Below are 56,232 nucleotides of genomic sequence, written 5' to 3'. Positions count from 1 at the left end.
CCACGGCCGTGTGGTCGAAGGACATCTCGAGGCCGTCCAGTTGCAGGTCCACGCACGACTCTCCCTTGCTCCAGACAAATCCTAGAATTTGATTCTAGCCGCCGACCGGCGGCTCACCCTTGACGACGCCCGATGTGAGGGGCAGCATCTCAGAAGAGAATTCTAGAGCTAGCTTCTAGAACGGCGACGGGGTCCAGCCGACAGAAAGGCACGCCATGAGGCTGTCCTACGTCCGCGAACTCGACGAGTATCCGACCGGCAGCCGGCGCATGAAGATCCTCGCAATGGCCGTGCTGGCCATCCTCATCGGCTCGTACGAGGGTCAGATCGCGCCAGTCGTCCCCCTCTTGCTCGAAGACCTCGACATGTCCCTGGCCACCTACGGCGCCGTGTCCGGCGCGGCGGCGGTGGTCGGGGCGATCGCCTCCATCCTGGGCGGCAGACTCACCGACCGGCTCGGCCGGGTGCGATTGCTCATCCCGCTCATGGCGCTGACGGCCGTGTGTTGTTTCGTCATGACGCTCGTGCAGGGCCCGCGTGACCTGCTGATCGCTCGGATCGTGCTGGCCTTCGTGGACGGCGTGGCGATGGCCAGCACCGCGCCGCTGATCCGCGACTTCTCGCCGCGGATGGGCCGGGCTCAGGCATTCGGCTTCTGGACGTGGGGACCCGTCGGCGCGAACTTCCTGGCCGCGGCCGTCGCCGGCCTGACCCTGCCCCTCTTCAACGACTCGTGGCGCTCGCAGTTCGTCATCATGGGGTGCTTCTCGCTGATCATCTCGGCGGTCATCGCGTTCAACATCGCGGATCTCTCACCCGAACTGCGGGCCAGGATCCAGCACACGGAGCGGGCCGCCAGCCAGGTGATCGACCTGGAGCAACCGCCCAGGCTGCGCTCGCTCTTCGCCAGGCGGAACATCTGGGCGCACGTCGTCGGCATCTCGTTGTGGCTGGTGCTCTACATCACGCTGTCGCTCTTCGGGCAGACGATGCTGGTCGGCGCGCTCGGCATCGGCACTTCGGAAGCTTCCACGATCATGGCGGCGTTCTGGAGCCTGAATCTGATCACGCTGATCGTAACAGGGCGGCTGTCCGACCGTACGCAGCTACGCAAGCCTTTCACCCTGGGCGGAACGATCGCCGCCGTGCTCGTCACCGCCTACCTGGCCGTCTCGCTCGGGCAGCAAGGCGGGTCCACCGGCCTGCTGATGGTGGTGGGCGCGCTGCTCGGCGGCTCGCTCGGAGTCGCGTACGCGCCCTGGATGGCCAACTACTCCGAGGACGCCGAGGACGCCGACCCGCGCCTGCAGGGCACGGCCTGGGGGCTGTTCGGGTTCCTCTCCAAGGGCATCGCCGTCATCGGACTACTGGTCATCCCGCACGTGGTCGAGGCGACGAACTGGCAGACGTGGCTGTTCGTGGCCCTGGGCTGCCTCCTCCTGTTCATCCCCGCGATCGTGATGTTCAATGGGCCCTGGCGGCGCGCCGCCGGCAGGCCCGTCCAAACCGCCCTCGGGGAGGCCAAGGGATGACCGAACTGTCCGATGTCGCCAGTTCTGACCTGCGCGGGATCCGCGACCTCGACATCGACGACGTCCTGGCGTACGTCCACCACGACCTCAAGCGACTCCCCGACTACACCGAGCTGTACAAGCGCTACCTGCGCCAGCGGTGGGACGTCTACGAACTGGACTTCACCCAGGACGTCACCGACTGGCGGGAGCGGATGACCCAGGAGGAGCGGGACGCCTTCGTGGGGATCTCGGCGGGGTTCCACCATGGGGAGCGCCAGGTCGAGGTGGAGCTGCCGGTGTTCATGCTGGGCGGCTCCGAGGAGTCCAAGATCTACATGTCCAGCCAGATCGAGGACGAGGCGCGGCACACCGTGTTCTTCGACCGCTTCTACCGTGAGGTGGTCGGCATGCCGGGCGATTCGGTGCAGGAGGTGCTGGACGCGTCCTTCGAGCACGTCTCCGAGACGTTCGTGGGGCCGTTCGGGCTGCTCGCGTACCAGGCCGACGAACTGCGCAAGGATCCCGAGGATCCGGCGGCGCGGGTGCGCTACGGCACCACGTACTTCCTGTGGATCGAGGGCGTGCTGGCGCTGTCCGTCATGAAGATCACGCTGACCTACTGCCGGGAGCGGGGGTTCCTGCCCGGCTACTACACGGGGTTCACGGCCACGTGCCGCGACGAGGCCAGGCATGTCCAGTTCGGGATGCGGTTCCTGCGCGACTCCGTACGCGAGGATCCGCGGCTGCTGCTGCAGATCCACGAGACACTCAGAACGATCCTGGCCATCAACGGCGCCACCAGCCGCAGGCTCGCGCTCGAGTCGCTGGGCTGGTCACCGGAGGAGGTCAGACGGCTCATGATCCGCCAGCTCCACATGAAGCTGGTGGACGTCGGCATCGCGCTCGCGCCGGACATCCAGGACATGGTCGCCCGCATCGAACCCGAGCTCGCCGGAGGCTGACGCATGCGTTTCTTCACCCCGGAGTGGGCCGAGGCCGCCCGCGCCGCCGTGGACGCCGGGCCTCCCCAGGAGGGCAAGCTGCCGGCGTACTGGAACTGGATCGACCGCGCCCGCGCCGGATACACCGCCACGTGGGCGCTGGGGGTGCGGGAGACGGGCGCGTACCTCGTGCTGACCTGGAAGGACGGCAAGTGCGCCGACGCGGTCGTCGAAGCCGGGCCGGGGGACGCCGACTACGTGCTGGTCGCCGGGGAGGCCACCTGGCAGCAGCTCCGCGAGGGGGCCGATCCCGGGCGGATCGTTATGTACCGGGGACTGCGGCTGGAACGCGGAGACGTGCTGGCGTTCTTCCGGGTGATCTACTTCTTCGTCGAGTCCCTGTCCGCGCTGGTCAGCATCCCCACCGAACCCTGACAGCGCCCACCACCCCACGGCGGGCCTCCCCCGAACCCTGACCAGCCCCAACGTCGAACGACAACCTCGAACCCTGACGAGACCCGACGTCCGACCACGACCTCGAACCCCGAAAACGCCCGACGTCCAACCACGAGACTGCCCTGGACCTTGACAAGGCCCGTCGCCCAACGGCAGGCATCACCCCGCCTGCCGCCGAGCCACGGAAGATCTCCGGGGAACCTGACGAAGCCTGCCGGACTCTGGCAGGCCTCACTCCCTCGTGCCGACTGGGACTCCGCGAGAACGAGCGGCCGATCAGTCGCGGTCCGCGAGGATGTGCGGCCGATCAGTCGCGGTGCAGCTTCCGGTACGTCACCCGATGCGGGCGAGCCGCGTCGGCACCCAGACGATCGATCTTGTTCTTCTCGTAGTCGGCGAAGTTGCCCTCGAACCAGAACCAGTTCGAGCCTTCCTCCCACGCCAGGATGTGGGTGGCGATGCGGTCGAGGAACCACCGGTCGTGCGAGGTGATGACCGCGCAGCCGGGGAAGTCGAGCAGGGCGTTCTCCAGCGAGGACAGCGTATCCGTGTCGAGGTCGTTGGTGGGCTCGTCGAGCAGCAGCACGTTGCCGCCCTGCTTGAGGGTGAGCGCCAGGTTGAGCCGGTTGCGCTCGCCACCCGACAGAACGCCGGCCTTCTTCTGCTGGTCGGGACCCTTGAACCCGAACGCCGCGATATACGCCCTGGATGGCATTTCCACGTTACCGACCTTGATGTGGTCGAGCCCGTCGGAAACGACCTCCCAGACATTCTTGGTCGAGTCGATGCCGCCGCGGCTCTGGTCCGCGTAGGAGAGCTTGACCGTGTCACCGACCGTGATGGAACCGCTGTCGGGCTTCTCCGCACCCGTGATCATGCGGAACAGCGTGGTCTTGCCGACGCCGTTGGGTCCGATGACTCCGACGATGCCGTTGCGCGGCAGGTCGAACGTCAGCCCCTCCATCAGCAGCCGGTCTCCGAACCCCTTGGTGAGCTGCTCGCTCGTGATCACCGTGGTGCCCAGGCGCGGCCCCGGCGGGATCTGGATCTCGTCGAAGTCGAGCTTGCGGTGCTTGTCCGCCTCGGTCGCCATCTCCTCGTAGCGCTGGAGCCGGGCCTTGCTCTTCGTCTGGCGGGCCTTCGGGTTGGACCGGACCCACTCCAGCTCGTCTTCCAGGCGCTTCTTCCGCTTGATGTCCTTCTGCCCCTCGACCTTGAGCCGCTGAGCCTTGGCATCGAGGTAGGTGGAGTAGTTGCCCTCGTACGCGAACGCGCGGCCGCGGTCGAGCTCCAGGATCCAACCGGCCACGTTGTCCAGGAAGTAGCGGTCGTGGGTGACTGCCAGCACCGTGCCGGCGTATTTCTCCAGGTGCTGCTCCAGCCACTGCACGCTCTCGGCGTCGAGGTGGTTGGTGGGCTCGTCGAGCAGCAGCAGGTCGGGCGCCTCAAGGAGCAGCTTGCACAGGGCGACCCTGCGCCGCTCGCCACCGGACAGCGTGGTCACGTCGGCGTCGGGCGGCGGGCAGCGCAACGCGTCCATGGCCTGCTCCAGCTGACTGTCGAGGTCCCACGCGTTGCGGTGCTCGAGCTGGTCCTGCAGCTTGCCCATCTCCGCCAGCAAATCGTCGCTGTAGTCGGTGGCCATCTGCTCGGCGATGTCGTTGTAGCGCTGGAGCATCCCCATCGTCTCGGCGACGCCCTCCTGAACGTTGCCGAGGACGGTCTTCTCCTCGTTGAGCGGCGGCTCCTGCTGGAGCATGCCCACCGTGAAGCCGGGCATGAGCTTGGCCTCGCCGTTGGACGGCTGGTCCAGACCGGCCATCATCCTGAGCAGCGTCGACTTCCCGGTGCCGTTCGGCCCCAGGACACCGATCTTGGCTCCGGGCAGGAACGACACCGTGACGTCGTCAAGGACAACCTTGTCGCCGTGCGCCTTGCGCACGCGCTGCAGGGTGTAGATGTACTCCGGCATGCCCTCTAGCTTAGGGGCTCCCGACCCGGGCTTCCGCCGCTCCTCCCCGGTAGGGCCAAGACACGCTGTCTGGAGTGACGGCAACCAAGAACGCGAGGCCAGAAGCTCACCGCCACTTCCCCAGCCGGGAAGAGACCGTGAAAGCCTGACGGCAGGGCATCACGTCCATCAAGGCCCGAGGGCGATCAATCACGACATGGACCAGGACTCCGGGAACGGCAGCCTCCCCGAGCGGCGGTCCCTCAGGGAACGGCGTCCCCACGGAACGGCGTCGTCATGGAGTGGTGTCGTCGGAGGTAGGGGGTGGGGATGGTTGGACGGCGGGGATGCAGACGCGGTCGCGGCCCAGCTCCTTGGCGCGGTAAAGAGCCAGGTCGGCGGCGGCCAGCAGGTCGATCAGGTCGTCGCCGTGGATGCTCATCAGAGCCACCCCGGCCGAAATAGTGATCTTGACCAGGATGTCGTCGACGGGAATGGCTGTGCGGCCGATACGAACGCGAAGGCGCTCGGCGACCCGGCTGGCCTCCTCGGCATCCGCGCCCGGCAGCAGAACGACGAACTCCTCACCTCCGAACCGCCCCACCACGTCGTAGTCGCGCAACTGGCTGCGCAACGTAGCCGCCACCCCGGCGAGCACCTGGTCGCCGACCAGATGGCCGTGGGCGTCGTTGACGCGTTTGAAGTGGTCGATGTCGATGATCAGGAGGGCCAGGGTCTCGCCGGTGCGGCGGGCGCGGACGATCTCGGTGTCCGCCTCGCGCTGCCAGGCGGCGGCGTTGAGCAGACCGGTTTTGGCGTCCGTACGGGCGGCGGCCTGAAGCTGGGCATGGAGCAGGCTGCGTTGCAGCAGCACCACCGGCGGCAGGGCGAGGATCAGCAGGATCAGGTTGAGGCCGCAGCCGATCGTGACCGTGACACCCAGGCACAGCTCGACGATGTCCAGCAGCACGCTCTCCCTGTTCCACAGGACCTCGCGCCAGGGGATGTCGGGGTCGGCCATGTGGGCGGCGAGGGCGATGAGCGCGATGTTGAGCAGGGAGAACAGCACGGCGGCCGCCACCGCGTAGAGGATCAGCGGGTCGTTGCCCCGCGACAGCGGCCAGGGGTCGTCGACGAACCGGTGGAACACGACGGAGGCCGTACAGCCGGCCAGGCCGATGGCGGCTGAGCTGAACACCCGGCGGTAGAGCACCGTGGCCCGCACCCGCACCTGAAGCAGGAACTGCAGGACTATCGGCCCGAACAGCGCATAGACCGGCGGCAGGAGCAGCGCCACCGGCAGCCACCAGGCCGACAACAGGTCGCGCGCGACCCCGGCGGGCATGCCCAGGCGTCTGGTCGCCTCGATGCAGACCGCCCCGCAGGCCATGAGGGCGGCGAACGTGAGCACGTCCGACCACCGGACATCAGTGGACGCCGCGAACAGCACGATCGCGGCGAGATCAAGAGCGACTATCGCGGCGAAGTAGGCCACGAGCGGGCGGCGTTGCCCGAGCAACGGCCAGCGGCCGGCCAACGTTGACACACCGTCGCGAGACTTGATCGAGGCGTGACTGGTCGCCGCCATCTCGTCTCCTCCCTGACTAACGATGTGTAACACAATAATTGCGGAGTGTGCGTTGCGCGATGGGAATCCGATACGTTGGCACTAACTACGCCTGCTCAAATCGCGAGCGGGGCCGTGCTGGAAAGGAGCAACCATGGTGCGGGGCGTGACCTGGACCTGACAGATGCCCTTGCCATCTGCCGCCGGCAACACACCATCGGCCGCCCTCGGGGGTCAACCAAATCCGGCCGGTTCCCTCCCCTCCCCTCTGGCTACTCCCCTGCGCACCTTCCCTCCGCCAACGCTCCCTGTGCCTTCCACCCCTCGCGGGCGGCGCCCTCATCGCCGGCCGGTCCCGGCCTGCTGAACCGGTCTGGCATCTCTCCCTGGACCGGTCTGGCATCTCTCGCACGTCCAACGCCCCTGTAGGTGCTTCTTCGGACGTTCTTGCTGCTCGTATCGGGCGTCCGTGGTCGGTCGGGCTGTCTGGAGGGCTTGGCGTGGTGCATGGAGGGGCATCGGGGCCGGCGCCCGATGCCCCTGCTCGATGCGATGGATGGCCTCGTTGATCCGGGCGTTACGCCGCTGCTCGCTGACCCGCCGCCGGCTGCTCGGTGTCCCGGTCGTCTTCGTCGGCACCCACGGTGAAGGTCGCCTGGTCGTTGGCGCCGAGGACGCGCACCGTGTCGCTCTCTGGCCCAACCGGGCGACTGGTGCTCACCTTCGTCCTTTGAGTGCGACCGGTGCCGGCCTTACCCCTGACGGCCTGGCCTGAGTCGCGCTTGGCCTCCGAGGCCGGATCGCCCACCGCGTCCATTCCCGAAGCAGGTCCGCCTTCCCCGCCCGACTCAGGTCCGGCCTGCCTGGGCATTCCCGAGGGAGGTCCGGGCTGCCCGTTCACGCCTGCGGCGGGACTGTCCCAGGTCAGGCTGCTCGGCGCGGGTGGGGCCCAGGCGGGAGCGTCGTCGGGGTTCGCCGCGAAGGCTTGGGGGGTTTCGCCGGCCAACGGCGACGGCCGGCCGTTGGCGGCGTCTGGGCCCACGGTGCGTACGGGGTCGCTCTGCATTCCCAACGTGCGGGCGGTGTCGTCGTGCGCTCGCAAGCTGTGTACGGTGTCGCGCTCGGCCCCCAGCACGCGGCCCAGGTCGGCCTCGGGAGTGCGCTCGGATCGGGGGAGGCCGCGGAGGGGGCGTGAGCCCATCGCCCAGTCCTGGGTCTCGGCGTCGAGGCGGTCGCGCATCTCCCTGCTCATCGAGCCAACCCCGCTGCTGCCCCGATCGGGCTTGGCGAAGGTGCCGGTGCCCCAGCGCAGGTCGTGGCCCACGGCGCTGGCCTCTATCTCGGGCACGAAGCGGCGATCACCCTCCGGGCCGAACTCGCGGATGCGGAGCTTGCCCGACACCACGACCGGTTGTCCCGCCCGCATGGAGGTGGCGACGTTTTCGCCCAGGGCTCGCCAGCAACGGACCGTGAAGCAGACCCTGTCCCCGTCTGTCCACTGGCCCGTTTTCTTGTCGAAGTAGCGGTGTGAGGTGAACACCCTCAAAGACGTGACCCTGGTGCCGTCGTCGAAGCTGTATTGCCTCGGCTCTGCTGCGACGTTGCCGGTGAGCGTGATGTAGATGTCGTTCATCCCGTGCCTCCCATGTGGCGGGCCGACTGCCCGCGACCTGGGACCACGGTGCCGCGAGAGGGCGGGACCGCGGGCGACCGAACGGCATTCTGTGGATAAGCCGGAGGCGGGTCCAGGCGGCTGTGGACCGCGAAGCACCCGCGAAGGCCGCAGAGAGCCGGAGAAGGGCGGCGTCAGACGGACAGATCTCGGAGGGCCGTGTAGAAGGCATGGTGGCGACCGAGCTCACGTTCGACAGGTTCGACGACCATGGTCGCCGAGACCGCGGCGACCCTCCGGCGCATCTCGCGCTCGAGCCGTTCCCGCTCCCGCGAAGCCCCCAGCTCGACGAAGTTGCGGGACGCGATGCCGGACAGCACGCCCAATCCCAGTACGGAGGCCATCATCAGCGCCACCCACGGCAGCGCCGCGCTGTCGCCGAGGAGCTCCAGTGCCGGGGGCAGTTGTCCGGGCATGAGGAGGCCGGCCGCCAGCCAGACCACCCCGGCGACGAACACCGCCACCAGGAGGTACTGCCACACCTTGAGGACCCGCCACCATCCGGGCACCCGGTCCAGCTGCGGCGCAACCTCGGTGAGGTCCTCGGTCAGCGCCTGCGGCAGCTGGCCGGAGCGGGACCTGGCCGCCTGGTGCACAGCCGTACGCCATACCGGGCTCATCCCCATGGACAGCCCGTCGGAGAGAGCCTGTACGGCGTTCGCGACCTCGGCCGACTGCGCGCTCACAGAACCGGTCGTGATGCCGCGGATCTCCTCACCCACGTCCTCCAGGTGCAGGCTCTTCAGCGGATCGGAGCGGAACCTCGAGATCCACCGCGGGTACGGCCACCCGACCCACTGGCTCGACCGCTCCGCGTAGACGTTCTCCATGGCCTCTCCCACGGCCGGTACGCCCACCGCGTCGCAGAGCGCGTCGGTCAGCCCCATCCGGCGGGCCTCGTCGACCGAGGACGACGCCGTCAGGGCCTCACCCAGCGGCATGGCCTCGGCCAGGCGTTGTTCGAGCCGGTGGAGGTCGGCTTCGAGCTTCTGGATGGCGGCGCGCCGCCGGGTGACCGCGGTGGCGATGACGCTCCTGAGGCTCTCGATGCCCCGCCCGGTGACCGCCGAGGTGGGTACGACACTCGGGTGCTCGACGCCTTCGCGGCGCAGCAGGTCGTTGAGGTCGATGACCAGCTCGGCCAGCTCTTCCGCGGTGAGCCGGTCGGCCTGGTTGAGCGCGAACACGGTCACCGCGTCATGCCCCGCCAGCTCCGTCACGTAGCGCCGGTGTGTGGAGGCGTCGGCGTACTTCTGCGGGTCGAGCACCCACACCACCAGGTCGGCCAGGCCGATGAGCCGGTCGGCCTCGGTGTCGGTGAGTGCCCTGATCGAGTCGTGGTCGGGCAGGTCGAGCAGGATCAGCCCGTGGAGCTGGCTGTCGCCCTTGTCGAGCGCGCTGGCGCGCGAGAAACGGTGCCGTTCCTGGATCTGCAGCCAGTCGAGCAGCGGCGCGGAGCCCTCCAGCCCCCACACGCAGGCGTGCGTGCGGGCGGTGGTCGGCCGGCGTACGCCGGTGGGTGACAGTTCGAGGCCGGAGAGCGAGTTGAACAACGACGACTTGCCGCTGCCGGTGCCGCCCGCCAGGGCGACGACCGTGTGCTCGGAGGACAGCTTGAGCCGGTTACCGGCCTGCAGCAGCAGCCCGTTGGCCTCGTTGAGCAGTTTCTTGTCCAGCCGCCCCGGGCCCAGCTCCACCACCTTGGAGAGCGCGGACAACCGCGGGGCGAGCCCTGGCCTGGTGGTCATGATGGTCATCGAGCGACCTCGAGATTGTACGTTGCCTGGTAGAGCCGGGTCGCGACGGACTCGTCGGGAATGCCCGCGGAGTCGAGCGCTTGTACGTAACGCATCGCTTCCTCGTCGAACAACATGCCGATCCGCGCCCGCAGGTCGCTGAGCGCCTTCGCGCCGATGCCGCGCAGCGACTCCGCGCCGAGCAGGGCGTTGACCAGCCGGTGCGGCACCCCCTCACCGTTGCCGCCGCTGAACATCGCGACCATGAAGATCAACGCCAGCGAGTCGGGATCGAACGACACCAGCTTCGACACCGACCGCTTGGCCACGCCTTCCGTGCGTACGAGCTCACTCAGGTGCTCCTGCCAGGAGGCGATGGCGCGGCCGGTATGGCGTACGAGATCGTCGGAGGGTCTGTCGAGGCCCTCGCCGAGCGTGGCGCCCAGCTCCGAGCGGTGCCGCCAGCGCGCGACCACGTCCTCGGCGGCGCGGTTGGCGGCGGCGACGATGACCGACTCCAGGCCGGTGCGGATCGCCGCCTTGAACGCGAGCACCCGTTCTGGCGCCTGCCTGGCCGCCCGGCCGCGCTTGCGTAGTTGCAGCGAACGCATGAGGTCGCCGGAGCCGGCGAAGTCCTGCCAGCGGGCCAGCACCTCACCGTGCAGCAGCGAGCCGTTCTTCGACGCCTTGTCGATCTCGGTGAGCGCGCCCATGAAGGCCGCGTCCACGTCGCTGCGCAGCTCCGCCCTGAACGCGACCTGCCCCTCCAGATGCCTGGCCAGCGCGGGTACGCGGGTGCGGAAGCTGTCGAGCACGCCGCCCAGCGTCTCGCGTACGGCCTGGGCGCGGCGCTCCTCGTCCACCGACAGCTCGGCCAGCCAGAGCCGCAGCTCGGTGACCTCGCTGTCGGGCAGCCTGCCGTCGGCGACCTTCGCCTCGTGGACGACGAACCTGTCGATGTCGCCGAGGCCGTATTCGGTGAGCATGCGGACGAAGTGCTTCAGCACCACGTCGGCGGACTTGGGTTGTACGCGCGAGAGCACGATGGCCAGCCGGGCGCCGCGTTCCTTGGCCAGGCGCAGCAGACTCCAGGCGGGGGCGTCGGCGTAGCGGGCCGCGGTGGTCACGAAGATCCACAGGTCGGCGGCGTCGAGCATGCGGTGGGCGACCTCGTGGTGCTCCTCGACGACCGAGTCGATGTCGGGGGTGTCGAGCAGCGCGACGCCCTGCGGGAGCTTCTCGGTCGCGACGATGACCATGCTGCGCAGCCCGGCCTCGGGCGACGGCTTGTCGACCCGCTGCAGTCCGCCGAGCAGCTCGCCCTCCGCGAACCACTTGCGGTCGTCGGGGTGGCAGGCCAGCACGGGGGTGCCGGTGGTCGGGCGGCGTACGCCGGTGCGCGAGACGTTCTTCTCCGCCAGGGAGTTGACCAGGGTGGACTTGCCCGCGCCGGTCGAGCCGGCGATCACGATCAGGGCCGGGGCGGTGTTGGTCCTGACCCTGGGGAGCACGTAGTCCTGGAGCTGGGCCAGCAGCTCGGCCTGGGCCTGCCTGGCCTCGTCCACACCGGGCAGGTCGAGCCCGAAACGCAGGTCCGCGACGCTTTCCCGAAGGGTGTCGAGTGCCGTCGTCAACGCCTCGACGGTCGCCGCCGGCAACTCCTCCCCACGCGACTGACCCTTTCCGGACCCCGGCCCGTCCGCCCGTTCACCATCCAGGTCACCTGGCTTCTCACCGCCGGTCGACTCGTCTCCGGTCGACTCACTCCCGGCCGGCTCATCGCCGGACGTCTCTCCCCGGGCCGACTCGCCACTCGATGTCTCACTCCGCGCCGACTCATCGCCGGACGCCTCGCCCCGGGCCAGCTCGTTACCGGACGTCTCACTCCGGGCCGGCTCATCGCCGGCGGCCTCACCGCCGACCGACTCATCCCCGGACATCTCACCCCGGGCCAGCTCATCACTGGACGTCTCACTCCGGGCCGACTCATCGTCGAGCGCCTCACCGCCGACCGGCTCACCACCGGACGCCTCGCCCCAAACCGACTCGGCATTACCGGGCGTCTCGGCCCGGGGCGGCTCGCTATCGGACGTCTCGCTGCGGGCCGACTCATTGCCGGGGGCCTCACCGCCGACCGGCTCACCACCGACGGGCTCACCACGGGACGTCTCGCCCCGGACCGGCTCGTCACCGGGCGTCTCACTGCCGGATGGCTCGTCACCGGAATTCGTGAGGCTGAACGCCTCATCGCCAGGTGCCTGGTGCCCGGGACCCTGGCCGGCAAGTGCTTCGCCGTCGGATGATTCGCTGCCGGATGGCACGATCCTGGAGGTCCGGGCGGTGAAGGGCCGAAAGACGGAACCCTCGGCGTCGGAGGTCTCCGTGGCGGCGACCTGACCGTGGGCGGCCTCGCTGCCAAAGGTCTTGGCGCCCGAAGCCTCCGCGTCGAAAGCCCCAATGCCTGAAGCCTCTGTGTCGAAAGCCCCAATGCCAGGAGCCTCAGCGTTGAAAGCCCCAATGCCAGGAGCCTCAGCGTTGAAAGCCCCAATGCCAGGAGCCTCAGCGTTGAAAGCCCCAGTGTCAGGAGCCTCGGCGGCGGGAGCCCGGGTGCCTGCGACCTGGATGTCGGACGATGGCGTGTCGTCCGGCTGATGCTCGGCTCTCGGGTCCTCGCCAGGTGTCCGCTCCTCGGGCTCCTGCTGCTCGCCGGAGATCTTGGAGGCCGACTTGTCCCGGCGAACCTTGGGACGCGTCGCCTCCGCCGAAGTCGCACGGCGTTCCGTCGTGGGGGTGGGCTCCTGCTCGAAGAAACCGCGTGGGGCAGGCGCTTCCTCGCCGGTGGGATCCTTGCGGGGGGCCGGGCCGCCGAGCGCGGCGGGTCGCACGAAGAGCGACGGCCGCTCGGACGCACCCGAATCCGCGCCGACGCCGCCCGTGCCGGCATCACCACCAGGGCTGCCCGCATCCTCGAAGGACGAGCCGGTGCCACCAGTGGACCTGCCAGTGTCTCCGGCCGACCTGCCCACATCAGCGCCGAGCCTGCCAGCGTCAGTGGCGGTATCAGCGGCGGACCTGGCGGTGTCGGGGCCGGACCTGCCCGGGTCGCCGGGCCTTCTGGTGGCAGGGCCGCGATCGGGCGTGGCGCCTGGTTTCGCGGGGCGGGAGCGAGCTGTGAAGAGGCTTGGCCTCTCGGGCTCGGGGGGCTCGTCGGACGCTCCAGCCCGCGAAGAGGCCGCAGGCGGCGAACCTGCGGACTCCCCGGGTGAGGGACCCGCACGGTCCGAGGGGCCCGGTCCGTCCCTTGAGTCGCCCTTCCCCCGCACGCCCTCGGCGCCGTCGGAGGCGCCGTCCAAGGCGTTGTCGGGGCCGTCGTCGGCCCGGACCTCGGTCAGGTCTTCGTCCGTCACCGACGGGAAGCCCAACGTCTGCTCCCCGGGTGACTCGTGTCGCCCATCATCCATGGCCGTGTTCACGGCAAGCGCTCCGCTCGAACCATCTCGACCTCCTGGCCGACCCTTACGACGTCGCCGACGATGACGATCGCCGGCGGCCGTATCCCAGCCGCGGACACGCGGTCGGCCACGGTGGAAAGCGAAGCGATGACCGCCCGCTGGGTCGGAAGGGTACCGTCCTGTACCACCATTGCGGGAGTCTCCGCCGAACGTCCTTCGCGAAGGAGCACCTCGGCCACCTTCGCCAGCCGCTCGACGGCCATCAGCAGCACCAGCGTGCCCTGGGAACGGGCCAGCGCGGGCCAGTCGACGGTTGACTTGGGGTCGTCGGGCGCGACGTGCACGGAGATCACGTGGAACTCCTGGCTGACTCCTCGGTGCGTCACCGGCACCCCGGCCGCCGCGGGCACCGCGACGGCGCTGGTGATGCCGGGCACCACGAGCACGGGGATGCCGGACCGGGCGCAGGCGATCATCTCCTCGCCGCCCCGCCCGAACACGAACGGGTCGCCCCCCTTGAGCCGCACCACGAACTTGCCCTGCCTGGCGCGGTCCACGAGCAGCTCGTTGATGGTGTCCTGGGACAGCGCCCTGCCGTAGGGGACCTTGGCGGCGTCGATCAGCTCGACGTCGGGCGCCAGCTCGTCGAGCAGGCCGCGCGGCGCGAGCCGGTCGGCGACCACCACGTCGGCCTGCGCGAGGAGTTGCCGCCCGCGCACCGTGATCAGACCGGGGTCACCTGGCCCGCCGCCGACGAGCGCCACACCGACCGGTTTCGTGCGGTTGCGCCGGGCGTCGACCGTGCCGTCGCGTAGCGCGCCGACGACCGCGTCCCTGATGCCGGCGGCCCGGCGCGGGTCGCCGCCCGCGGTGACGGCCACGCTGATCTCCTCGACCCGGCCGGAGGCGGGTGTCCAGGCGGCGGAGGCGTCCTTGTCGTCGGCTCGCACGCACCACACGCGTTTGGCCTCCGCCTCCGCGGCGACCGCCGTGTTGACGGACCTGTCGTCGGTGCAGGCCTGCACGAGCCAGGCCCCGTCGCAGTCGCCGACCTCGTAGGGCCTGGCGTGCCAGGTGACCCTGCCCGCGGCGATCAGGTCGTCGAGGGCCGGAGTCACACCCGGCGATACAACGGTGACCTCCGCACCGGCCTCTAGCAGCGCGGGAACTCGCCGCTGCGCGACGCGGCCGCCGCCCACGACGAGGACCCGGCGGCCGGAAAGCCGCAGGCCGAGGAGGTAGGGACCCATGGGGGAAATCTCCCGTTCGCGAAGGTTGTGTCAAGAGGCAAACCTACCGGCTTCGCATGCGTCATTTGCTGCGCACGGGTTAACGACCGTCAAGAAGAGGCTGCCGAGGATCCCAGCGAGGCCCGCCCCCATCGTCCTTACGGCGTCTGGCCATCGCTGACAGCGCTTCAAGGATAACCCGGTTTCCGAGGTAGGCGGTGATGTCCGCGTGGTCGTACGCCGGAGCCACCTCCACCACCTCGATCCCGACCACGGGAAGCTCGTAGCAGATCCTGCGTACGGCGTCGAGCAGTTGCCTGGCCGTCAGCCCGCCGGGCTCGGGCGTGCCGGTCCCCGGCGCGTGGGCAGGATCGCAGACGTCGATGTCCACGGACAGAAAGATCTGGTCGCATTCGTCGAGCGCGATCCCGAACGACTCCGTCAGGCACTCCTCGAGCCCCCGGGCGACGATCTCGGTCATCTCGTAGGAGCGCATGTTCTGGCCGGCCATCCAGTCGAGCGTCTCCGGGCCTGGCCAGTAGCCGCGCAGCCCGATCTGCAGGAATCTGTCGCCGCGGATGGCGCCGGACTCGATGAGCCGCCGCATCGGCTGGCCGTGGCCGTACAGGTGGCCGAAGCTGATGTCGCCCGTGTCGGCGTGCGCGTCGAAGTGGATCATCGAGGTACGGCCCGCCGCGTACGCCCGCGCCGTGCCCCGCGCGTCGGGCAGCGCGACGGTGTGGTCGCCGCCGAGCACCAGCGGGACGGCGCCGGAGGCGGCGATCCTGTGCACCGCGTCCTCGATCGCCGCCAGTGAGCCCTCGACGTCGCCCGAATAGCACTCGACGTCACCGGCGTCCAGCACGCGCAGGTCGCGCAGGGCGTCCACGCGCAGGGCCAGGCTGGGCCTGGACCCGTCGTGCGGCAGGTAGCACGCCTGCCGCAGCGCCTGCGGGCCGAACCTGGCGCCGGGCCTGTTGCTGGTGCCGCCGTCGAAGGGCGCACCGATGATCACCACGTCGGCGTCGTGGTAGCTCGCCGGATCGTTCACATCGCAACGGTCCACGCCCAGGAACGTGATATCCGGGCCGTACATGGGGCCATAACGGGACACCGCTCACCTCCGGCCCCCATCATCACACGGGTTTCTCGGTCACCCCCGCCGAGTCGAAGGTGGCCACGTCGTGCATCACGCGTACGGCCGCGCAGACGATCGGGTACGCCAGCAGCCCGCCGCTGCCCTCGCCCAGCCGTAGCTCCAGGTCCACCAGCGGGCGCAGCCCGAGGTGCGTGAGCGCGACGGCGTGGCCGGGCTCGGAGGAGCGGTGGCCTGCGACGCAGTGGTCGGGCGCGGCGGGGTCGAGCGCGGCGGCCACGAGGGCGGCGGCGCCCGCGATGACGCCGTCGAGGATCACCGGCACGCGGGCCGCCGCGCCGCCCAGGACGAACCCCGCGATGGCCGCGTGCTCGAACCCGCCGACGGCGGCCAGCGCCCGCAACGCCTCGCCCCCGTCGGGTGGCACCGGCTCCCCGGACGCGGAGTGCAGTCCGTTGGTACGGAGGGCCTCCCGCACGACGTCCACCTTGCGCGCGTACGTCTCGTCGTCCACCCCCGTGCCCCGGCCGGTCACCTCGGCCGCGTCCCGCCCGGCGAAGGCCGAGATCAGTGCGGCGGACGCGGTGGTGTTCGCGATGCCCATGTCACCGGTGATCAGGCAGCGCGCCCCGGCCGCCACCAGGTCGCGGGCCACGGTGATCCCCGCCTCCAGCGCCCTGACGGCCTGGTCGGCGGTCATCGCCGGGCCCCGCGACAGGTCGGCGGTGCCGTATCCGATCTTGCGCTTGACCAGGCCGGGGGCGTCGGGCAGATCGGCGGCCACGCCGACGTCCACCACAGTCACCGGCACGCCCGCCTGCGCGGCGAAGGCGTTGGCCACCGCGCCGCCCGCGAGGAAGTTCGCCACCATCTGCACCGTGACCTCCTGCGGCCACGGGCTGACGCCGCGCGCGTGCACGCCGTGGTCGGCGGCGAAGATGGCCAGCGCGGCGGGGGCGGGCGTGGGCGGCGGGCTGGCGCCTGCCGCGCCGGCCAGGCGTACCGCGACCTCCTCCAGCACGCCGAGCGAGCCCTGGGGCTTGGTGAGGCGATCCTGGTACGCGCGGGCCTCGGCGAGCGCCAGAGGGTCGGCGGGACGGATCGCGGCGAGCGTCTCAGCGAGCACGACGTGCCTCCTGTTGCTGTTCATGGTGTCCGCCCAGCCGGGGTCACGGGACGAGCTGAGCGCTTCCTCGTACCAGTCCGCCCAGCCGGGGTCACGAGACGAGCTGAGCGCTTCCTCGTACCAGTCCGCCCAGCCGGGGTCACAGGACGAGCTGGAGCGCTTCCTCGTATCGGTCGATCACGACGTCGGCCAGGGTCTCGCAGTCCCCGATCACCTCGGCGCAGCGGATGTCGAGGTCGGGGTGCCCGGCGCCGTACGACAGCGCCTGCGCCCACACGCGCTCCAGCAGGCCGCCGGCGAACAGCAGGTACGGGACCACGATCACGCGCTTGGCCCCCAGCCGCCGGCAGCGCTCCAGCCCGCCGGGCACGCCCGGAGGGGTGACCGACACGAACGCGGTCTCCACGGTCATGAAGTCGTAGGCGTACGTCTCCCAGAACAGCCGGGAGACCCTGTGCACCTCGGCGTTGGCGGCCGCGTCCGTCGAGCCCTCGCCGACCAGGACGACCGCGGTCTCCCCCGGCTCGACGTGCGGGTGGATCTCCTCGACCGGCAGGGCCTCGACGGCGCGCAGCCGGGGCCTGGCGCCGGCCAGCTCCAGCGGGCGCGGTTTGATGATCTCGGCGGCGGCCTCGTTGAGCCGCTCGGCCAGCAGCGCCAGCACGCGCGGGTCTGGCCCGAGCGGGCGGCCGGAGTCGTACATGAGGGTCGGGTGGCGCTGCTGCTCGAGCGCCATCGCGGCGCCGAAGCTCACCCTGCTGAGGCTGAGCGGCAGCGCCACGAACCGGTGGTGCCCCCTGGCGACCAGCGAGGCCACGGAGTCGCTCAGCCGTGGGGTGGCCCGCTCCAGGTAGCCGCCTGAGACGTCGGCGGCCGTCTGGTCGAGGCGGCAGCGGAGCCGGTGGACGAACCTGCCGAACTCCGCCGCGTAGGCGTCATCGTGTGAGCCCTGCCCGATCAGCAGGAGCGGCGGCTTCATGTGAGGGATTCTCCGGTGCGGTAGACAAAGTCACGCGAGGATAACCGATGCGCACCGGTACGGAACAGGTCACCCGGTGTGCGCGGGTGTCGCGTGCACGACGAAGACGGGGTCGGCGGCGGTCAGGCGGTGGGAGCCGTCGGGCCCGACGGTCAGCTTCGACGCCAGGATCTGACTTCCCTCCCCGTGGTAGCCCTGCTCGCGCAGCCGGTCGAGCACGGCCGAGACCTGCTCGACCTTGCTGAGCGCGCACACCAGCGTACGCGGGCCGCGGGCGGCGCACGCGACGATGACGTCCGGGCCGCCGCCGCCCACGTAGACCGCGTCGGGGTCGGGCAGCGGCTCCAGCGCGGGCGGCGCCTGGCCCCTGGTCAGAGCCACTTTGACGCCGTGTTCGAGCACGTTGGCGCGCAGCTTGGCGCAGGACTCCTCCTCGCGTTCGACGGCCATGACCGCGGCGCCCATCCTGGCGCACTCGACGGCGATCTCGCCCGCGCCCGCGCCCACGTCCCACACCAGGTCGCCGAGCCTGGGACCCAGCTTGGCCAGGATGAACGCCCTGACCTCAGGCGCGATCCCGCTCCCGAACGGCAGCGCCCACTCGGCGGGGCCCGGCTGCGCGCCCGCCACCCAGCTCGGCTCCTTGGGCTGGTGCAGCGGATCGATGACGAGGACCACGTCGGGGTCCTTCCACGGCCTGGTCGTGGCCTCGCCCATGCGGCTGTGCGTGACCCGCTCGTCGGGCCCGCCCAGGTCCTCGCAGACGATCAGGGCGCGCGGCGTGGTCGGGGCGAGCTCCCTGGCGACGTCGCCCGGGCCGGCGCCGGGCGCGACGAGCACCGCGACCTTGGGGTGTGCGCGGCAGGCGTTCACCGCGCGGGCGAGCTGGTGCGGGCCCGAGGGGGCGACGACGAGCGCGTCCTCCCAGTTGAGGCCGGCGCAGGCGAAGGCGCGGGTGACCAGCGAGGTGGCGGGCAGCACGTCGGGTTTGAGGCCGTGCGCCCGCAGTGTGCGTACGACGCCGAAGAAGCCTGGATCGCCCTCCGTGAGCACGACCGCGGGGCCTTCGCCGTGTTCGAGATGGTCGTCGAGCGCTTCGAGCAGCGAGCCGTCGGCCGCCGTCGGCGCGGTGAGCTTGAGCCGGCCGAGAACGGCGTCGGGACCCACGACGAGCCGCGCCTCGTGCAGCTTGGCCATCGCCCTGGCCGAGAACTCGGATCCGTCCCAGCCGACCACCGTGATCATCGCGCCTCACCGTCCTCACCTCAAGGGTGACGGTTGCGAGGAGGATTCACAAAGGGTTCTGAGGTCAGTCCGGTGTGCCCTCACGCCAGGCCAGGTCGGACGGGATGAGGCTGAAGACGACGAGGTCCTCGCCGCCGAGGGATGCCCGCGCGACGCCCTCACGGACGAAACCCGCCTTCTCGGCCACCCGCTGGGAGGCGGGGTTCGTCACGGCGGCACGCAGCTGGAGCCGGGCGAAGCCGTGCCGCTCGAACAGCCAGCGCGCGACGGCCAGCACGGCCTCGCCCGCGTACCCCCTGCCGCGGGCCCACGGGGCGGTCATGTAGCCGATCTCGGCCGTACGGTTGTTCCAGTCGAGGTCCCTGATGTCCACGTTCGCGGCGAAGCGCCCGGTGGCCGTCTCTTCGACGGCCCAGGCGAGGCCCGTGCCGCGGACGCGCATCCGTTCGGAGAGGTCGATGAACCCGCGCGCGTGCTCCTCGGTGTAGCCGCGCGGCACGCTCGTCATGTCCTGGGTGAGCGGGTCGGCGCCGGTCGCGGCCATGTCGGGGGCGTCCGCGGCGACGGGCTGCCTGAGCAGCAGCCTCTCGGTACGCAACTCCATCCTCGGCAGGAGTTCGCCGGGCACGCGGCTGTCGTCGCGCAGGAGGCCGAACATGACGAGGTCGTGCGGCCCGTCGTCCTCCATGACCGCGGCCCTGAGCACGCCTTCCCAGGTGAAGCCCGCTTTCTGGGCGACGCGGAGTGAGGCCGTGTTGTCCAGGTTGGCGGTCAGGTCGATCCTGCGCAGGTCCGTGGTGTCGAACACCCAGCTCACCAGCCCGCGTACGGCCTCCGTGGCGAGGCCGCGGCCGCGGTAGAGGGGGTGCACGGCGTACCCGACCTCGGTCGTGCCCGCGCTCCACGAGGTCTTGAACAGGCTGATGGCGCCCATGACGACGCCGTCCGCGTCCGTCATGGCGAGGTGCAGGCCCTGGCCGGAGCGGCGCAACTCGTGCGCGCCCGTCGAGAGCCACCGCGCGACGCCGGACGCCTGTGCGGGCGCGCCTGGCGGGAGGAACCGGACGCCGGACTCCACGACGGTGCGGATCCTGGCCGCGTCCTGGACCCCGAACGGGCGCAGCACGAGCCGTCCGGTGGCGATGCTCACATCGGGGTGGAACACGCTGCGCAGGCTACACAGTCGCGATGTTTGCCCGCGAAAGCAGGGGTAGGGGCGCGGTGAGAGGAGTGAGGGAGCCATGGAACGTGGGAGCGACAAGCACAATCCCCGCCTGGACGAACAGCAGAAACACGAGGACGAGGGCATGGTGCGCGGCGGCGGGACGACGCACGCCGAGGAGTGGAAGGACCCCGAGGCCATGCCGTCGCCTGGCGAGGAGTCGATGCGGTCGTACCCGCCAGGCCACGAGCCAGGCGCTCCCGCGGGCATGACGCAGCGTGACGTCGATGTCCGCAGCGACCTGGCCAAATGGCTGAGCGACACCCATTGGCCGGTGTCCAAGGGGCAACTGCTGGAACGCGCGCGCGACCACGGCGCGCCCGATGAGATCCTCGACATGGTCGAATCCCTCCCTGAGCGCACTTACACGAACATGGCGGACATCGCCCAGGCCCTCGGCATCGGCGTGGAGAAGCGGAGGTGGTGACCGGTGCGGCTCGACTTCATCAGGCCGCTGTACGAACGGAAGGGCCCCTACGCCTCGGTGTACCTGGGCGCTCTCACGGGTCCTGAGCGGAAGACACACTGGCACAGCGTGCGCGACCGGCTCGGAGAGTGCGCCGGGGACGCCAAGGCCACCCTCGACGCCTTGGAGCAGGAGGCCCTCGGCGCCGCCGCCGGCCGGGCGCTGTTCGCCACGCACGGTGACGTGGTGCTGGCCGAGTCGCTGGCGCGGGCGCCGTACGAGCTGGCCATGTGGTCTCCGTTGCCGCACGTCACGCCCATGCTCATGCGCCGCGGCGAGAACGTGCCGCACATCCGGGTCATCGTGGACCACGCGGGGGCGGAGCTGACCGTGTTCGGCGGCGCGGTGCCGCGCCGGACCACCGTGGAGGCGGCCACGTGGCCGCTGCAGAAGACCGCGCAGGGCGGCTGGTCGCAGAAGCGGTACGAACGGGCGGCGGACGAGGCGTGGGAGAAGAACGCCGTCGCCGTCGCGCACGAGATCGACGAGCAGGTACGCCGCATCGGCACCGAGCTGATCCTGGTGGCGGGGGAGCCGAAGTCGCGCTCGTACCTGATGCACCATCTCGGTACGAAGTCCGCGGACCGGGTGGTCATGGTCGAGCACGGCAGCCGCTCCAACCACGGCCAGTTCCAGGAGGACGTGGAGCGGGCGCTGGACGACTGGCTCGACCAGAGGCGGGCCAGGTTGCTCGCCCGCCACGAGGAGTTCGCCGGCCCCGTCGGGATGGCCCCGGTCGCCCACGCACTGCGTGAGGGCAGGGTGCTGGCCCTGCTCATGCCCGGCGAGCTGCCGCAGCCGGCCTGGATCGGCGAAGGCGGCACCCAGGTGGCCACCGATCCCGACGAGCTGCGCCGATGGGGCGTCGAGCATCCGGTCCAGGAACGCTCGGACTCCGCGCTGGCCAGGGCCGCCGCCATGACGGACGCGGAGCTGTACTTCACCGACGCCGTCTCCGACGTGGCCGCCGTGCTCAGGTACTGATGATCACTTCGAGGGTCCTGGGGCCGTGCACGCCCTCGACCCGGTTCAGCTCGATGTCACTGGTGGCCGACGGGCCGCTGATCCAGGTAAGCGGCCTGGCCGGGTCGAGCCTGGCGACGGCCTCGGGCACGCAGGACACGATCTGGCCGGCCCGCACCACGCACAGGTGGTAGTCGGGGACCAGCGTCTGCGCCCTGGTCCCCTGGCCGGGACCGTGGTCCAGGACGATGGTGCCGGTCTCCGCGACGGCCACGGCGCAGCCGGTGACCACGCCGTCGGCCGTGTTCAGGTCGGTCCAGCCACCGTCCCTGTCGAAGCCGTCCGGCACGATCACGCGGCGATCGCCGATGATCTGGTCGATCCTGGCAGGCACCTCGGCCGACGGGATCACGTGCACGATCGCCCGGTAGTCGTCGACCCGCTCGGCGAACAACGCCACGAGATCCTCGACCTGCTGCGTCGTACGGTAGTCCCGGGGGATCTCCACGTCCCCGGCGCGGGCGACCGCCTTGCCGATCCTGGCGAGAATCTCCTCACGCGCCCCCATCACGCTCCTGCCCATGGGTCACTCACCACTCCTCACTCGCTCCGCGGAGTCTCTCCTCCGTCGAGCCTCCACTGCGCTCGCTGCGTCGGGTTCGCTCCCTGCCCATAGGTCACTCACCACTCCTCACTCGCTCCGCGGAGTCTCTCCTCCGTCGAGCCTCCACTGCGCTCGCTGCGTCGGGTTCGCTCCCACCACTCTCTGAATGATTCTTCCGGAATATCGGGCAGGTTCCTGGTGTCGGTCCACGCGGACAGCGGTCCCGGCAGTCGTTTCGGTACGAGTTTGCGCAGGCGGCCGGCCGCGCGCTGGGCTTTGGCGAGCCGGGTGTGGTCGTCGAGTATCCAGCCGGCGACCTTCATGCCCGCCCGCTCCGCCGCCGCGTGCGGGGCCTTGGCCCGCAGGTCCACCAGCACCTCGGGGATGTCGATGGCGACCGGGCACACGTCGTAGCAGGCGCCGCACAGGCTGGAGGCGAACGGCAGCGACGCGTCCAGCTCCGACGACATCCCCCTCAGCTGCGGGGTGAGGATCGCGCCGATCGGCCCGGGATAGACCGAGCCGTACGCGTGCCCGCCCGCCCGCTCGTAGACCGGGCACACGTTCAGGCAGGCCGAGCAGCGGATGCAGCGCAGCGCCTGGCGGCCGACCTCGTCGGCGAGCACGTCGGTGCGGCCGTTGTCGAGCAGGACCAGGTGGAAGTCCTGGCCCTCGACGGCGCCCGTCCACATGCTCGTGTACGGATTCATCCGCTCACCCGTGGAGCTCCTCGGCAGGAGCTGGAGGAACACCTCCAGGTCGCGCCAGGACGGCAACAGCTTCTCGATCCCGACGACGCTGATGAGCGTCTCAGGGAGGGACAGGCACATGCGGCCGTTGCCCTCCGACTCCAGCACGACCAGCGTGCCGGTCTCGGCGACCATGAAGTTGGCGCCGGAGATGGCGACCTTGCTTCTGAGGAAGCGTTCGCGCAGGTGGAGCCGGGCGGCTTCGGTCAACGCGGGTGGGTCGTCGGTCAGGTGCTCGGGGACCTTGGGCATCTTGTCGAGGAAGATCTCGCGGATCTCCGACCGGTTGCGGTGGATCGCCGGGACCAGGATGTGGCTGGGGAAGTCGTCGCCGAGCTGCACGATCAGCTCCGCCAGGTCGGTCTCGTACGCCGTGATCCCGTGCCCGGCCAGCGCCTGGTTGAGCTCGATCTCCTGGGTCGCCATGGACTTGACCTTGACCACCTCGGTCTCGCCGGTGGCCTTGACCAGTCTCGTGACGATGTCGTTGGCCTCGGCGGCGTCCCTGGCCCAGTGGACCGTGCCGCCCGCCCTGGTCACGGCCTCCTCGAGCTGGACCAGGTAGCGGTCGAGGTTGCGGAGCGTGTGGTCCTTGATCGCCTTGCCGGCCGCGCGGAGCTCCTGCCAGTCGGGCAGCTCGCCGACGACGCCGGCGCGCTTGTCCCGGATGGTGTGCGTTGCCTTGCGGAGGTTGTACCGGAGTTGAGAGTTCTGCACGGCTTCCGCAGCGTTTTGCGGGAAATTTCCGGGCATGCCGAGGAATGTTGCGCTCATTGGGCCTCCTCCGTTGACGCGAGGATCTCGGCCAGGTGCATGGTCCTGACGCCGGTCCGCTGGCGGCTCAGGGTGCCGCCGATGTGCATCAGGCACGAGTTGTCCGCCGCGCACACCACCTCCGCGCCCGTGTCGAGGATGCTGCGCGTCTTGTCGGCGCCCATCGCGGCGGAGACGGCCGGGTTCTTGACCGCGAACGTGCCGCCGAAGCCGCAGCACTCCTCGGCTCCGGGCAGCGGCACCAGCTCCAGGCCCCTGACCTTGCCCAGCAGCCTGGTGGGCCGGTCGGCCAGGCGAAGGCCGCGGAGCGAGTGACACGTCGGGTGATATGTCACCCGGTGCGGGAAGTATGCGCCTACGTCGTCGGTCTTCAGGACGTCGATCAGAAACTCGGACAGCTCGTACACCTTTGGCGTGATCTCCGCGATCGCCGCCGCTCCCCTGCTCCCGGGGCGCGCCAGCTTTGGGTACTGCTCGCGCACCATGGCCGCGCACGAGCCCGACGGCGCCACGACGGCGTCGTAGCCGGCGAAGACCTCGGTGAAGTGGCGCGCCAGCCGCACCCCCTCCGCGCGGTAGCCCGTGTTGACGTGCATCTGCCCGCAGCACGTCTGGGCGGCGGGGAAGTCGACGTCACAGCCCAGCCTGCGCAGCAACGACACGACGGCCTTGCCGGTGCCGGGGAAGAGCGTGTCGTTCACGCACGTGATGAACAGGGCGACTCGCACGGCTCTCCTTCCGAGTATGGTCGGACCACAGTATGGTCAGACCATACCGAATACCATCATTTCCGGCCACCATGGGGGAGGCTCGTTGGACGGCAGCGGCTGGCGTCCCGTCAAGCGAACGCGCACGTTCGAGGACGTCCTCGCACAGATCGAGCGGCGCATCGCCGAGGACGGCCTCACGGTGGGCGACCGCCTGCCCGCCGAACGCCTGCTCGCCGAGCGGCTCGGCGTCGGCCGCTCGTCGGTACGCGAGGCCCTGCGCGTGCTGGAGACCCTCGGCGTGGTCTCCTCGCAGGCCGGTCGGGGCCCGGACGCGGGGGCGGTGCTCACCTCGCGGCCGGAAACGGCGCTGGCCGGCCTGCTCAGGCTGCACCTGGGCCTGGCCGGCCTGGAGTTGCGCGAGGTGATCGACACCCGGCACATGATCGAGCAGTGGGCCGCCGCGGGAGCCGCCGCCGCGAGAGCCGACACCACAGCGCTCTCCTCGGCCCTTTCCTGGATGGACGGGGCGACGACGTCGGAGGAGTTCGTGGAGCACGACACGGCCTTCCACTGCGCGATCGCGGACGCGTCGGGCAACCGGCTCATCGCCGCCATCATGCGATCCCTACGCGACTCGATGCGGAGATACGCGGTCGAAGCGGTCGAACGCCTGGGCGACACGTCGATCCTGCGCGCCGACCACGTACGCATCCTCGGGGCCATCGAGGCCGGCGACCCGGATGAGGCCTCCCTGGCGGTCTCCGAGCACCTGGCGCACGCGTACCCATCGCTCTTCGATCACTGAGGCTGAAGGGAGTCGGCTTCCCTGCACGTCGCGCCCGAGCAGGCCGCCATCGCCCGCAGCAGACCCTCCAGCCGGGTCACCAGCACGGGATCGGCGCAGTCGGCCAGGTTGTACAGCTGGTACGGGTCCGCGGCGAGATCGTAGAGCTGCCTCTCCCCCGTGTCGTAGCGGACGTAGGTGTAGCGGTTGGTGCGCAACGCTTGATAGGCGGGCACCGGAGTCTGTGCCCCCGACGACGGGTTGACCGGCCTGACGAACTCGATCAGCGTGTGCTTCCGCCACTGCTCGGGCGGCCGGCCCCGCAGCAGCGGCGCCAGCGAGCGGCCTTCCGCGAACGGCGGCGCCTTGGCCCCGCCCAGCTCCGCGAACGTCGGCGCCAGGTCGATCGTGACCCCCATCTGGCGGATCTTGGAGTCCGCCTTGACGCCGGGGCCGCGGACGACGAGCGGGACCCTGATCGCCTCCTCGAACGGAGTGGTCTTGCCCTGTGGGAGCCGGCGCGTGCCGAGATGGAAGCCGTTGTCCGAGGTGAAGAAGATATAGGTGTTGTCCAGCTCGCCCTTCTCGCGCAGCGCCTCGATCACCGTCCCCACGAGGTCGTCCACGCCGAGCATGGACCGGAGCCTGGCGCGGAACCGCTCGTCGATCCGGTCCCGGCCGGCCTCCGAGATCCACGGCCTGCTCCGCAGCCAGTGGGGCTCCCTGCTCACGTCCTCCTGGTTGAACGACGGCGGCCGCGGTGCCGTGACCAGCGGGAAGGCGCCCGCGTGCCGGACGGCCGGATTGGCCGGGTTGTGCGGCCCGGTCGGCGTCAGGAGGAGGAAGAACGGCTGCTTGGACCCGGCGATGAAGTCGCGTGCCTTGCGGGCCAGCACGTCGGACAGATAGTCCTCCTCCGACCAGCCGTAGTCGAACAGGCCGCCGTTCTCGTTGAGACGGTAGCCGTACTCGTCGTAGAGGGCGCGCACCGGCACGGCCCACTCGTTCCAGCCCGGTGGCACGAACGCCGGCTCGGCCGTGGCGCCCGGATAGTGGTTGAGGTACTTGCCCATGAGCGCCGTGCGGTATCCGGCCTGCTGCATCCAGGTGCCGACGGTGGAACGTTCCAGGCCGAGGGTGTGGAAGCGGTCGAAGCCGCCTTCCGGCGCGGTGTTGGTCAGCACGCCATGGCTGTGGACGTACTGGGAACGCAGGATGGACGCCCTGGACGGACAGCACCAGGAATTCGTGACGAAGAAGCGCTGGAACGAGGCGCCCTCGCGCACCAGATGCCGGGTGATGTTCGGGAAGTACGGCAACGTACCGGACTCGAGGTCGTCGGCCATGACGACGACGATGTTCGGGCGGGACGCGCTCACGGCCGCCATGGGCTCAGCTGCCGGCAGCAGGAGAAGCAGCAGGCAGACGAGACGACAGAGACGCTTGAGCACAGACTGTGACTTCCCCGGAACATCCCATTGACACTCTTGCCGGACGGCACCGTAAATAGAACTTACTTCCGGAGGTGTCCATGAAGCTCGGTTTGAACCTCGGCTACTGGCAGCGCCACGCGGACGACGCGACCGAGTCGGTGCTGGCGGCGGAGCGGCTCGGCTACGACTCGGTGTGGACGGCGGAGGCGTACGGTAGCGACGTTTTCACGCCGCTGGCCTGGTACGGAGCGCGTACGAGCCGGATCAGGCTGGGCACCTCGATCGCGCAGATCTCGGCCAGGCCGCCGGTCACGACGGCGATGACCGCGATGACCCTCGACCACCTCACCGGCGGCCGCCTGCTGCTCGGCGTGGGCGCCTCCGGGCCGCAGGTCGTGGAGGGCTGGTACGGCCGGCCGTTCGCCAGGCCGCTGGCCAGGACGCGCGAGTACATCGACATCATGCGCCGGGTGTGGCGCCGCGAGGAGCCGGTGACGAGCGACGGCGCCCACTACCCGCTGCCGCTGCCGGGCGGCCTGGGCAAACCGCTCAAGCTCATCACCCATCCACTCCGCGCCGACATCCCCATCTATCTCGGGGCGGAGGGCCCCAAGAACGTCGCCCTGGCCGCCGAGCTGACCCAGGGCTGGCTGCCGCTGTTCGTCCACCCCGCCAAGATCGAGGAGATGTACGGCGACGCCCTCGCGCACGCCTCCGCGGGCTTCGACGTGGCGGCCATGGTGACCGTGGTGATCTCCGACGACGTACGCGCCGCGCTGGACGGCGTGAAGCTGATGCTCACGCTGTACATCGGCGGCATGGGCGCCAGGCGGCGCAACTTCCACGCCGACGTCATCGGCAGGATGGGGTATGCGGAGGCCGCCGAGCACATCCAGGCGCTCTACCTCGCCGGGCGCAAGGATGAGGCGTTCAGGGCGATCCCGGACGAGCTGGCCGACGGGATCTCGCTCGTCGGCCCGCCCGCGCGGATCAGGGAACGCCTCGAACCCTGGCTCAAGAGCCCGGTCACGAGCCTGCTCGTCATGGGCCCGCGCGACGAGCCCTCACTGAAGCTGATCCGCGACCTCGTCCTCGGCTGAGCCCCCGGCCGAGCGCCCGACTGAGCACCCCCGCCGAGCACCCCGGTCGAGTGCCCGGCTGAGCGCCCCGGTAGGGCGCCCGGCCGAGGTCAGTCGGGGCGTGGGGCCGGGTCGGCGGTGACCGAGCGCAGCAGCGGCCGGCTCAGCGCCCCCGCCCCGATCACCCCGGCGAACCCGGCGACCACGCACGTCACCAGCGTGACCAGACCGGCCGTGCTCACCCCGCCCGCCATGAACGGCAGCGCGCAGAACACCCCGGTCAGGATCGCCCCACCGCCCATCACCGACAGCGGGATGAGCGTCTCGGCCCGCCGGGCCCGGTCGAGCACCTCCAGCGGCGTGCCCGCCAGCCGCAACAGCCCGTACGTCTGCCGCCGGTCCAGGATCGACGACATGGCCGTGATCCCCGAGCTGGCGACGGCCACCAGGAACGACACCGACAACACGACGATCGTGCCCACCCGGACGTCGGCCAGGAGCTGGAGGCCGAAGCGCTGGTCGTCGGCCTGTGTCGTCGGGGTGTGGCCGGGGACGAGCCCGGCGAGCGCGGTGCGCGCCCGGTCGACCGTGGGCGTGCCGGCGTGGCTACCCAGGGCCACGGCCACGAGCCGGTTCTGACCGCGTTCCTCCTTCGAGACCCGCACCGTCGCGGTCACGCCCGCCTCCCGCAGCCGGTCGCGGGCCTGGCCTGCCACGGCCTCGGCCTGCTCGACCGGCGCGGCGATCCTGAGCTGCGCGGACTCCTGGCCGTCGCCGAACGCGGACGGGCTGAGCAGGCCGAGGAAGCCCGCCACGAACCCGGTCAGCGCCACTCCGCTGACCGTTCGCCAGGCGGCGCGCGGATCGTCGACCAGCCGGCGCCCCGCGAGCAGCCTGGCGGGCTTGCGGGCGGTCCCCGCCGTGACCCGGCCGATCAGCCCGACCACCCACGGGCCGGCCAGGTTGACGCACAGGAACGCCAGACCGAGCGCGACCGCGACGATCCCGACGCTGGATCCCCTGCTCAGCAGCGGGAACACGGCCAGCGCCGCCAGCAGGGCGAGCACGCGTACGAACCGCATGGCGGGCGGCGTCTCCCGCTTGGCCACGCCGAGGGGGCTCACCACGACACGCCGCAGTCCCGCCACCGCTGACAGGCCCACCAGCAGCGGCACCGCGACCAGCACCACGGCCAGCACCAGCGGGCCGGGGAGCACGTCGGAGACGAACCACGGGCCGCCCCCGATCGCGATGCCGGCCAGCAGGGGCGCGGCCGCGGCGTAGACGGCCGCGCCGAGCAGCGCGCCCGCCAGGGCGACGATCACGGCCTCGGCCACGGTCATGCGGACGACCTGCCCAGGCGTCGCCCCGATCAGCCGGAGAGCGGCCAGCCGCTGGTCGCGCCTGGCGACCGTGAGCCTGGCCGCGGCGCCGCCGAACACCAGCAGCGGCACCACCATGAGCACGCTCGCGACGAGCGTGAGCGCGCGGTACGCCTCGGAGTCCTCCGACGGCGTGCCCGCCAGGCTCGCCACCTCGACGGGGCCCTTGCCGACGATCCAGTCCTGGCTGCGGGCCGCCGTCATCACGGGCGAGTCCGCCTTGTGACCGACGACCGCGACCAGCTCACCCGGATGGACCAGCGCCTCGTCACCGAGCACCCCCTTGGGGTCCGGGTAGCGCCCGGCGAGCTGGTCGGCGGGGAGCTCCCCTGCCAGCTCGGCCAGGGCGGGCGACAACCACACCTCGCCCGGCGCGGGGAAGCGGGGCAGCCCAGGCGGCGCGGGCGCGTCGCCCTTGAGCGCGGCCAGGTCGACGACCGTGATCTCCTTGTCGCCGACGTAGTCGAAGCGCGCCGCCTCGACGGCGACCGCGCCGGAGGCGGCGGGTACCGGGTTGCGCCAGGCGCCGCGCTCACCCCTGGCCGTGAAGGCGAAGTTCACCGCCACGGCGAACAGCAGCAGCGCCGTGGACACCGCGACGGCGCCCAGCGTGAGCCAGGTGCTCAGCAGGCCCTTGCGCCCGCCGCCCTTGAGCAGCCGCCAGGCCAGGTCGAGGCTCACGCGCGCACCCCGCCGACGCCCGTCAGGAGCTGCCCGTCGCGGACCTCGACCGTGCGGTCGCACCAGCCGGCCACGTTCGGGTCGTGCGTGACCACGATGAGGGAGGCGTCGTTGTGCCTGGTCGCCTCCACCAGCAGCCGCATGGTGTCCTGCCCGGTCCGCTGGTCGAGCGCCCCCGTGGGCTCGTCGGCGAACACCACCGCCGGCCTGCTCACCAGCGCCCTGGCGATGGCCACGCGCTGCGCCTGGCCGCCGGACAGCTCCCCCGGCCGCCTGGCCTCCATGGACCGCAGGCCGAGCGGCCCGAACCACTCGCGCGCCTGCCGTACGGCCTCGGCCCTCGGCACGCCGCCCAGCATGAGCGGGAGTGCCACGTTCTCCTCGGCGGGCAGCTCGGGCAGGAGCTGGCCGAACTGGAAGACGAAGCCGAAGCGGGTACGGCGCAGCGCGCTACGTTGCCGTTCGCGCATCGCGTCGATGCGGGTGCCGAGCAGGTGCACCTCTCCCGCGTCCGGCTTCATGATCCCGGCCAGGCAGTGCAGCAGGGTCGACTTGCCGGAACCGCTCGGCCCCATGATCGCCACGGCTTCGCCGGCCCGTACGGTGATGTCCACGCCGCCGAGGGCGACCGTCTGCCCGAACCGCTTGGTCAGGGCCTGTCCAACAAGCACGTCGTTCATGACGTACAGCCTCGCGGCCTGGCGGGGGCCGGGGGATCGGCCGTGCGTCCATATCGGCCTCGTCCGAACGGCCGATCTCTAGAGTTGTGGCCGTGACTATTCGGGTTCTCATCGCCGACGATCAGCAACTGGTGCGCACCGGCTTCCAGATGATTTTGGACGCACAACCGGACATGGAGGTCGTTTCCGCCGTAGCCGACGGGGCCGAGGCGGTGTCCGAGGCGCGGCGGCTCAGGCCGGACGTGTGCCTCCTGGACATCAGGATGCCCAAGCTGGACGGGCTGGAGGTGACCCGGGTACTGGCAGGACCGGGAGTGGAGTCCCCGCTTCGGGTGGTCATCGTCACCACGTTCGACCTGGACGAGTACGTCTACGGCGCGCTGCGCTCGGGCGCGACCGGTTTCCTGCTCAAGGACAGCGGGCCCACGCTGCTGATCGAGGCGGTCAGGGCCGCCGCGGCGGGCGACGCGCTGGTGTCGCCGTCGGTGACGGTACGGCTGCTCCAGCACCTGGCCCAGCCCAGGCGGGCCACGCCCAAGCCGGACGATCCGCTGACCGATCGCGAGCTGGACGTCGTGCGACTGGTGGCGAGGGGGCGTACCAACCAGGAGGTGGCCGGGGAGCTGTTCGTGTCGCTGTCGACGGTGAAGACGCACCTCGGCAGCATCCAGGCCAAGCTCGGTGTCAGAAATCGCGTGGAAATAGCGGCGTGGGCGTGGGAATCCGGCGTGGTGAGCTGATTAACGACGGGGCTCCCGGGATACAAGTGAATCAGAACCTCAGCGCATGGCCCGGGGGGAGAACAACGTGCGCAACACCCAGGCATCGCCGACAAGAGCCGCCTTCGCCGTTTACGTGACGCTGGCCGCGCAGATCCTCTCCCTCGGCGCCCTCGTGATCTTCGAACAGTCCCGCGGCCGGCACCTCGCCGTCCAGCTCGCCGCGTTCGGCGGCCGTCCCCAGGGGGCGGACGCGGAGGCGGTGGTGGGGGCGGTGAGCACGTTCGCGGTGCTGATCATGCTGGTGGCGGGCACCTCGGTCGCGGCGGCCGCCGCCTACGTGACCTGGCTGGTGCGGGCCAGGCAGGCCAACGACAGGTCCGCCCCGACGGGTACGGTGGCGGCGGCCTGGCTGGTCCCCGGCGTCAACCTGGTGGCTCCCGTGGTGCTGGTCGACGAGGTCTGGCGGGCCGCCAGGCCGCCCGCGGGCGGCCGCCGCCGGTGGCTGTGGCTGCTGGGCGCCTGGTGGCTGAGCTGGCTGGCGGTGCTGGCGCTGGTCATGATCCGGCTCCCGCTCGGCGGGTCCGCCGGCGCCCTGACGGGGGTGGGCATGCCTGAGCTGGTCTGCGCCGCGGTCGCCGCCGTCCTGTGCGCGATCACCGTACGCGAGCTGACCCGCCTGCAGATCTCCTCCCGCGCCGCCCGGCCCACCACGATCCGCACCTTCCCCCAGCCCCACCCGTCCTCCGGCTCCACCCCGATCAGCCGGGCGGGCTAGCTAGGCCGCCGTCGGGCCCGAGCTGCCGGGGCTGGCGTGCCAGAGCTTGCGTGGCGGGTCGGCGATGGCGGGGCCGAGGTCCGCGTAGGGGGACAGGCGGAAGCCGTTGGCGTACTCGATCGTGCGGCCGCCGACCCCCGCCGAGTCCTCCGGGGTCCTGGCGAGCAGGGCGCGGACCGCGTCGATGCCCTGGGAGCGCCTGAGCGCGTCGAGGTCCGCAAGGTTCCAGCAGTCCACGGCGCGCATCGACACGGCCCTGGTGCCCGTGCGCCTGACCACTCCCTTGGCCAGCAGCAGCCACGAGCCGAACACGATGGACGCGCACCGCCCCTGCACCGACTCGAAGAACGTCAGGTCGATCGGACCCGTCGAGTCGTCCAGGGTGGTGAAGATGACCCGCTGCCCCGAGCGTACGGCCGGCGTCTGGGTCGCCACCTTGACCCCCGCCACCAGCACCTCTGCCCCGTTGCGCTGGGCGAGGAGATCCTTGGAACGTACCACCCCGAGCGCGTCGAGCAGCTCGTCGTGGAAGCTGATGACGTGCCGGCTGATGTCGATGCCGAGGATCTCCAGCTCGGCCTCGACCATCTCCGTCTCCGTCATCTCGGGCAGCTCCCCCGGCGGCAGGTGCTCGCCGAAGCCCAGCGGGAGCTGCACGGACGGCGGCTCCGCGGCCCTGGAGGACAGGGCGGGACCCGATGTGTAGCGCTTGGACCTGCGCGGTCCCGTCCTGACGCCGCTCCCCGAGCCCCGGTCGAGCGCGCCGACCTGGGCGATCAGGTCGCGACGGGTCAGCTCGCCTGGACGCCAGCGCGGGCCGCCAGGGTGCAGGTCGTGGAGCGCGTCCAGGCCGCCGACCTGGACGATCCGCTCGATCGTGGGCCGCGACGGGCGGGCGCGGTCCCAGAAGTCGGCCAGCGACGTGTACGGCTGCCCGGCCACCATGCGCTCGACCTCCGCCTCGCTCACCCCCTTGATCGCCGAGAACGGCACCCGCAACGCGTACCCCTTGCCGATCTCCCCGATCTTGAAGTCCCCGCGCGCCCGGGGGCCGTCCAGCGCGGCGGGCCGCACCCTGACCCGCACGCGCGGCCCGAGCCGCTCCACCTGCCAGTCCTTGCCGGACCTGTTGATGTCGAGCGGCAGGATCCTGACCCCGCACTGCCTGGCCTCGTCGATGATGACGCGCGGCGGGTACATGCCGGGCTCGTGCGTGAGCACCCCCGCGAAGAACGCCGCCGCGTGGTGCCGCTTCAGCCACGCCGACTGGTACGTGGGCAGCGCGAACGCCGCCGCGTGCGCCTTGCAGAACCCGAACGCCCCGAACGCGTCCAGCACCTGCCACGCGCGGTCCACGGCCGCGTCGTCGAAGCCGTTGGCCCTGGCCATGGGGACGAACGTCTTGCGCACCCGCTCCCGCCCCTCCGGCGTGTCCAGCGTGCGCCGCAACAGCTCGGCGAACGACAGGTCGCGCCCGGTCATCACCTCGATGATCCGGAGCACCTGCTCGTGGAACACCACGACGCCGTGCGTCTCCTTGAGCGCGCCGCGCAGCCGCTCGTGCGGGTAGTGCGGCCGCCGCCACCCGTGCCTGGCCTCCAGGTAGGGGGTGACCATGTCGGAGTTGACCGGACCCGGCCTGAACAGCGAGATGTCCACGATCAGGTCGTGCATCCTGCGCGGCTCCAGCTTGGCCACCAGCTCGCGCTGGCCGGGCGACTCGATCTGGAAGCAGCCGAGGGTGCGGCTGGCGCAGATCATGTCGTAGGTGTCCTGGTCGTCGTGGGGGACGTACTGGACGTCCTGGTCATCTCCCTGCTGGGTGTCCAGCTCGACCACGACGTCGTCCACGCGCTTGATCTCGCCCAGCGCGTACGCCATCGCGGACTGCATCCGCACGCCCAGCACGTCGAGCTTGAGCAGCCCGGCCTCCTCCACGTCGTCCTTGTCGAACTGCGACATGGGGAACTCCAGCAGGCTGCGCTCCACCGGCGTCCTGTCCCGCAGGCCCGCGTTGCCGACCAGCACGCCGCACGGGTGCAGCGCGATGTGCCTGGGCAGGCCGTCGAGCTTCTCCGCCAGCCGGAACACCCGGTCGAGCCCCGCCTCTCCGAGCCGGCTCTCGCGCAGCTCGGGCAGGTCGGCCAGCGACGCGGTGATCTGCCTGGCCCTGATGTGCGGGAACGCCTTCGCGATCGCGTCGATCTCGTGCGGCGGCAGGCCCATCGCCCCGGCGACGTCGCGGATGGCGCTGCGCGCCCGGTAGGTCTCCATCATGGACACGCAGGCCACGCGGGCCTCGCCGTACCGTTCGAAGATGGCCTTGTAGCAGTCGAGCCGGCGCGCGGACTCGACGTCCACGTCGATGTCGGGCAGCCCGATGCGGCCCTCGGACAGGAAGCGCTCCATGAGCAGGCCGTGCTCGATCGGGTTCACCTCCCCGATGCCGATGAGGTAGTTGACCAGGCTGCCGGCGCCGGAGCCGCGGATTGCGCAGCGGACGCCCATGCCGCGGATCATGTCGGTGATGCCGGCCACGGCGATGAAATATCCGGACAGGCGCTTCTTCTCGATGATGGCCATCTCGGCCCGCAGGCGTTCCCTGGCGTCGTCCGAGCGGTCGAGGCCGCGCCTGATCAGCCCGTCCTCCACGCGGTGGCGCAGCAGCGGCACCGGGTCGCGGCCGACCTCGGGCAGGTGCAGGCCGGGCGGGTCGTCGCGCAGCGCGAGCAGCTCGATCGGATCCATCGCGCACGCCTCGGCCAGCCGCCGGGTGGTGAACAGCAGCCGCGTCACCCGCTCCTGGTCCCCGCCGCAGACCTTGGCCGCCACCCGCCGCATCTCCTTGCCGCTCTTGAGGTAGGCGTGCGAGGTGGTGCGGTCGAGGTGACGCGGGTGCAGCGGGACGAGCTGGCGGGCCGCGTCCAGTACGTCGCCGACCTGGTGGTCGGCCGGGTCCAGGTAACGCGCCGCGTTGGTCAGAACGGCCGGTACGCCCATGGACTCGGCCAGGCCCAGCATGCGCACGGCCGTGATGGCGTCGCGGTAGCCGTACTGGTCGACCAGTTCGACCACCACGCCCGGCACCGCGGCGCGCCAGAGGCCGAGCAGCGTCCTGGCGTGCTCGTCGCGCCGCTCGGCCACCGCGCGGCCCACGTCGGACCGGGGCCCGAGCAGCACCACGAGCCCGTCCTCCGCGCCGAACCCGTGGTCACCGCCGGGCTCGCCGGCCCATTCGCCGACCAGCTCGCGGGTCACCTTGGGCGCGCCCCGCTCGCCCGCGTAGTGGGCGGCCGTGACCAGGCGGCACAGGCGGGACCAGCCGCCCGCGCGGGCCAGCACCGTGACGCGGTCCTCGGCGTTCGGCCCGGTCCTGGGGCGTGGCACGCGCAGCCCCGGCACCAGAGTGGGCGCCGGGTCGTCGAGCGCCAGGTTCACGCCGAGGACCGGGGCGACCCCGGCCTCGGCGCACGCCTGGGCGTGCTTGACGGCGCCGTAGAGCCCGTCGCGGTCGGTCAGCGCCAGGATGTCCATGCCGTGCTCGACCGCCCGGTCCACCAGCGCGCGCGGGAAGGCGGTGCCGTAGCGCATGGAGTACGCGGAGCACACGTCGAGGTGCGGGAACGGGGGCGCCATCAGTCCCACGCCCGCATCAGCAGCCAGCCGTTGCTGGCGGTGTCGTAACGCAGCTCGTAGGAGCCCACCTCGCGCCCTGGGGTGGCCTCCACCCGCCAGAACCGCCGCTCGCCCGGGTCGCCCTCGCTGGTCTTCCACCACTCGCGCGCGACCACCCAGTGGTCGAGGACCCGTCGGACGAGATGGAGCCGATCGCGCCAGACGAACTGGGTCGGCTCCCCGTCCCTGGTCCACACCTCTATCGGATCCCCATAGAGTCTGCTCAAGACGCTTCTCCCCGCGGCTCTTGGTCCGTATGTTGAGCCACCCGGGGGAAGGCGGGCGCTTATATGTCGAACATATGTTCTCAGGGCCAGAAACGCAAGTCGCCGGCCTGCCGTACGAGAGGGTTGGCGCCGATCGAGTTGCGGATGCTGAAGGCCACGCTGCCGGCCCGGTAGCGGTCGTCCGACGTCTCCACCGGCCTGCCCTCATGGGTGGTCGTGGTCCTGCGCTGGCGCAGGAGCGGGCTGCCGCGGCGCACGCCCAGCAGGTCCGCGTCGCGGGTGTTGGCGGGGACCGCGTCGATGAGGTGCTCACCGTAGGCGAACACGAGGCCGATGGAGTCGTACAGGGCCTCGGTGACGGACTCGCAGCCGGGCGGGAGCGTCTCCACGGCGGCGGCCACCCACCCGGCGTACACCGTCCGCTCGACCAGCACGGGCTCGCCCTCCAGCGAGCGCAGGCGCAGCACCTCCAGCACCTCTCCCCCGCCGAGCCTGGCGCACTCGGCGGCGCTCGCGGGCCTGCGGCGCTGCTCGATCACCTGGCCGCCGAAGCGGTGGCCGTTCGCGCGCGCCCACTGGGCGAAGCTGTGCAGCTCGGCGAAGCTCTGGCTGCGCGCGTTGCCGAGCACGATGCGCCTGGCGCCCTGCCTGGAGCCGACCAGGCCCTCGGCCGCGAGCACCGCCACCGCCTGGCGTACGGTCCCGCGGGCCGCGCGGAACCGCCCGGCCAGCTCGGCCTCGCTCGGGAGCTGGGAGCCGACCGGATGCGCGCCCGAGAGGATCTCATCCCGCAGCTCATCGGCGATGAGTTCATAGCGCGCAACCATTCCCGACCCTTCTCCTTCACCAATCAGCAACATTTATGGGAGTTACTGGGCCTCGCTTGTTTGTACAAGTTCCCTTAAGTTCTTTCCACACCCCCTGGACAGTGGAGGCGTCGTGTTCACACCTCGCGCCCGTGCGGCCGGCGTTGTCGCAGCACTTACCGTAGTCACCGCGGCGTGCGGCGCCGCGCCCACCACCCAGCAGAGCCCGGCGGCGGCCGGCGAGGTGAACGCCGCCACCGCCACGTCCGCCGCCGGCTTCGGCGGATTCGACAAGCTCGTCGAGGCCGCCAAGAAGGAGGGCACGCTCCACGTCATCGCCCTCCCGCCCGACTGGGCCAACTACGGCGAGATCATCGAGAAGTTCCAGGCCACGTACGGCATCAAGATCGAGAGTGAGACGCCCGACGCGGCCAGCGCCGACGAGATCAACGCGGTCAAGACCCGCAAGGGTCAGGACCGCGCCCCCGACGTGCTTGACCTCGGCCAGTCGTTCGCGATCAGCGGCGCCGCGGAGGGCCTGTTCGCGCCTTACAAGGTGCGGACGTTCGACAAGATCCCCGAGGGGCAGAAGGAGCCGAGCGGGCTCTGGGTCAACGACTACGGCGGCTACGTGTCGATCGGCTGCGACGCCAAGAAGATCGCCACCTGCCCGGCGAGCTTCGCCGACCTGCTCAAACCCGAGTACGAAGGCAAGGTCGCGATGAACGGCAACCCGACGGAGTCCGGCTCCGCCTTCGCCGGCGTCTACGCGGCCTCCATCGCGAACGGCGGCTCCTTCGACGACATCCAGCCCGGCATCGAGTTCTTCAAGAAGCTGAAGGCGGCGGGCAACTACAACCCGGTGGAGACCACGCCCGCCACCATCGAGAACGGCGAGACCCAGATCAGCATCGACTGGGACTACAACAACGCCGCCTACGCGCCCCTGATGGCGGCCAAGGGCCTGGACTGGAAGGTGAACGTGCCGTCGGACGGCCCGTACTTCCAGATGTACGCCCAGGCCGTCAACAAGGACGCCCCGCACCCGGCGGCGGCGCGGCTGTGGCAGGAGTTCATCTACAGCCCCGAGGGCCAGAACCTCTACCTCAAGGGCTTCGCCCGCCCGGTCCTGCTGCCCGCGATGACCGCGGACGGCACCGTGGACCAGGCGCTGGCGGACAAGCTGCCCAAGGTGGAGGGCACGCCCACGTTCCCGACGACCGAGCAGGTCGACGCGGCCAAGGCCAAGCTGGCCTCCGGCTGGGACGCTGCGATCTCGGGATGAGCAGGTCCGGTTCGAGGGGCTGGCTGGGCGCGCTGCCGCTGCTGGCGTTCTTCGCGTTCGTGTTCGGAATCCCCGCTGTCGCGCTGGTGGCCGGGGCCTTCACGGCGGGGGGACGGCCGAGCCTGGCGAACGTGGCGCAGAGCCTGCAGGGCGGCTACCTCACCGCGATGGCCGGCAGCGTGCGACTGTCCGCCGTAGTGGCGCTGCTCGGGGCCGTGCTGGGGACGTTCCTGGCCTACGCCGTGGTGACCTCGCGGTTCAGGCTGCTGCGCGAGGCGGTGCTGACGGCCTCCGGCGTGCTGGCCAACTTCGGCGGGGTGCCGCTGGCGTTCTTCTGGATCGCCACGCTGGGCAACTCCGGCGTGATCAGCGGCCTGGTGGGGCTACCCTCCGGCGCCCTGTACACGTTCTGGGGACTGGTGGTGGTCTACCTCTACTTCTCGGTCCCGCTGATGGTGCTGGTCATGGCGCCGGCGCTGGACGGGCTGCGGCCGCAGTGGCGCGAGGCGGCGGCCAACAACGGCGCCACCGCCTGGCACTACTGGCGCTTCGTCGCGCTGCCGGTGCTGACGCCGTCGCTGCTGGGCGGCGTGGTGCTGCTGTTCGGCGGCGCCTTCTCGGCCTACGCCACCGCCAACGCCATGGTCGGGACCGTGATCCCGCTCGTCACCCTGAAGATCGCCAGCGCGCTGACCGGCGACGTGCTGGTCGGCTACGAGAACATCGCGCTCGCCCTCAGCCTCGACATGGTGGTCGTGGCCGGGCTGGTGATGGCGGTCTACCTGCCGCTGCAGAGGAGGAGCTCACGATGGCTGCACTGACCGGCCTGGAGCCCGTCTCCGCGGCCACGCGGCCCCCCACCCGGCCGCGCGTGTGGCGCGGGGCGGTCTTCCTGCTGGCCGCGGCCTACTTCCTCGTCCCGCTCTGCGCCTCGCTCTGGTACACCGTCTACACGCCGACGGCCGGGGTGTCGCTCGCGGCCTACGGCGAGCTGATCACTGCCGACGGCTTCGCGCGGTCGCTGTCGTTGTCGCTCGGGCTGGCGCTCGCCACGATCGTGCTGGTCCTGCTGCTGGCGCTGCCCGCGATGCTCGCGGTGCGGCTCTTCGCGCCGCGGCTGCGCCCCTTGATGGAGGTGCTGTGCACGTTGCCGCTGGTGGTGCCGCCGATCACGTTCGTCGCCGGGATCGGGACGGCGCTGCGCGACGGGGCCGACGTGCTGGCTCCGACGCCGTTCTGGGCCACGCTGATCGCGGTGCAGGACCGGGCGTTCCCCGTGGTGCTGGTGCTGGCGTACGTGGTGCTGGTGCTGCCGTTCGTATACCGGTCGCTGGACGCCGGGTTGCGCACGATGGACGTGCGGACGCTGGTGGAGGCGGCGCGCAACCTGGGGGCGTCGTGGCCGTACGTGTTGTTCCGGGTGATCGTGCCCAACCTGCGCTCGGCGCTGGCCAGCGCGTCGTTCCTGACGCTGGCGCTGGTGCTGGGCGAGTACACCGTCGCCAGCCTGCTGGGGTACGAGCCGTTCGCGGTGTGGATCGTGACCGTCTCCGGCTCCAGGGGGCAGCTCTCGGTCGCGGTCTCGATCCTCAGCCTCCTGCTCATCTGGTTGCTGCTACTCGCCGTGTCCACGGTGTTCGGTAGGGAGAGAAGGAAATGACCGCATCGGTGGAGTTCCGCGGGTTGCGGCGGGTGTTCGGCAGAACGGTCGCGCTGGACGGCTTCGACCTGGTCGTCGCGCCCGGTGAGCTCGTCGCCCTGCTCGGCCCGTCCGGCTGCGGCAAGACGACGGCGCTGCGCTGCGTGGCCGGGTTCGAGCGGCCCGACTCGGGCGCGGTGCTGGTGGACGGCAAGGACATCACGAACGTCCCGGCCAGCAAACGGGACGCGGGCATGGTCTTCCAGTCCTACTCCCTCTTCCCCAACCTGAACGCCCGCGACAACGTCGCCTTCGGCCTGCGCGTACGCAAGGCGCCCGCCGCCACGAGACGGGCCAAGGCGGACGAGCTGCTCGAACTCGTCGGCCTGCCCTCCCACGCCGACCGCTACCCGCACCAGCTGTCCGGCGGCCAGCAGCAGCGGGTCGCCCTGGCCCGCGCGCTCGCCCTGGAGCCGCGCGTCCTGCTGCTGGACGAGCCGCTGTCGGCGCTGGACGCCAAGGTACGCGTGACCCTGCGCGAGGAGATCCGCCGGCTCCAGCTCGACCTGGGCATCACCACCGTCTTCGTCACCCACGACCAGGAGGAGGCCCTGTCGATCGCCGACCGGGTCGCCGTGCTGCGCGACGGACGGCTCGAACAGGTGGGCGCGCCCGCCGAGGTCTACGACCGGCCGGCCACCCCCTTCGTGGCGGAGTTCGTCGGCACCATGAACCACCTGGCCGGGCAGCTGTCCGGGGACCAGGTCACGGTGCTCGGGCGGCTCCTGCCGGTGGACGGTCCTGTTCCCGCCGATCCGTCCGTGGACGTGCTGATCCGTCCTGAGGCCGTCCAGGTGACGCCCGATCCCGCGGGGTCCGCCGAGATCGTCGCGGCCTCGTTCCGTGGCGCCTCCGTACGGCTCAGGCTCGCGGTGGAGGGCGGCGAGGTCCTGGCCGACGTACCCGGCCACGAGGCGGTGCGGCTCGGTCCTGGCACCCGGGTCGCGGTCCGGCTGGTGGAGCGCCCCGTCCTGGTCGCGCCGCGCACGGTCACCGTCCCCGCCCCCGTCGTGGCCGCCGATGCCGTCTGACGTGGCTGTCTGAGATGGCCGTCCCCGACGCCGTGCTGTTCGACATGGACGGCACGCTGGTCGACACCGAGGGGCTGTGGTGGGAGGCGGTCGCCGCCGTCGCCGAGTCCCTCGGCCGGCCGCTGACCCCGGCCGACCTGCCCCACGTCCACGGCCGCACGGTCGAGGACGTGGCCGCGCACCTCCTCCCCGGCTCGCCTTCGGTGGTCGCCGGTCTCACCGGCGCCTTCGCCTGCCGCATCGAGGAGGATCTGCGGATCGTGCCGGGGGCGGCGGAGCTCCTGGCCGGGCTCGCCGCCGTCGCCATCCCGACGGCGCTGGTCAGCGCCTCTCCCCGGTGCATCGTGGAGCTGGTGCTGCCGCGGCTGGGTCATCCGTTCGACCTGGTGATCGCGAACGAGGACACGGCGCGCGGCAAGCCGTACCCGGATCCTTACCTGGAGGCGGTCAGGCGGCTCGGCGCGGCCCCTGGGCGGTGCGTGGCCATCGAGGACAGCCCAGCGGGCATCGCGGCCGCCACCGCGGCGGGCTGCCACGTCCTCGTCGCGGGGCCGGAGCACGGGCTGCCGTCGCTCGGCCACGTGTGCGCGTTTCCCGGGGGATGAAGGGACCTCCCCCTGCGAGGCCCGGCGCGCCGCACCTGGCGTGTCCTGACCTCCCGCCGGCGAGGTCCGGCGCGCTCGCACCTGGCGTGTCCTGGCCTTCGACCGGCGAGGTCCGGCGCGCCGCAACCGGCGTGTCCTGCGCCGATCATCGCGTATAGGTAAGCTTGCGCGTCGTGAGCGGTGAAACCTCCCACATCGGGCGCTACAGGCTGCTTAGTGTGCTGGGCCGAGGTGGGATGGGCACGGTCCACCTCGCCGAGGACCCTGCCGGGCAACGGGTCGCCGTCAAAGTGATCAACCCGGAGCTGACCCAGCACGAGCAGTTCCGCATGCGGTTCCGCAGGGAGGCCGACGCCGCGCTGAGGGTGCGCAGGTTCTGCACGGCCGCGGTGATCGAGGCCGCGCTCGACGGCGACCAGCTCTACGTGGTGACCGAATACGTGGCCGGGCCCAACCTCGAGCAGGCCGTGGAGCAGTCCGGGCCGCTGCGCGGGTCCAGCCTCGACGCGCTGGCCGTCGGCGTGGCCACCGCGCTCACCGCCATCCACGGGGCCGGGGTGGTGCACAGGGACCTCAAGCCGTCGAACGTGCTGCTGTCCCCCGTCGGCCCGCGGGTGATCGACTTCGGCATCGCGCGGGCGCTCGACACGCTCGGCGGCGTCACGGGCACCGGCGAACTGGTCGGCACACCCCGATACATGTCTCCCGAGGTGCTGCGCGGCGATCCGGTGTCCCCGGCCTGCGACGTGTTCTCGTGGGGCTGTCTGGTCGCGTACGCGGCCAGCGGGCACGCGCCCTTCGCAGGCGGCACGCTGCCGGCGATCGTCTACCAGGTGCTCAACACCGAGCCGGACCTCGACCCCGTCGACCCCAGTTTGCGCCCGCTGGTCAAGGCGGCGCTGCACAAGGACCCGGCCATGCGGCCCACCGCGCAGCAACTGCTCGACGACCTCGTCGGGCGCTCGGCCCAGCCGGAGCAGGCGGCCAACACCGTACAGGCGGCCTGGCAGCACGCCACGACGGCGTTCACCCACGTGCCGCACGGCGCCAGGCGGCGCCGTAACAAGCTGATCGCGGGGGGCGTGGCGGCCGCCGCGCTGCTCGTGGGCGGGTCCGTGGTCGCCTGGTCCGTGTTCGGCCCGAGCGGCCCGCCCGAGGATCTGAGCGTCCTCTATCGCGAGGACTTCACGCAGACCAGCGGCGGCTGGAGCGGCATCTACGACTCGGATGACCCGACCAGCTACGGCTACCGTACGGACGGCACGTACGGGCTGGACGCGGATGGGGACTACAGGGAGCGCTGGGAGAAGGCCCCCATTCCCTTCCTCATCGCCGAGCCGACGACCCCGCCGGACCCTTCGGCCACGCCCACGCCGATGTTGCCGGAGACCGTCATGGTGTCGGTCACCGCCGAGGTCAGAAGGGCGACCAGCCCCGGCGAGTACGGCGTTTACTGCCACAATTCCGACGATGACGACAACTACTACGAATTCGCGCTGGACACGACGGGAAAGGCCAGGATCCGGCGCGTCGCGGACGGGTCGGGCGGGACGCTGGCCCAGCCGGTGCAGGTGGACGACCTGCCCGGCAGAGCGCGCATAACGGCCGCGTGCGAGCAGATCGGCTCCGCCGTGCGGCTGACGTTGTGGGTCAACGACGAGCAGGTGCACCAGGTAGAGGATCCGAACGGCATCGCGAACGGGTACGTCGGAGTGTTCGCGCGTACATCGGCGGAAAGCGACTCCCTGCTGCGAACGACGTTCGACGACTTCGAGCTACGCGGCCGCAAGGAACCCTGACGACGTACACGATCGGGGGTGCTTACTTTCAGAGCACGCCGGCGCGGGCGGCGGCGAGGGCCGCGTCGGCGGCGCGGGCGGCGTCCTTCTCGGTCACCGGCTCATGGGCCACGAACAGCCGATAGTAGACGGGGGCGATGGCGACCCTGATCACCTCTTGGACGTCGACGACCTCGGGCAGCTCGCCACGCTTGACCGCCCGCCGTACGACCTCGGCCGACTGCTCGTGGCGGGACACGAAGAATTCGTGCAGCGCCCGCGCCGCCGCCGGATTCTGCATGGCCGCCGCCACGAACGCCGACGACACCGGCCCCAGCTCGGGATCGGCGAACCCGGTGCGGACGAGCTGCACGACGCCCCTCAGGTCGCCCTCGATCGTGCCGGTGTCGGGAATCGGCCACGGCTCCTGCCTGGCCAGCTCCAGCGCGTCGGAGATCAGCCCCTCCACGTTGCCCCAGCGCCGGTAGACGGTCGTCTTGTGCACCCCTGACCGCTCGGCGACCCGCTCGACCGTCAACCCCGGATAGCCGCACTCGACCAACTCGGCGATCGTCGCCTGGCGCACGGCGTCGCGAACCCGCGCGCTGCGCCCTCCCGGACGCCTGCCACCTTCCAAAGACTACTCCAGTTGCGTTTGCGTCATCCAGCTGACACACTAAAGCTACAGCAGTTGCGATTGGAGTTCCATCCTGACCAGCCTCAAAAAGGTTTCCACCGCCTACGGTCACGGTCACCCGGACGAGTGCCGCGCCGCCCTGCTGTCCACCGGCCTCTTCCGGCCGGGGACGCTCGATCAGAAGGTGGGCACGCTGTCGACCGGGCAGCGCCGCCGGCTGGCGCTGGCCGGACTGCTGGCTCGTGAGCACGCTCTGCTGCTGCTGGACGAACCGACCAACCACCTGTCACCGGTCCTCGCGGAAGAGCTGGAGCAGGCGCTCGACCACTTCCGAGGCGCGCTCGTCGTGGTGTCGCACGACCGCGCTCTCGTACGGCGCTTCCGCGGGACACGAATTCACCTTTCCGGGGGACGCGTATGTTGACCATGATCGAAGCAGGCACGCCGTACGGCATCGCGACCGGAGCGGACGGGGCACTCTGGTTCACACTCGTCCACGAGGGGCGGGTCGCCAGGATGGTCCCGGGCCAGGACCCGGTGATCCATCAGCTGGACCCCGCCGACGGACAGCCGACCGTGATCACGCCGGGGCCGGACGGGGCGATGTGGTTCAGCGAGGGGCAGGGCGACCGGGTCTGCCGCATCACCGTGGACGGGCAGGTGACGGCGTACGAGGCGGAGTCGCCGTACGGGATCATCGCCGGTCCCGACGGGGCGATGTGGTTCACGCAGATGCGCGGCGGGACGATCGGGCGCATCGGGGCGGACGGCGGGCGGGCCGAGTTCGAGGTGCCGGTGGAGGGTGGAATGCCCGCCTACATCACCGTGGGCCCGGACGACGCGCTCTGGTTCAGTGTCAACCAGGGCACCGCCAGCGGACGTGACTCGCCGGCGGGCGAGGTGGTCATCCATCCGCTCCCCACACCGGGCGCCGCGCCTGTCGGCATCACCCGAGGCCCGGATGAGGCGCTCTGGTTCGTCGAGATCGCCGCCGGCCAGATCGGCCGAATCGATCTTTCCGGAAAAATCATCGAATATCCCCTCCCCGACCGAGCCTCCCGGCCCCACGCCATCATCACCGGCCCGGACAACGCCCTCTGGTTCACCGAATGGGCCACCGGCCACCTGGGCCGCATCACCACCGCCGGCGCCATCCAGGAACACCCCCTCCCCCTCCCACCACCGAACACGCAGGAGGGCGACACCGCTCGAATGGCCGAGCCACACGGACTGACGATCGGACCCGACGGTGCGATCTGGGTGGCCCTGGAGGCAGGAGCCCTGGCCCGCATCGACCAACCATGAGGACCTCACCCCGGTGGGGTGGGGAGTTTGGCGGCGATGGCGGGGTCGCGAACTGTCAGGAAACCCGCCCACGCACACCCGGACCACGGACAACGATCCGCCAGGCCCGGCCGCAACGAGAACGCGGGAGACCAGGATGCCCAGCACCGTTCGGAGCAACCGGCTGTGTCACTCAGTCATTAGGAACGGTTGACTAGGGGTATGCATGCCATCATCGTCTCCGCCCCGGGCGGCCCAGAGGTTCTCGCGTACGTCGAGCGTCCCGACCCGACACCGGGTGACGGGGAAATCGTCATCGATGTCGCCGCCAGCGGTGTCAACTTCCTCGACATCTACCATCGCTCAGGCTCCTATCCGCTGAGCCTGCCCACCCCCATCGGGTCGGAAGGTGCGGGCACCGTCTCGGCCGTGGGGCCGAACGTGCGCGAGGTCGCCGTGGGTGACACCGTGGCATGGGCCAACGTCCTGGGGAGCTACGCGGAGAAGGCCGTGGTTCCCGCGGATCGGGTGGTGCCGGTGCCGGACGGCGTACCGGCCGACGTGGCGGCCGCCGCGATGCTCCAGGGCATGACCGCCCACTACCTGACCCACTCCACGCACGAGGTGCGCGAGGGCGAGGAGGTGCTCGTCCACGCCGGGGCGGGCGGCATGGGCCAGTTGCTGATCCAGCTCGCCAAGCTGAAGGGCGCCAAGGTGCACGCCACGGTCTCGACCAGCGAGAAGGAGAAGCTGGCCCGAGCGGCGGGTGCCGACGAGGTGCTGCGGTACGAGGACTTCGCCACGGCCCTGCGCGGCAAGATCGACGTGGTCTACGACGGGGTCGGGGCGGCCACGTTCGACGGCGGGCTGGAGGCGCTGCGGCCACGCGGCCTCATGGCCCTGTACGGCGCCGCCAGCGGCCCGGTCCCGCCGGTCGATCCCCAGACGCTCAACAAGCAGGGCTCGCTCTTCCTCACCAGGCCCACGCTCGTGCACTACATCGCCGAACGCCGCGAGCTGCTCCAGCGTGCCTCCGACCTGTTCGGCTGGATCGCCGACGGCCGGATCGCCATCAACGTCTCGCACCGCTACCCGCTGGCCGAGGCGCGCCAAGCCCACGAGGACCTGGCCGGCCGCCGCACCACAGGGAAACTCCTCCTCATCCCCTGACAGCTCCACACCCAGCCGACGCCCGGCCCCACCATCTCGGGCCATGTCGGCGTCCCACGGGCGGGCCCTGCCGAGGTCCCGCCCGTCATCCCACCGGGCCGCCGATATACACGCAGATGGCGGGAAATACGCTGACGGCCATGGACATCGCCGGATCGATCTGGTCGTTCGCGGCCGTGGTCGCGCTTCTCACGCTCACGCCGGGCCTGGACACGGCCCTCATTCTGCGGACGTCGCTGCTGGCGGGACGGCGGCCGGCCTTGGGTGTGACGCTGGGTATCCAGCTCGGCACGCTCATCTGGGGGCTGCTCACCGCCGCGGGACTGTCGGCACTGCTGGCCGCCTCGCAACCGGCCTACAACGTCCTGCGCTGGGCCGGTGCGGCGTACCTGGTGTGGATGGGGGTGCGCATGGTCATGGCGGCGAGGTCCGGCGCGGAGGGCGTGCCTGAGCAGCGGCAGGAGGAGGTCAGGTTCAGGACGGGGTTCAGCCGCGGACTGGTGACGAACCTGCTCAATCCCAAGGTCGGGGCGTTCTATGTGGCGATGCTGCCGCAGTTCATCCCGGATGAGGCGCCGCACGCGGCGATGGGACTGCTGCTGGCGAGCGTGCACGTGGCCGAGGGGCTGGTGTGGAGCGCCGTGCTGATCGGGTTCGCGTCGTTGATGAGCGGATTCCTGCGCTCGCCCTCGGTACGGCGGTTCCTCGACCGCCTGACGGGTGTCGTCATCGTCGGGTTCGGCGTGCGACTGGCGTTCACCGACTAGCACCGGCATTCGCTTCCGACTCGACGGCACACCGTACGTGATCACGGAGGCGTACCTCAGCGGACGTCCCGAGGACCACGCGATCATCGAGTTGTCCCCCCGGCAAGCAGGGCGGCAATGCCCATGCCAACCGGCATGCCGACCGGCTGAAGAAGATCAACGATCGTGACGAGCCGACTGCCTGATCTCGCGCTCACGAAGCCCCGAGCCCATCGGTTCGGGGCTTCGTGAGGGAACGGAATCGGTCGTCCACGCTCGCCCGGTTTCGCGGCGCCGGGCGCATTCGGCAGCGAATGACACGCTTCCCTTCCGGGACGCGGCAAGAAGCGGATCAGCCTGCGGCGGGCGGTCCCGGGGGCAGGACCGGTACGTTCGGCGGGCCGTGCTGGATGAGGTGGAGCAGGGCGTCCGTGTCGAGATGGCGCTCCACCAGGTCCCCTAGCGCGTCCAGCCGATCCTCCCTGAGCCGGGCGAAGTCCGTGCCGGGCGCCGGCGTGAACGCGCGCCCCGCCCGCTCGGCCACGTCGGCCAGGAACGCCCGCCTGAAGCCGTCGTTCTCCAGCGCGCCGTGCCAGGCGGTGCCCCAGACGTCGCCGACCCGGCACCCGTCGAGGAACGGCTCGCCGCCCTCGATCGACGCCCTCCCGTGGTGGATCTCGTACGCGCGCACCGGCCGGCCGTACGCCGTGCCCTCGGGTCTGGCCACGCGCTTGTCCCTGGCGAACTCGACCCGTACCGGCAGCAGCCCCAGTCCCTCGACCCGGCCCGCCCCCGACTCGACCGTGTCGACGATCTCCCGCCCGAGCATCTGGAACCCGCCGCAGATGCCCAGCACCGGCCGCTTCCGCTCGGTGACGGCCGCCGCCAGGCCGGTCTCCCGCAGCCAGGCCAGATCGTCGACCGTGGCCCGCGAGCCGGGCAACACCACGAGGTCGGCGTCGTCCAGCTCGACCGGATCCGTCACGAAACGCACCACGACGCCCGGCTCGGCGGCCAGGGCGTCCACGTCGGTGAAGTTCGAGATCCTGGGCAGCCGCACGACCGCGACGCGCAGGGTCTGCGCGCCGTGCGGGGCGCGTACCGGGATTCTGCGGTCGTTCAGGGCCAGGGAGTCCTCGACGTCGAGCCAGAGCCCGTCGAGCCAGGGCAGGACGCCGTACACGGTGCGCCCGGTGAGCTGTCTCAGCTGGTCGAGCCCGGGTTCGAGGAGCTCGCGCGCGCCCCTGAACTTGTTCACGACAAATCCGGAAATGTGGGATTGGTCGGCGGCGTCCAGGAGGCCCACCGTTCCGTAGAACGCGGCGAACACCCCGCCCCGGTCGATGTCGCCGACCACGATCACGGGCAGGTTGGCGGCCCTGGCCAGGCCCATGTTGGCGATGTCGCCCCGGCGCAGGTTGATCTCCGCCGGGCTGCCCGCGCCCTCGCACACCACCACGTCGTACCGCTCCCTGAGCCTGCCCAGCGCCTCCAGGGCCGTGGTCCGCAGCAGGTCTCTCAGCGCGCCGTACTCCATCGCGTCCACGTCCGCGACCGGGCTGCCCATGAGGACGACCTGGCTGCGGCGGTCACTGCCCGGTTTGAGGAGGATCGGGTTCATGTCCGCGACGGGCTCCAGGTACGCCGCCCGCGCCTGCATCGCCTGAGCCCGGCCGATCTCGGCGCCTTCGGCGGTGACGTACGAGTTGAGCGACATGTTCTGGGCCTTGAAGGGCGCGACGCGGACGCCCTGGCGGGCGAGCCAGCGGCAGATTCCGGCGGTGACGACGCTCTTGCCCGCGTCGGACGTGGTGCCGGCGACGAGCAACGCGCCTTTGACCTGTGCCATGCGGTCACCGTACCGGAGCCAAATCTCCTGAAATTTCGCCGTAATCCCCCATTTACGAACCCCTGTGACGTATGCCACTCTGCTAGAACGTTCCCCTAGAACGGAATTCTAGATTTCCCTATGGAAAGGGTGGGCATGGTCGGGACGTTGGGTTCGCCGCGCACCGGCGCCATCGACGCGCGGTCGCGCGCGCCATTCGGCTGGGCACCGCTCGTCGTGCTCTTCATCGTCGGATTAGTGGACCGGATCGAGCACAATCTCCTCTCCGGGGTGCTCCCGGCCATACAGAGGGAGTGGGGCTTCAGCGACACCGCGGCGGGCTCCATCCCGACGGCCGCCGCCCTGGCCGCCGCGATCGTGTCGTTGCCCGCCGGGTACATGGCCGACCGCGTCAGCCGTACCCGGATCATCGCGGTGGTCGTCTTGTGCTGGGCGCTGGCCACCCTCGGCTCGGGCATGGCCACCGGCTTCGTGATGTTCTACCTGATGCGCGTGTTCCTGGCGGCGGCCGAGAACATCGACAACCCGGCCGCCGGCAGCCTCCTCGCCGACTACTACCCGCCGGTCAGCCGGGCCAGGGCGTACGGGCTCACCCGCGTCACCACGTACCTCGGCGGCGTCGGGACGCTGCTCGGCGGCGTGCTCGCCGAAGCGTACGGGTGGCGCACCGCGTTCCTCGTCATGGTCATCCCCGGCGTGCTCACGGCGCTGCTCGTCTGGTTCCTGCGCGAGCCGCGCCGCGGCGAACTGGACAAGCTGGTGGCCGCGGAGGACGCGGGAGCGGCGGCAGGGACGGACCCGGCTCCGCCGCCCACGGCGGTGGTCAAGCCACCCTTCTGGCAGCAGTTCCGTCAGGTCGTGTCCATCCCCACCCTGATGTTCGTCTGCGCCGGCCTGTGCCTGCTCACCCTCGGCCTGGCCGGGATCTTCTACTGGCTGCCCACGCTCATGGTGCGTGACTTCGGCGTCAGCGTGGGCACGGCCGGCTCGCTGAGCGGCCTCATCACGGTCGCGGGCACGCTGACCGGCACCCTGGTCGGCTCGTGGCTGGGCAGGAAGTGGCACGGCACCCGCAAGGGCGGCCGGCTGCTCGCGGGCGGCAGCGGCATCACCGCCGGCGCCGTGGTCCTGGCGGTGGCGCTGTCCATGGACTCCGTCGGCGCGTTGACGGTGCTGGTCCTGCTCGCCTGCTCGCTGATGTCGATCGCGATCCCGAACATGACCGCCTGCCTGGCGGACGTGGTCTCGGCTCCCGCGCGCGGCCTCGGCTTCGCCGTGCTGCAGTTGCTGACCACGGCAGGCGGCGCGTTCGGCTCGCTGGTCGTCGGCATCGCCTCGGACCAGTTCGGCTCGCTGCTGTCCGGGATGTACCTGCTGGTGGTCCCGATGGTCGTCGGCGGTCTGCTCACGCTCGGGGCGCGCGCCTCGTTCGAACGCGACGCGCGCAAGGTCATGGAAGCCGCCCGCTACTCTGGCGGCCATGTCGCCTGAGCCTTTTCCCATCTGCCGCACGTGCGGCGTCCAGTACGCCGAGCCCCGGCCGGACTGCCCGATCTGCGAGGACGAGCGCCAGTACGTCGGCTGGAGCGGCCAGCGCTGGACCACCGTGTCCGGCCTGGCCGCCGAGGGCCATCGAGGTCAGGTGGCGGAGGAGGGCCCGGGCGTGGTGGGCATCGGCACCACCCCGCCCACGGCCATCGGCCAGCGCGCCCTCCTCGTCCGCACGCCGGCCGGCAACGTCATGTGGGACATGGTCTCCTACCTCGACGATGACGTGGTCTCCCAGGTCAGGGAGCTGGGCGGGCTGACGGCCATCGCCATCAGCCACCCCCACTTCTACGGCTCGATGATCGAGTGGGCCCGCGCCTTCGACTGCCCGGTCTACATCCACGCCGCCGACCGCCGGTGGGTCGCCAGGCCGGACGACGCCGTGGTGTTCTGGGAGGGCGACACCCACCGGCTCACCGAGGACCTGACCCTCATCAACGCGGGCGTGCATTTCGCCGGCGGCCAGGTCCTGCACTGGGCGCAGGGCGAGGGCGCGCTCTTCTCCGGCGACATCCTGCAGGTCGTCCAGGATCGGCGCTGGGTGAGCTTCATGTACAGCTATCCCAACCTGATCCCGGAACGTCCGCGCGTGGTGCGCCGTGCCCTGTCGTTGCTGGAGCCGTACGCGTTCGATCGGGTTTACGGGGGCTGGTGGCAGCGCATCGTGCACACGGACGGCAGGGCGGCCGTCCGCCGGTCGGCCGCCCGCTATCTCGACTTCATCCGGGAGGGCTAGGCGTCAGCCCTGCGGCGGGCGACGCTCCTGCTGTCCCTGCTGTCCCTGCTGTCGCTCCTGGCCCTGCTCGGGACGCTGCTCGCCGCTCGGGCCCTGCTGCTCGCCCGCACCACCGCCGTAACGGTGCTGCACCGCGTCCGCGCCCTTCTCGATCTGCTCGTCGTACTTGTGCCCGGTGCGCTCCTTCGCGAGCTGCTCCGCCTTGTCCAGCAACTGATCGGCCTGCTTGGAGTGTCCCCTGGCCAGGTTTTCCGCCTTCTTCAGCCACTCTCCGATACGGCCCATGACCATTCCCCCGTTCTTCAGGCTACTTTCGCCCCCTACCCCGGCATCACGGGAAGATGTTTCACTCTCTGGGGCAAGGCTTCCCTTCCCAGGGGGTCTTCACCTGCCCTCTTCGTGATCTGCATCACAATCCTTTGCCTCTGACGTCAGTGTCAGGTTTTAGCGTGGCCGCGGAACACCTGAGACCTGCCAGGAGGCAGCCATGAAGATTTCCGGCTCCATCGCCCTCGTGACCGGCGCCAACCGCGGCATCGGCCGCCACTTCGCCGAGCAACTGCTGGAAAGGGGCGCGACCAAGGTGTACGCGACGGCGCGCGACCCCCAGCGCGTCGACCTCCCCGGGGTGGAGGCGCTGCGCCTCGACATCACCGACCCCGCCTCGGTGGCGGCCGTCGCGGAAGCGGCAGGGGACGTCACCCTGCTGATCAACAACGCCGGCATCGCCACCTACACGAACCTGGTCACCGGCGACCTCGGCAAGATCCGCCTGGAAATGGACACCGCCTACTACGGCACGCTCCACATGATCCGCGCCTTGGCCCCGGTCCTGGCGGCCAACGGCGGCGGCGGCATCCTCAACGTCCTGTCGGCCCTGTCCTGGTTCTCGCACGACGGCGCGAACGCCTACAGCGCCGCCAAGGCGGCCGAGTGGAGCCTCACCAACGGCGTCCGCCTGGAGTTGCGCGGCCAGGGCACCCAGGTCACCGGCGTCCACCTGGGAGCGGCCGACACGGACATGATGGCCGGCTACGAGGGGGATCTGATCGATCCCGCGGACGTGGCCCGCGCCGCCCTGGACGGCGTCGAGACCCGCGCGATGGAGGTCGTCGTGGACGAGTGGAGCGCCACCGTCAAGGCGTCCCTGGCCGCCGACCCGAGCCTGTTCTACGTCTGAGCCCCGATGCGGGAGCACGTGCGATCGCACATGTCACCTGGCCCGGGCGGCGGCGTGGCGGACCTACCCTACGGGGCATGACGACGCACGGATTCACGCTCACCGCCGAGGGCCCGTTCGACTTCGCCGCCTCGCTGCGCTTCGTCGAGGACTGGCCGGCCACCAGCGCGTTGCCCGCCGACGGGCGGGCGCTGCGCTTCGCCTACTGCGCGGAGTCGGACTGGCTGCCGATCGGCGTGCGCGTGACGGGCGCGCCCGGCGGAGTCGCAGTGGCCACGACACGGGCCACGGGAGCGGGGATCCGGGGCGAGGTGGCCAGGATCCTCTCCCTCGACGTGGACGGCGCCGGCTTCGCCAAGCTCGGCGCGGCCGATCCGGTGCTCGGCGACCTGCAGCGCAGCAGTCCGGGCCTGCGGCCCGTGTGCTTCTGGAGCCCGTGGGAGGCGGCGTGCTGGGCGGTGATCGTGCAGCGCTCGTCGATGCTCGTCGCCTCCCGGCTCAAGCAGCGCATCGCGGAGCGGTACGGCGCCCGGGTGACCGTGGACGGGCACCCGTACGCGGCCTTCCCGCCGCCCGTGTCGCTGCTGGACGCCGGCGGTCTCGGGTTGCCCGCGCAGAAGGAGGAGTGGCTGCGCGGGCTGGCGCGGGCGGCGCTCGACGGCGTGCTGACCACCGAGCACCTGCGCGCGCTCGCCCCGGAGGAGGCGCTGGCCGAGTTGCGTGCGCTGCCCGGCGTGGGGCCGTTCTCCGCGGGGTTGATCCTCATTCGCGGGGCGGGCGCGCCAGACGCGTTTCCTGGGGACGAGCCGCGCCTGTTCGCGATTCTGCGGGAGGCGTACGGGCTGCCGGAGGACGCCCCCGCGGGCGCGTACCGGAGGCTGGCCGAGGCGTGGCGGCCCTACCGCTCGTGGGCCTCTTTCCTGTTCCGGGCCTCCACCTACGGCGACAGGTAAAGTACACACGACGAGTAGTTCCCTACCAGGGGCGGCCATGGCACCTGCGATCGACGACCCGCACAACGCGCGCAGCCGGCGCACCCGCGACGCGCTGCTCGCGGCGACCAGGGAGATCCTGGAGAACGACGGCTTCGAGGCCCTGACCATGGCCGAGGTCGCCGCGCGGGCCGGAGTCTCCCGGCGGGCGGTCTACCTGCACTTCCGCTCGCGTACCGACCTGGTCACCGAGCTGTCCGGCTTCGTGGCGGAGCAGGAGGGGCTGGCGGAGTCGCTGGCCGGGATCTGGGAGGCCGCCGACGCGGCGGAGGCGCTGCGGGCCTGGGTACGCCACCTGACCCGCTACCACCCCCGCCTGAGCGCGATGAACCAGGCGCTGGACCGCGTCGGCCCCTACGACGCCGACGCCGCCCGGCACAAGCGGACCATCGCCGACGCGCAGATGGACAACTGCCGCCGGATCGCCGGCCGGCTCGCGGACGAGGGCCGGCTGGCGGCCCCCTGGACCGCCGAGACGGCGGCCGACATGCTCTGGAGCCTGATCTCGACGGACCTGTTCGACCGCATCATGGTTGATCGAGGCTGGTCCCGCGAGCGCGTGGAGCGGCATCTGGTGGCGCTCTACGAGTCGGCGTTCGTACGCTGACCAGAGTCGGCCGCGGTCAGCGGCCGGGCGGTGGCAGCAGCGCGAGGTGCTCGCTGGTCACCAGGTCGAACTTCAAGGCGAGCGAGACCAGCGCGTGGCGCTGCCAGTCGGCCTTGCCCTCATTGTCCTGGGGGCTCTTCACGTGCAGCTTCTTCTCGGCCAGGTAGCTGATGTGGAAGCCGATCGCGGTGCGGCTCAGCCCCAGGCCGGAGAGCCTTTCGATGATCTCGGGGACCGTCGGGATGCGCGAGGTCGACGGGTCGCGCAGACGCGGCTCGCACAGCGCCACGAGGATGCGGAAATACTTGGCGTTCTGGTCGAGGGGGTAGGCGACCTGCGTGGCCGCGCCGCCGTCCGCCCTGCCAGGGGGCACATGCACGTGTTGCGGCGCGAACACCAGGAAGGAGACCGTGCCGTCGACCGCGGGCAGGCAGACCCGGGAGAACTCGAACGGGATCGGCGCCCCCATGCGGCCGGGCGGCACCTTCACGAACTCCCCGCCGCCCTCCGGGTTCTCCACGACGTACGTCTTGGCCGCGCTGAGGTTGGAGAGCAGCCAGTAGTCGCCCACCGCGACGATCTCGCCGGCGCGGCGGGAGACCGCCGGGTCGTCCAGGAGGATGTCCGCCGGGGAGCCGGGAGCCCCGCGCCCGAAGAGCGCCTGCTCTCCTGGCGCGAGCTCCAGCGAGTACGGCCGGTCGTCGGTCGGCGCGGCCGCCATCTGGATCAAGATCGTGCTCTGCATCGGGCCGGACCTTACTCGTGTGCCGGTGCTGGTGTCCAGGTCACCGCGTCGGCCTCCCACCCGGGCCGCCCGCGCCGCGGCACTCACGCAGGCCGCCGTCGTCCTGGTCGTTGCCGCCGCCGCGGAAGTAGACCTCGCTGACGTAACCCCACTTGTGGTTGTCCGCCATCGTGAGTGCCCACCAGTAGTTGCGGTACTCGCCCACGGTGTGGGAGGCGCCGGTCACCTCGCACACGTACCAGTCGGTGCCCGCCGGGTCGATGTAGCCGACGACGGTGCCCTTCGCGTTCGACCCGTAGACCGGGATGCTCCCGCTCGGCGACCAGTCGGGGCAGTTCTGGACCGTGCGGCCGTTGTGCTGGTACTGCGGGCCGCACGGGCTGCCGTCGGCCTGCACGGACTGCGCCGCGGCCTGCGCCGCCTGCGCCGACGGCGCCGCGGCGGCGAGGGCCGCCAGCGCGAAGGTCGTGGAAAGCGCGGCCATGCGAATACTCATCGTGGTTCCCTCCAGATTTCGGTACGGACACGACGATCCTGCGCAGAGGAGGGCCGCTTCCGTAACCTGGGAGGTGGCAGGGCACGTGGACGAAACCGGGGCTCATCAGCCATGATGAGCTGAATGACGGCTCCATCCCACGCAGGTCGCTACCGGATCGAGCAGCTCATCGGCGTCGGGGGCTTCGCCTCCGTACACCTCGCCCACGATGACGAGTTGCGCTCGCCGGTGGCGGTCAAGATCCTGGCGGACAACTGGGCACGCAGGACCGACGTGCGCGAGCGCTTCCTGCAGGAGGCGCGACTGCTGCGCAGAGCCGACTCCCACCTGCTCGTGCAGGTCTTCGACATCGGCGAACTGGACGACGGCCGGCCGTACTTCGTGATGACCTACGCCGACCGCGGCACCCTGCACGACCGCCTGGCCGGACGTCCGCTGGAGATGGACGAGGCGCTCGGCCTGATGCGCGACATCTGCCAGGGCGTCGCCGTGCTGCACAGCATCGGGGTCGTCCACCGCGACCTGAAGCCGTCGAACGTGCTGTTCTGCTCCCGGCCTGAGGGTGGTGAGCGGGTGATGGTGGCCGACCTCGGCATCGCGCGGTCCACCGACCATCTGAGCGGGCTTACGCTGCCCGCCGGGTCGCCCGGTTACCAGGCGCCGGAGCAGCTCTACTTCGACGGGGCGCCGGACTTGCGCGCCGACGTTCACGGGCTGGGGGCGTTGACGTACCACGTGCTCACCGGCCAGGTGCCGGGCAAGCCGGAGCGGCGGGTGCCGCCCGGAGCACTGCGGCCCGGGGTGCCTGCGGCGATCGACGCCGCGGTGATGCGCGCCCTGGAGTCCGACAGGGAGGCGCGCTGGCCCGACGCCGCCTCCTACGCGACGGCACTGTCCTCCCCGGCCGTCACCCGCTCGACTCCGCCCCACGCCCCACGCCACGCCCCGGCCGCCGAGCCGCCCGGGAGACCGCCCGAGGGATCGTCCGGCGGACCGCCCGAGGGACTGCCCGGGGGGCCGTCCGAGGAACTGCCCGGTGCACTGCCTGGGGAACCGTCCGAGGGACTGTCCGATGGACTGCCCGGGAAGGCGCCCGAGGGGCCGTCCGGCACACTTCGCGAGGGGCCGTTTGGCGGGCCGTCCGGGGG

51 protein-coding genes (1 of these 51 only partly in view) are annotated in these 56,232 nt (G+C 71.0%); 25 read left to right on the top strand and 26 right to left on the bottom strand.

What is annotated here, in order from left to right; translation table 11 throughout:
- Positions 1-52, bottom strand: the start of a protein-coding gene (locus ITP53_RS10175) for a VOC family protein (protein ID WP_195895083.1). 461 nt of this gene lie to the left of the window's left edge; 52 of the gene's 513 nt are visible here — the first part of the coding sequence; it begins with the start codon at positions 50-52; the stop codon falls past the left edge of the window.
- A gap of 163 nt (positions 53-215) precedes the next feature.
- On the opposite strand from ITP53_RS10175, the gene ITP53_RS10170 reads away from it, so the two are divergent.
- The 3 genes from ITP53_RS10170 to ITP53_RS10160 are packed head-to-tail and all read left to right on the top strand — an operon-like array spanning position 216 to position 2,890.
- A complete protein-coding gene (locus tag ITP53_RS10170) occupies positions 216-1,532 on the top strand; it encodes an MFS transporter (protein WP_195895082.1) in 1,317 nt (438 codons plus the stop codon).
- Positions 1,529-2,476, top strand: a complete 948-nt coding sequence (locus tag ITP53_RS10165) for a ribonucleotide-diphosphate reductase subunit beta (RefSeq protein ID WP_195895081.1) — start codon at positions 1,529-1,531, stop codon at positions 2,474-2,476. The genes ITP53_RS10170 and ITP53_RS10165 overlap by 4 nt, the downstream gene beginning before the upstream one ends.
- Positions 2,477-2,479: 3 nt before the next feature.
- Positions 2,480-2,890 carry a hypothetical protein gene (locus ITP53_RS10160; protein WP_195895080.1) on the top strand — a complete coding sequence of 137 codons (411 nt, stop codon included), beginning with the start codon at positions 2,480-2,482 and terminating at the stop codon, positions 2,888-2,890.
- 328 nt (positions 2,891-3,218) lie between these two features.
- On the opposite strand, the gene ettA is transcribed toward ITP53_RS10160, so the two are convergent.
- The 11 genes from ettA to ITP53_RS10105 form a co-directional block, all read right to left on the bottom strand.
- Complete coding sequence (gene ettA, locus ITP53_RS10155; RefSeq protein WP_195895079.1) at positions 3,219-4,883, bottom strand: energy-dependent translational throttle protein EttA; 1,665 nt, start codon at positions 4,881-4,883, stop codon at positions 3,219-3,221.
- A 274-nt stretch (positions 4,884-5,157) separates the two neighbouring features.
- Positions 5,158-6,450, bottom strand: a complete 1,293-nt coding sequence (locus ITP53_RS10150) for a GGDEF domain-containing protein (protein WP_195895078.1) — start codon at positions 6,448-6,450, stop codon at positions 5,158-5,160.
- 556 nt (positions 6,451-7,006) lie between these two features.
- On the bottom strand, positions 7,007-8,062 hold the full coding sequence (locus ITP53_RS10145) for a single-stranded DNA-binding protein (protein ID WP_195895077.1): 1,056 nt from the start codon (positions 8,060-8,062) through the stop codon (positions 7,007-7,009).
- A gap of 173 nt (positions 8,063-8,235) precedes the next feature.
- A complete protein-coding gene (locus ITP53_RS10140) occupies positions 8,236-9,858 on the bottom strand; it encodes a YfjP family GTPase (RefSeq protein ID WP_195895076.1) in 1,623 nt (540 codons plus the stop codon).
- The gene (locus ITP53_RS10135; protein WP_328814344.1) at positions 9,855-12,158 is read right to left on the bottom strand and encodes a dynamin family protein; all 2,304 of its coding nucleotides are present in this window, start codon (positions 12,156-12,158) and stop codon (positions 9,855-9,857) included. Before ITP53_RS10135 ends, ITP53_RS10140 begins: the two co-directional genes overlap by 4 nt.
- A gap of 1,148 nt (positions 12,159-13,306) precedes the next feature.
- On the bottom strand, positions 13,307-14,539 hold the full coding sequence (gene cobA, locus ITP53_RS10130; RefSeq protein WP_195895075.1) for a uroporphyrinogen-III C-methyltransferase: 1,233 nt from the start codon (positions 14,537-14,539) through the stop codon (positions 13,307-13,309).
- 79 nt (positions 14,540-14,618) lie between these two features.
- Complete coding sequence (speB, locus tag ITP53_RS10125) at positions 14,619-15,614, bottom strand: agmatinase (protein WP_207755739.1); 996 nt, start codon at positions 15,612-15,614, stop codon at positions 14,619-14,621.
- A gap of 40 nt (positions 15,615-15,654) precedes the next feature.
- The gene (gene cobT / locus ITP53_RS10120) at positions 15,655-16,764 is read right to left on the bottom strand and encodes a nicotinate-nucleotide--dimethylbenzimidazole phosphoribosyltransferase (RefSeq protein ID WP_195895073.1); all 1,110 of its coding nucleotides are present in this window, start codon (positions 16,762-16,764) and stop codon (positions 15,655-15,657) included.
- Between the two features lie 115 nt (positions 16,765-16,879).
- Positions 16,880-17,719 (bottom strand): sirohydrochlorin chelatase, encoded by an 840-nt coding sequence (locus ITP53_RS10115; RefSeq protein ID WP_195895072.1) that lies wholly within the window; start codon positions 17,717-17,719, stop codon positions 16,880-16,882.
- A gap of 69 nt (positions 17,720-17,788) precedes the next feature.
- A complete protein-coding gene (locus tag ITP53_RS10110; RefSeq protein WP_195895071.1) occupies positions 17,789-18,964 on the bottom strand; it encodes a bifunctional cobalt-precorrin-7 (C(5))-methyltransferase/cobalt-precorrin-6B (C(15))-methyltransferase in 1,176 nt (391 codons plus the stop codon).
- A 64-nt stretch (positions 18,965-19,028) separates the two neighbouring features.
- Positions 19,029-20,129, bottom strand: coding sequence for a GNAT family N-acetyltransferase (locus tag ITP53_RS10105; protein ID WP_195895070.1), 1,101 nt, complete (start codon positions 20,127-20,129; stop codon positions 19,029-19,031).
- A 76-nt stretch (positions 20,130-20,205) separates the two neighbouring features.
- Here ITP53_RS10105 and ITP53_RS10100 point away from each other — a divergent pair, with 76 nt between their 5' ends.
- Positions 20,206-20,613 carry a DUF2795 domain-containing protein gene (locus tag ITP53_RS10100; protein WP_195895069.1) on the top strand — a complete coding sequence of 136 codons (408 nt, stop codon included), beginning with the start codon at positions 20,206-20,208 and terminating at the stop codon, positions 20,611-20,613.
- A 3-nt stretch (positions 20,614-20,616) separates the two neighbouring features.
- A complete protein-coding gene (locus ITP53_RS10095; RefSeq protein WP_195895068.1) occupies positions 20,617-21,636 on the top strand; it encodes a baeRF2 domain-containing protein in 1,020 nt (339 codons plus the stop codon).
- Here ITP53_RS10095 and ITP53_RS10090 read toward each other — a convergent pair.
- From ITP53_RS10090 to ITP53_RS10080, 3 genes are all read right to left on the bottom strand, one after another.
- Positions 21,626-22,198, bottom strand: a complete 573-nt coding sequence (locus tag ITP53_RS10090) for a LutC/YkgG family protein (protein ID WP_407941219.1) — start codon at positions 22,196-22,198, stop codon at positions 21,626-21,628. The two genes, ITP53_RS10095 and ITP53_RS10090, sit on opposite strands and share 11 nt — an antisense overlap.
- A gap of 98 nt (positions 22,199-22,296) precedes the next feature.
- Complete coding sequence (locus ITP53_RS10085) at positions 22,297-23,742, bottom strand: lactate utilization protein B (RefSeq protein WP_195895067.1); 1,446 nt, start codon at positions 23,740-23,742, stop codon at positions 22,297-22,299.
- On the bottom strand, positions 23,739-24,470 hold the full coding sequence (locus tag ITP53_RS10080) for a (Fe-S)-binding protein (protein ID WP_195895066.1): 732 nt from the start codon (positions 24,468-24,470) through the stop codon (positions 23,739-23,741). Before ITP53_RS10080 ends, ITP53_RS10085 begins: the two co-directional genes overlap by 4 nt.
- Positions 24,471-24,555: 85 nt before the next feature.
- On the opposite strand from ITP53_RS10080, the gene ITP53_RS10075 reads away from it, so the two are divergent.
- Complete coding sequence (locus ITP53_RS10075; protein WP_195895065.1) at positions 24,556-25,257, top strand: FadR/GntR family transcriptional regulator; 702 nt, start codon at positions 24,556-24,558, stop codon at positions 25,255-25,257.
- On the opposite strand, the gene ITP53_RS10070 is transcribed toward ITP53_RS10075, so the two are convergent.
- Entirely contained in the window at positions 25,251-26,687 is a 1,437-nt protein-coding gene (locus ITP53_RS10070; protein WP_328814343.1) for a sulfatase family protein, read from the bottom strand. The genes ITP53_RS10075 and ITP53_RS10070 overlap by 7 nt on opposite strands.
- Before the next feature lie 80 nt (positions 26,688-26,767).
- Here ITP53_RS10070 and ITP53_RS10065 point away from each other — a divergent pair, with 80 nt between their 5' ends.
- Complete coding sequence (locus tag ITP53_RS10065; RefSeq protein ID WP_195895064.1) at positions 26,768-27,769, top strand: LLM class F420-dependent oxidoreductase; 1,002 nt, start codon at positions 26,768-26,770, stop codon at positions 27,767-27,769.
- 89 nt (positions 27,770-27,858) lie between these two features.
- Here the strand turns inward: ITP53_RS10065 and ITP53_RS10060 are convergent, their stop codons facing one another.
- Positions 27,859-29,811, bottom strand: coding sequence for an FtsX-like permease family protein (locus ITP53_RS10060; protein WP_195895063.1), 1,953 nt, complete (start codon positions 29,809-29,811; stop codon positions 27,859-27,861).
- Positions 29,808-30,491: an ABC transporter ATP-binding protein gene (locus ITP53_RS10055; protein WP_195895062.1), complete on the bottom strand. Its 684-nt coding sequence runs from the start codon at positions 30,489-30,491 to the stop codon at positions 29,808-29,810. The genes ITP53_RS10060 and ITP53_RS10055 overlap by 4 nt, the downstream gene beginning before the upstream one ends.
- Before the next feature lie 92 nt (positions 30,492-30,583).
- Here ITP53_RS10055 and ITP53_RS10050 point away from each other — a divergent pair, with 92 nt between their 5' ends.
- Both ITP53_RS10050 and ITP53_RS10045 read left to right on the top strand, forming a co-directional pair.
- Positions 30,584-31,231, top strand: coding sequence for a response regulator (locus ITP53_RS10050; RefSeq protein ID WP_195895061.1), 648 nt, complete (start codon positions 30,584-30,586; stop codon positions 31,229-31,231).
- Positions 31,232-31,277: 46 nt separating this feature from the next.
- Positions 31,278-31,988, top strand: coding sequence for a DUF4328 domain-containing protein (locus ITP53_RS10045; protein WP_195895060.1), 711 nt, complete (start codon positions 31,278-31,280; stop codon positions 31,986-31,988).
- Here ITP53_RS10045 and ITP53_RS10040 read toward each other — a convergent pair whose 3' ends face one another.
- From ITP53_RS10040 to ITP53_RS10030, 3 genes are all read right to left on the bottom strand, one after another.
- Positions 31,989-35,624: a DNA polymerase III subunit alpha gene (locus tag ITP53_RS10040; RefSeq protein WP_195895059.1), complete on the bottom strand. Its 3,636-nt coding sequence runs from the start codon at positions 35,622-35,624 to the stop codon at positions 31,989-31,991.
- Positions 35,624-35,890 (bottom strand): DUF6504 family protein, encoded by a 267-nt coding sequence (locus tag ITP53_RS10035; RefSeq protein WP_195895058.1) that lies wholly within the window; start codon positions 35,888-35,890, stop codon positions 35,624-35,626. Before ITP53_RS10035 ends, ITP53_RS10040 begins: the two co-directional genes overlap by 1 nt.
- Before the next feature lie 80 nt (positions 35,891-35,970).
- On the bottom strand, positions 35,971-36,717 hold the full coding sequence (locus ITP53_RS10030; protein ID WP_195895057.1) for a GntR family transcriptional regulator: 747 nt from the start codon (positions 36,715-36,717) through the stop codon (positions 35,971-35,973).
- Between the two features lie 112 nt (positions 36,718-36,829).
- Between ITP53_RS10030 and ITP53_RS10025 the strand changes: the two genes are divergently transcribed.
- The 6 genes from ITP53_RS10025 to ITP53_RS10000 all read left to right on the top strand — a co-directional run bounded on the left by ITP53_RS10025 (position 36,830) and on the right by ITP53_RS10000 (position 43,115).
- Positions 36,830-37,981, top strand: coding sequence for an ABC transporter substrate-binding protein (locus ITP53_RS10025; RefSeq protein ID WP_195895056.1), 1,152 nt, complete (start codon positions 36,830-36,832; stop codon positions 37,979-37,981).
- Positions 37,978-38,802: an ABC transporter permease gene (locus tag ITP53_RS10020; RefSeq protein ID WP_195895055.1), complete on the top strand. Its 825-nt coding sequence runs from the start codon at positions 37,978-37,980 to the stop codon at positions 38,800-38,802. The genes ITP53_RS10025 and ITP53_RS10020 overlap by 4 nt, the downstream gene beginning before the upstream one ends.
- Entirely contained in the window at positions 38,790-39,641 is an 852-nt protein-coding gene (locus ITP53_RS10015) for an ABC transporter permease (RefSeq protein ID WP_195895054.1), read from the top strand. Before ITP53_RS10020 ends, ITP53_RS10015 begins: the two co-directional genes overlap by 13 nt.
- Positions 39,638-40,711, top strand: coding sequence for an ABC transporter ATP-binding protein (locus ITP53_RS10010; RefSeq protein WP_195895053.1), 1,074 nt, complete (start codon positions 39,638-39,640; stop codon positions 40,709-40,711). Before ITP53_RS10015 ends, ITP53_RS10010 begins: the two co-directional genes overlap by 4 nt.
- A 14-nt stretch (positions 40,712-40,725) precedes the next feature.
- Entirely contained in the window at positions 40,726-41,316 is a 591-nt protein-coding gene (locus tag ITP53_RS10005) for an HAD family hydrolase (RefSeq protein ID WP_195895052.1), read from the top strand.
- Positions 41,317-41,489: 173 nt separating this feature from the next.
- The gene (locus ITP53_RS10000; protein ID WP_328814341.1) at positions 41,490-43,115 is read left to right on the top strand and encodes a serine/threonine-protein kinase; all 1,626 of its coding nucleotides are present in this window, start codon (positions 41,490-41,492) and stop codon (positions 43,113-43,115) included.
- 28 nt (positions 43,116-43,143) lie between these two features.
- On the opposite strand, the gene ITP53_RS09995 is transcribed toward ITP53_RS10000, so the two are convergent.
- The gene (locus ITP53_RS09995) at positions 43,144-43,731 is read right to left on the bottom strand and encodes a TetR/AcrR family transcriptional regulator (protein ID WP_195895051.1); all 588 of its coding nucleotides are present in this window, start codon (positions 43,729-43,731) and stop codon (positions 43,144-43,146) included.
- A gap of 70 nt (positions 43,732-43,801) precedes the next feature.
- On the opposite strand from ITP53_RS09995, the gene ITP53_RS09990 reads away from it, so the two are divergent.
- The 4 genes from ITP53_RS09990 (at position 43,802) to ITP53_RS09975 (ending at position 46,952) form a co-directional block, all read left to right on the top strand.
- A complete protein-coding gene (locus ITP53_RS09990; protein WP_328814347.1) occupies positions 43,802-44,155 on the top strand; it encodes an ATP-binding cassette domain-containing protein in 354 nt (117 codons plus the stop codon).
- A gap of 2 nt (positions 44,156-44,157) precedes the next feature.
- Positions 44,158-45,036, top strand: coding sequence for a Vgb family protein (locus ITP53_RS09985; RefSeq protein WP_195895050.1), 879 nt, complete (start codon positions 44,158-44,160; stop codon positions 45,034-45,036).
- Positions 45,037-45,237: 201 nt separating this feature from the next.
- Positions 45,238-46,185 (top strand): quinone oxidoreductase family protein, encoded by a 948-nt coding sequence (locus tag ITP53_RS09980; protein WP_195895049.1) that lies wholly within the window; start codon positions 45,238-45,240, stop codon positions 46,183-46,185.
- Between the two features lie 140 nt (positions 46,186-46,325).
- Entirely contained in the window at positions 46,326-46,952 is a 627-nt protein-coding gene (locus ITP53_RS09975) for a LysE family translocator (protein WP_195895048.1), read from the top strand.
- A gap of 331 nt (positions 46,953-47,283) precedes the next feature.
- Here the strand turns inward: ITP53_RS09975 and ITP53_RS09970 are convergent, their stop codons facing one another.
- Positions 47,284-48,780 carry a cobyric acid synthase gene (locus ITP53_RS09970; protein ID WP_195895047.1) on the bottom strand — a complete coding sequence of 499 codons (1,497 nt, stop codon included), beginning with the start codon at positions 48,778-48,780 and terminating at the stop codon, positions 47,284-47,286.
- Positions 48,781-48,915: 135 nt separating this feature from the next.
- Between ITP53_RS09970 and ITP53_RS09965 the strand changes: the two genes are divergently transcribed.
- Both ITP53_RS09965 and ITP53_RS09960 read left to right on the top strand, forming a co-directional pair.
- Positions 48,916-50,271, top strand: a complete 1,356-nt coding sequence (locus ITP53_RS09965) for an MFS transporter (protein WP_236050653.1) — start codon at positions 48,916-48,918, stop codon at positions 50,269-50,271.
- On the top strand, positions 50,261-51,064 hold the full coding sequence (locus tag ITP53_RS09960) for an MBL fold metallo-hydrolase (protein WP_195895045.1): 804 nt from the start codon (positions 50,261-50,263) through the stop codon (positions 51,062-51,064). Before ITP53_RS09965 ends, ITP53_RS09960 begins: the two co-directional genes overlap by 11 nt.
- Positions 51,065-51,067: 3 nt before the next feature.
- Here ITP53_RS09960 and ITP53_RS09955 read toward each other — a convergent pair whose 3' ends face one another.
- A complete protein-coding gene (locus ITP53_RS09955; RefSeq protein ID WP_195895044.1) occupies positions 51,068-51,349 on the bottom strand; it encodes an antitoxin in 282 nt (93 codons plus the stop codon).
- 202 nt (positions 51,350-51,551) lie between these two features.
- Between ITP53_RS09955 and ITP53_RS09950 the strand changes: the two genes are divergently transcribed.
- From ITP53_RS09950 to ITP53_RS09940, 3 genes are all read left to right on the top strand, one after another.
- Positions 51,552-52,244, top strand: a complete 693-nt coding sequence (locus tag ITP53_RS09950) for an SDR family oxidoreductase (protein ID WP_195895043.1) — start codon at positions 51,552-51,554, stop codon at positions 52,242-52,244.
- A 77-nt stretch (positions 52,245-52,321) separates the two neighbouring features.
- Complete coding sequence (locus ITP53_RS09945) at positions 52,322-53,197, top strand: DNA-3-methyladenine glycosylase family protein (RefSeq protein ID WP_195895042.1); 876 nt, start codon at positions 52,322-52,324, stop codon at positions 53,195-53,197.
- A gap of 37 nt (positions 53,198-53,234) precedes the next feature.
- Entirely contained in the window at positions 53,235-53,843 is a 609-nt protein-coding gene (locus tag ITP53_RS09940; RefSeq protein WP_195895041.1) for a TetR/AcrR family transcriptional regulator, read from the top strand.
- 16 nt (positions 53,844-53,859) lie between these two features.
- On the opposite strand, the gene ITP53_RS09935 is transcribed toward ITP53_RS09940, so the two are convergent.
- Both ITP53_RS09935 and ITP53_RS09930 read right to left on the bottom strand, forming a co-directional pair.
- On the bottom strand, positions 53,860-54,588 hold the full coding sequence (locus ITP53_RS09935) for an FHA domain-containing protein (protein ID WP_207755738.1): 729 nt from the start codon (positions 54,586-54,588) through the stop codon (positions 53,860-53,862).
- Positions 54,589-54,628: 40 nt separating this feature from the next.
- Complete coding sequence (locus ITP53_RS09930) at positions 54,629-55,084, bottom strand: hypothetical protein (RefSeq protein WP_195895040.1); 456 nt, start codon at positions 55,082-55,084, stop codon at positions 54,629-54,631.
- A 123-nt stretch (positions 55,085-55,207) separates the two neighbouring features.
- Between ITP53_RS09930 and ITP53_RS09925 the strand changes: the two genes are divergently transcribed.
- The coding region (locus ITP53_RS09925; protein ID WP_195895039.1) for a serine/threonine-protein kinase at positions 55,208-56,232 on the top strand (1,025 nt) is incomplete at its 3' end.

The organism is Nonomuraea cypriaca, from assembly GCF_015645445.1.
Taxonomy (GTDB): Bacteria; Actinomycetota; Actinomycetes; order Streptosporangiales; family Streptosporangiaceae; genus Nonomuraea; species Nonomuraea cypriaca.
Note: the sequence above shows the minus strand (reverse complement) of the source record. Positions and strands in the feature narration are given on the sequence as shown.

Bases quoted from the DNA above. Each gene is read 5' to 3' on its own strand.
- ITP53_RS10045 (WP_195895060.1), top strand. From the start codon at position 31,278: ATGGCCCGGGGGGAGAACAACGTGCGCAACACCCAGGCATCGCCGACA.
- ettA (WP_195895079.1), bottom strand. From the start codon at position 4,883: ATGCCGGAGTACATCTACACCCTGCAGCGCGTGCGCAAGGCGCACGGC.
- cobT (WP_195895073.1), bottom strand. From the start codon at position 16,764: ATGAACAGCAACAGGAGGCACGTCGTGCTCGCTGAGACGCTCGCCGCG.
- ITP53_RS10140 (WP_195895076.1), bottom strand. From the start codon at position 9,858: ATGACCATCATGACCACCAGGCCAGGGCTCGCCCCGCGGTTGTCCGCG.
- ITP53_RS09955 (WP_195895044.1), bottom strand. From the start codon at position 51,349: ATGGGCCGTATCGGAGAGTGGCTGAAGAAGGCGGAAAACCTGGCCAGG.
- ITP53_RS09965 (WP_236050653.1), top strand. From the start codon at position 48,916: ATGGTCGGGACGTTGGGTTCGCCGCGCACCGGCGCCATCGACGCGCGG.
- ITP53_RS09980 (WP_195895049.1), top strand. From the start codon at position 45,238: ATGCATGCCATCATCGTCTCCGCCCCGGGCGGCCCAGAGGTTCTCGCG.
- ITP53_RS10085 (WP_195895067.1), bottom strand. From the start codon at position 23,742: ATGAGCGCAACATTCCTCGGCATGCCCGGAAATTTCCCGCAAAACGCT.
- speB (WP_207755739.1), bottom strand. From the start codon at position 15,614: ATGTACGGCCCGGATATCACGTTCCTGGGCGTGGACCGTTGCGATGTG.
- ITP53_RS10170 (WP_195895082.1), top strand. From the start codon at position 216: ATGAGGCTGTCCTACGTCCGCGAACTCGACGAGTATCCGACCGGCAGC.
- ITP53_RS10015 (WP_195895054.1), top strand. From the start codon at position 38,790: ATGGCTGCACTGACCGGCCTGGAGCCCGTCTCCGCGGCCACGCGGCCC.
- ITP53_RS10030 (WP_195895057.1), bottom strand. From the start codon at position 36,717: ATGGTTGCGCGCTATGAACTCATCGCCGATGAGCTGCGGGATGAGATC.
- ITP53_RS10005 (WP_195895052.1), top strand. From the start codon at position 40,726: ATGGCCGTCCCCGACGCCGTGCTGTTCGACATGGACGGCACGCTGGTC.
- cobA (WP_195895075.1), bottom strand. From the start codon at position 14,539: ATGGGTCCCTACCTCCTCGGCCTGCGGCTTTCCGGCCGCCGGGTCCTC.
- ITP53_RS09950 (WP_195895043.1), top strand. From the start codon at position 51,552: ATGAAGATTTCCGGCTCCATCGCCCTCGTGACCGGCGCCAACCGCGGC.
- ITP53_RS10150 (WP_195895078.1), bottom strand. From the start codon at position 6,450: ATGGCGGCGACCAGTCACGCCTCGATCAAGTCTCGCGACGGTGTGTCA.
- ITP53_RS09945 (WP_195895042.1), top strand. From the start codon at position 52,322: ATGACGACGCACGGATTCACGCTCACCGCCGAGGGCCCGTTCGACTTC.
- ITP53_RS10115 (WP_195895072.1), bottom strand. From the start codon at position 17,719: ATGAAGCCGCCGCTCCTGCTGATCGGGCAGGGCTCACACGATGACGCC.
- ITP53_RS09970 (WP_195895047.1), bottom strand. From the start codon at position 48,780: ATGGCACAGGTCAAAGGCGCGTTGCTCGTCGCCGGCACCACGTCCGAC.
- ITP53_RS10145 (WP_195895077.1), bottom strand. From the start codon at position 8,062: ATGAACGACATCTACATCACGCTCACCGGCAACGTCGCAGCAGAGCCG.
- ITP53_RS10090 (WP_407941219.1), bottom strand. From the start codon at position 22,198: ATGGGCAGGAGCGTGATGGGGGCGCGTGAGGAGATTCTCGCCAGGATC.
- ITP53_RS09940 (WP_195895041.1), top strand. From the start codon at position 53,235: ATGGCACCTGCGATCGACGACCCGCACAACGCGCGCAGCCGGCGCACC.
- ITP53_RS10020 (WP_195895055.1), top strand. From the start codon at position 37,978: ATGAGCAGGTCCGGTTCGAGGGGCTGGCTGGGCGCGCTGCCGCTGCTG.
- ITP53_RS10065 (WP_195895064.1), top strand. From the start codon at position 26,768: ATGAAGCTCGGTTTGAACCTCGGCTACTGGCAGCGCCACGCGGACGAC.
- ITP53_RS10160 (WP_195895080.1), top strand. From the start codon at position 2,480: ATGCGTTTCTTCACCCCGGAGTGGGCCGAGGCCGCCCGCGCCGCCGTG.
- ITP53_RS10165 (WP_195895081.1), top strand. From the start codon at position 1,529: ATGACCGAACTGTCCGATGTCGCCAGTTCTGACCTGCGCGGGATCCGC.
- ITP53_RS09935 (WP_207755738.1), bottom strand. From the start codon at position 54,588: ATGCAGAGCACGATCTTGATCCAGATGGCGGCCGCGCCGACCGACGAC.
- ITP53_RS10040 (WP_195895059.1), bottom strand. From the start codon at position 35,624: ATGGCGCCCCCGTTCCCGCACCTCGACGTGTGCTCCGCGTACTCCATG.
- ITP53_RS10110 (WP_195895071.1), bottom strand. From the start codon at position 18,964: ATGATCACGGTGGTCGGCTGGGACGGATCCGAGTTCTCGGCCAGGGCG.
- ITP53_RS09985 (WP_195895050.1), top strand. From the start codon at position 44,158: ATGATCGAAGCAGGCACGCCGTACGGCATCGCGACCGGAGCGGACGGG.
- ITP53_RS09960 (WP_195895045.1), top strand. From the start codon at position 50,261: ATGTCGCCTGAGCCTTTTCCCATCTGCCGCACGTGCGGCGTCCAGTAC.
- ITP53_RS09930 (WP_195895040.1), bottom strand. From the start codon at position 55,084: ATGAGTATTCGCATGGCCGCGCTTTCCACGACCTTCGCGCTGGCGGCC.
- ITP53_RS10010 (WP_195895053.1), top strand. From the start codon at position 39,638: ATGACCGCATCGGTGGAGTTCCGCGGGTTGCGGCGGGTGTTCGGCAGA.
- ITP53_RS09975 (WP_195895048.1), top strand. From the start codon at position 46,326: ATGGACATCGCCGGATCGATCTGGTCGTTCGCGGCCGTGGTCGCGCTT.
- ITP53_RS10055 (WP_195895062.1), bottom strand. From the start codon at position 30,491: ATGAACGACGTGCTTGTTGGACAGGCCCTGACCAAGCGGTTCGGGCAG.
- ITP53_RS10100 (WP_195895069.1), top strand. From the start codon at position 20,206: ATGGAACGTGGGAGCGACAAGCACAATCCCCGCCTGGACGAACAGCAG.